42 protein-coding genes and 11 pseudogenes (2 of these 53 cut by a window edge) are annotated in these 57671 nt (G+C 71.0%); 14 read left to right on the top strand and 39 right to left on the bottom strand.

The genetic code is table 11. The features are described from left to right. A protein-coding gene (locus ACFV57_RS20425) for an amino acid adenylation domain-containing protein (RefSeq protein ID WP_385233914.1) crosses the window boundary here: on the bottom strand, positions 1 to 893 show its 5' portion. It extends 9922 nt beyond the left edge of the window; only the first 893 of its 10815 coding nucleotides appear in the window; it begins with the start codon at positions 891 to 893; the stop codon falls past the left edge of the window. 352 nt (positions 894 to 1245) lie between these two features. Here ACFV57_RS20425 and ACFV57_RS20430 point away from each other — a divergent pair, with 352 nt between their 5' ends. After that, positions 1246 to 2463, top strand: a complete 1218-nt coding sequence (locus tag ACFV57_RS20430) for an aminotransferase class V-fold PLP-dependent enzyme (RefSeq protein WP_385233917.1) — start codon at positions 1246 to 1248, stop codon at positions 2461 to 2463. A gap of 37 nt (positions 2464 to 2500) precedes the next feature. On the opposite strand, the gene ACFV57_RS20435 is transcribed toward ACFV57_RS20430, so the two are convergent. The 12 genes from ACFV57_RS20435 to ACFV57_RS20490 all read right to left on the bottom strand — a co-directional run bounded on the left by ACFV57_RS20435 (position 2501) and on the right by ACFV57_RS20490 (position 17021). Then, the gene (locus tag ACFV57_RS20435) at positions 2501 to 3736 is read right to left on the bottom strand and encodes a beta-ketoacyl-[acyl-carrier-protein] synthase family protein (protein ID WP_385233920.1); all 1236 of its coding nucleotides are present in this window, start codon (positions 3734 to 3736) and stop codon (positions 2501 to 2503) included. Then, entirely contained in the window at positions 3736 to 3975 is a 240-nt protein-coding gene (locus tag ACFV57_RS20440) for an acyl carrier protein (RefSeq protein ID WP_385233923.1), read from the bottom strand. Before ACFV57_RS20440 ends, ACFV57_RS20435 begins: the two co-directional genes overlap by 1 nt. An 82-nt stretch (positions 3976 to 4057) precedes the next feature. Next, positions 4058 to 5680 carry a class I adenylate-forming enzyme family protein gene (locus ACFV57_RS20445; RefSeq protein ID WP_385233926.1) on the bottom strand — a complete coding sequence of 541 codons (1623 nt, stop codon included), beginning with the start codon at positions 5678 to 5680 and terminating at the stop codon, positions 4058 to 4060. Between the two features lie 139 nt (positions 5681 to 5819). Beyond that, complete coding sequence (locus ACFV57_RS20450) at positions 5820 to 7136, bottom strand: PLP-dependent aminotransferase family protein (RefSeq protein WP_385233929.1); 1317 nt, start codon at positions 7134 to 7136, stop codon at positions 5820 to 5822. Positions 7137 to 7189: 53 nt separating this feature from the next. Next, a complete protein-coding gene (locus ACFV57_RS20455; RefSeq protein ID WP_385233932.1) occupies positions 7190 to 8563 on the bottom strand; it encodes a dihydrolipoamide acetyltransferase family protein in 1374 nt (457 codons plus the stop codon). Continuing rightward, entirely contained in the window at positions 8563 to 9588 is a 1026-nt protein-coding gene (locus ACFV57_RS20460) for an alpha-ketoacid dehydrogenase subunit beta (RefSeq protein ID WP_385233935.1), read from the bottom strand. Before ACFV57_RS20460 ends, ACFV57_RS20455 begins: the two co-directional genes overlap by 1 nt. Continuing rightward, positions 9585 to 10757 (bottom strand): thiamine pyrophosphate-dependent dehydrogenase E1 component subunit alpha, encoded by a 1173-nt coding sequence (locus ACFV57_RS20465; RefSeq protein ID WP_385233938.1) that lies wholly within the window; start codon positions 10755 to 10757, stop codon positions 9585 to 9587. The genes ACFV57_RS20460 and ACFV57_RS20465 overlap by 4 nt, the downstream gene beginning before the upstream one ends. A gap of 198 nt (positions 10758 to 10955) precedes the next feature. Continuing rightward, complete coding sequence (locus tag ACFV57_RS20470; protein WP_385233941.1) at positions 10956 to 12236, bottom strand: enoyl-CoA hydratase/isomerase family protein; 1281 nt, start codon at positions 12234 to 12236, stop codon at positions 10956 to 10958. A 330-nt stretch (positions 12237 to 12566) separates the two neighbouring features. Beyond that, positions 12567 to 13883, bottom strand: a complete 1317-nt coding sequence (gene dpgC / locus ACFV57_RS20475; protein WP_385233945.1) for a (3,5-dihydroxyphenyl)acetyl-CoA 1,2-dioxygenase DpgC — start codon at positions 13881 to 13883, stop codon at positions 12567 to 12569. After that, a complete protein-coding gene (gene dpgB, locus ACFV57_RS20480) occupies positions 13880 to 14566 on the bottom strand; it encodes an enoyl-CoA-hydratase DpgB (RefSeq protein ID WP_385233947.1) in 687 nt (228 codons plus the stop codon). The genes dpgC and dpgB overlap by 4 nt, the downstream gene beginning before the upstream one ends. 54 nt (positions 14567 to 14620) lie before the next feature. Beyond that, positions 14621 to 15760 (bottom strand): 3,5-dihydroxyphenylacetyl-CoA synthase DpgA, encoded by a 1140-nt coding sequence (gene dpgA / locus ACFV57_RS20485; RefSeq protein WP_385233950.1) that lies wholly within the window; start codon positions 15758 to 15760, stop codon positions 14621 to 14623. A gap of 1054 nt (positions 15761 to 16814) precedes the next feature. Next, positions 16815 to 17021, bottom strand: coding sequence for an MbtH family protein (locus tag ACFV57_RS20490; protein WP_385233953.1), 207 nt, complete (start codon positions 17019 to 17021; stop codon positions 16815 to 16817). A 623-nt stretch (positions 17022 to 17644) separates the two neighbouring features. Between ACFV57_RS20490 and ACFV57_RS20495 the strand changes: the two genes are divergently transcribed. After that, on the top strand, positions 17645 to 19942 hold the full coding sequence (locus ACFV57_RS20495; RefSeq protein ID WP_385233956.1) for an ATP-binding protein: 2298 nt from the start codon (positions 17645 to 17647) through the stop codon (positions 19940 to 19942). 408 nt (positions 19943 to 20350) lie between these two features. Here ACFV57_RS20495 and ACFV57_RS20500 read toward each other — a convergent pair whose 3' ends face one another. Next, entirely contained in the window at positions 20351 to 21361 is a 1011-nt protein-coding gene (locus ACFV57_RS20500; RefSeq protein ID WP_385233959.1) for an aldo/keto reductase, read from the bottom strand. 142 nt (positions 21362 to 21503) lie between these two features. Here ACFV57_RS20500 and ACFV57_RS20505 point away from each other — a divergent pair, with 142 nt between their 5' ends. Beyond that, the gene (locus ACFV57_RS20505; RefSeq protein ID WP_385234126.1) at positions 21504 to 22400 is read left to right on the top strand and encodes a LysR substrate-binding domain-containing protein; all 897 of its coding nucleotides are present in this window, start codon (positions 21504 to 21506) and stop codon (positions 22398 to 22400) included. Between the two features lie 909 nt (positions 22401 to 23309). On the opposite strand, the gene ACFV57_RS20510 is transcribed toward ACFV57_RS20505, so the two are convergent. From ACFV57_RS20510 to ACFV57_RS20520, 3 genes and pseudogenes are all read right to left on the bottom strand, one after another. Further along, the gene (locus ACFV57_RS20510; protein WP_385233962.1) at positions 23310 to 23954 is read right to left on the bottom strand and encodes a DUF6461 domain-containing protein; all 645 of its coding nucleotides are present in this window, start codon (positions 23952 to 23954) and stop codon (positions 23310 to 23312) included. Positions 23955 to 24038: 84 nt separating this feature from the next. Then, positions 24039 to 26057: a hypothetical protein gene (locus ACFV57_RS20515; RefSeq protein ID WP_385233965.1), complete on the bottom strand. Its 2019-nt coding sequence runs from the start codon at positions 26055 to 26057 to the stop codon at positions 24039 to 24041. A gap of 328 nt (positions 26058 to 26385) precedes the next feature. After that, positions 26386 to 26529: pseudogene (locus tag ACFV57_RS20520) on the bottom strand (IS5/IS1182 family transposase); the annotation flags it as partial. Positions 26530 to 26593: 64 nt separating this feature from the next. Here ACFV57_RS20520 and ACFV57_RS20525 point away from each other — a divergent pair. Further along, positions 26594 to 27007 (top strand): annotated as a pseudogene (locus tag ACFV57_RS20525) (transposase); the annotation flags it as partial. 57 nt (positions 27008 to 27064) lie between these two features. Here the strand turns inward: ACFV57_RS20525 and ACFV57_RS20530 are convergent. From ACFV57_RS20530 to ACFV57_RS20560, 7 genes and pseudogenes are all read right to left on the bottom strand, one after another. Next, a pseudogene (locus ACFV57_RS20530) lies at positions 27065 to 27802 on the bottom strand (4-alpha-glucanotransferase); the annotation flags it as partial. Between the two features lie 539 nt (positions 27803 to 28341). After that, a pseudogene (locus ACFV57_RS20535) lies at positions 28342 to 28695 on the bottom strand (HAD family hydrolase); the annotation flags it as partial. Then, positions 28692 to 29108, bottom strand: a complete 417-nt coding sequence (locus ACFV57_RS20540; RefSeq protein WP_385233968.1) for an HAD family hydrolase — start codon at positions 29106 to 29108, stop codon at positions 28692 to 28694. The pseudogene ACFV57_RS20535 and the gene ACFV57_RS20540, both read right to left, overlap by 4 nt. Beyond that, the gene (locus tag ACFV57_RS20545) at positions 29102 to 29281 is read right to left on the bottom strand and encodes a hypothetical protein (RefSeq protein WP_385233971.1); all 180 of its coding nucleotides are present in this window, start codon (positions 29279 to 29281) and stop codon (positions 29102 to 29104) included. The genes ACFV57_RS20540 and ACFV57_RS20545 overlap by 7 nt, the downstream gene beginning before the upstream one ends. 1290 nt (positions 29282 to 30571) lie before the next feature. After that, complete coding sequence (locus ACFV57_RS20550) at positions 30572 to 31657, bottom strand: bile acid:sodium symporter family protein (protein ID WP_385233974.1); 1086 nt, start codon at positions 31655 to 31657, stop codon at positions 30572 to 30574. Between the two features lie 205 nt (positions 31658 to 31862). Continuing rightward, on the bottom strand, positions 31863 to 32750 hold the full coding sequence (locus ACFV57_RS20555) for an oxaloacetate decarboxylase (protein ID WP_385233977.1): 888 nt from the start codon (positions 32748 to 32750) through the stop codon (positions 31863 to 31865). A gap of 854 nt (positions 32751 to 33604) precedes the next feature. Continuing rightward, positions 33605 to 34414, bottom strand: coding sequence for an SDR family NAD(P)-dependent oxidoreductase (locus ACFV57_RS20560; protein WP_385233980.1), 810 nt, complete (start codon positions 34412 to 34414; stop codon positions 33605 to 33607). 401 nt (positions 34415 to 34815) lie between these two features. On the opposite strand from ACFV57_RS20560, the pseudogene ACFV57_RS20565 reads away from it, so the two are divergent. From ACFV57_RS20565 to ACFV57_RS20580, 4 genes and pseudogenes are all read left to right on the top strand, one after another. Continuing rightward, a pseudogene (locus ACFV57_RS20565) lies at positions 34816 to 35210 on the top strand (hypothetical protein); the annotation flags it as partial. Between the two features lie 524 nt (positions 35211 to 35734). After that, positions 35735 to 36019 (top strand): SHOCT domain-containing protein, encoded by a 285-nt coding sequence (locus ACFV57_RS20570; protein ID WP_385233983.1) that lies wholly within the window; start codon positions 35735 to 35737, stop codon positions 36017 to 36019. Positions 36020 to 36362: 343 nt separating this feature from the next. After that, positions 36363 to 36695, top strand: a pseudogene (locus tag ACFV57_RS20575) (glyceraldehyde 3-phosphate dehydrogenase NAD-binding domain-containing protein); the annotation flags it as partial. Further along, positions 36685 to 36867, top strand: coding sequence for a universal stress protein (locus tag ACFV57_RS20580; RefSeq protein WP_385233986.1), 183 nt, complete (start codon positions 36685 to 36687; stop codon positions 36865 to 36867). The pseudogene ACFV57_RS20575 and the gene ACFV57_RS20580, both read left to right, overlap by 11 nt. A gap of 30 nt (positions 36868 to 36897) precedes the next feature. Here ACFV57_RS20580 and ACFV57_RS20585 read toward each other — a convergent pair. The 11 genes and pseudogenes from ACFV57_RS20585 to ppk2 form a co-directional block, all read right to left on the bottom strand. Beyond that, a pseudogene (locus tag ACFV57_RS20585) lies at positions 36898 to 37356 on the bottom strand (LuxR C-terminal-related transcriptional regulator); the annotation flags it as partial. A 234-nt stretch (positions 37357 to 37590) separates the two neighbouring features. Continuing rightward, a pseudogene (locus ACFV57_RS20590) lies at positions 37591 to 37845 on the bottom strand (flavodoxin domain-containing protein); the annotation flags it as partial. A 21-nt stretch (positions 37846 to 37866) separates the two neighbouring features. Then, positions 37867 to 38898, bottom strand: coding sequence for a hydrogenase expression/formation protein HypE (gene hypE / locus ACFV57_RS20595; protein ID WP_385233989.1), 1032 nt, complete (start codon positions 38896 to 38898; stop codon positions 37867 to 37869). Next, positions 38895 to 40007, bottom strand: coding sequence for a hydrogenase formation protein HypD (gene hypD / locus ACFV57_RS20600; protein WP_385234129.1), 1113 nt, complete (start codon positions 40005 to 40007; stop codon positions 38895 to 38897). The genes hypE and hypD overlap by 4 nt, the downstream gene beginning before the upstream one ends. Continuing rightward, positions 40007 to 40693 carry a CBS domain-containing protein gene (locus ACFV57_RS20605; RefSeq protein WP_385233992.1) on the bottom strand — a complete coding sequence of 229 codons (687 nt, stop codon included), beginning with the start codon at positions 40691 to 40693 and terminating at the stop codon, positions 40007 to 40009. The genes hypD and ACFV57_RS20605 overlap by 1 nt, the downstream gene beginning before the upstream one ends. Beyond that, positions 40684 to 42075 carry a Ni/Fe hydrogenase subunit alpha gene (locus ACFV57_RS20610; RefSeq protein WP_385233995.1) on the bottom strand — a complete coding sequence of 464 codons (1392 nt, stop codon included), beginning with the start codon at positions 42073 to 42075 and terminating at the stop codon, positions 40684 to 40686. Before ACFV57_RS20610 ends, ACFV57_RS20605 begins: the two co-directional genes overlap by 10 nt. Continuing rightward, a complete protein-coding gene (locus ACFV57_RS20615; RefSeq protein ID WP_385233999.1) occupies positions 42072 to 42878 on the bottom strand; it encodes an oxidoreductase in 807 nt (268 codons plus the stop codon). Before ACFV57_RS20615 ends, ACFV57_RS20610 begins: the two co-directional genes overlap by 4 nt. A 1-nt stretch (position 42879) precedes the next feature. Further along, a complete protein-coding gene (locus tag ACFV57_RS20620; protein ID WP_385234002.1) occupies positions 42880 to 43713 on the bottom strand; it encodes an FAD/NAD(P)-binding protein in 834 nt (277 codons plus the stop codon). After that, complete coding sequence (locus ACFV57_RS20625) at positions 43710 to 44186, bottom strand: cyclic nucleotide-binding domain-containing protein (protein WP_385234005.1); 477 nt, start codon at positions 44184 to 44186, stop codon at positions 43710 to 43712. The genes ACFV57_RS20620 and ACFV57_RS20625 overlap by 4 nt, the downstream gene beginning before the upstream one ends. Then, positions 44183 to 45358 (bottom strand): 4Fe-4S dicluster domain-containing protein, encoded by a 1176-nt coding sequence (locus ACFV57_RS20630; protein WP_385234008.1) that lies wholly within the window; start codon positions 45356 to 45358, stop codon positions 44183 to 44185. Before ACFV57_RS20630 ends, ACFV57_RS20625 begins: the two co-directional genes overlap by 4 nt. A 299-nt stretch (positions 45359 to 45657) precedes the next feature. Next, positions 45658 to 46461 (bottom strand): polyphosphate kinase 2, encoded by an 804-nt coding sequence (gene ppk2 / locus ACFV57_RS20635; RefSeq protein WP_385234011.1) that lies wholly within the window; start codon positions 46459 to 46461, stop codon positions 45658 to 45660. 386 nt (positions 46462 to 46847) lie between these two features. Here ppk2 and ACFV57_RS20640 point away from each other — a divergent pair, with 386 nt between their 5' ends. From ACFV57_RS20640 to ACFV57_RS20650, 3 genes and pseudogenes are all read left to right on the top strand, one after another. Continuing rightward, positions 46848 to 48293, top strand: a complete 1446-nt coding sequence (locus ACFV57_RS20640; RefSeq protein ID WP_385234014.1) for a serine hydrolase domain-containing protein — start codon at positions 46848 to 46850, stop codon at positions 48291 to 48293. A 94-nt stretch (positions 48294 to 48387) separates the two neighbouring features. Next, on the top strand, positions 48388 to 50757 hold the full coding sequence (locus tag ACFV57_RS20645; protein WP_385234017.1) for a phosphoketolase: 2370 nt from the start codon (positions 48388 to 48390) through the stop codon (positions 50755 to 50757). A 1118-nt stretch (positions 50758 to 51875) separates the two neighbouring features. Continuing rightward, positions 51876 to 52085: pseudogene (locus ACFV57_RS20650) on the top strand (universal stress protein); the annotation flags it as partial. 72 nt (positions 52086 to 52157) lie between these two features. Here ACFV57_RS20650 and ACFV57_RS20655 read toward each other — a convergent pair. Both ACFV57_RS20655 and ACFV57_RS20660 read right to left on the bottom strand, forming a co-directional pair. Next, a complete protein-coding gene (locus tag ACFV57_RS20655) occupies positions 52158 to 52310 on the bottom strand; it encodes a hypothetical protein (protein WP_385234141.1) in 153 nt (50 codons plus the stop codon). A gap of 231 nt (positions 52311 to 52541) precedes the next feature. Beyond that, complete coding sequence (locus ACFV57_RS20660) at positions 52542 to 53318, bottom strand: alpha/beta fold hydrolase (RefSeq protein WP_385234020.1); 777 nt, start codon at positions 53316 to 53318, stop codon at positions 52542 to 52544. A 111-nt stretch (positions 53319 to 53429) separates the two neighbouring features. Here ACFV57_RS20660 and ACFV57_RS20665 point away from each other — a divergent pair, with 111 nt between their 5' ends. From ACFV57_RS20665 to ACFV57_RS20675, 3 genes and pseudogenes are all read left to right on the top strand, one after another. Next, complete coding sequence (locus ACFV57_RS20665) at positions 53430 to 54257, top strand: helix-turn-helix domain-containing protein (RefSeq protein ID WP_385234023.1); 828 nt, start codon at positions 53430 to 53432, stop codon at positions 54255 to 54257. Positions 54258 to 54285: 28 nt separating this feature from the next. Next, positions 54286 to 54582, top strand: a pseudogene (locus ACFV57_RS20670) (transposase); the annotation flags it as partial. Further along, positions 54571 to 54934: pseudogene (locus ACFV57_RS20675) on the top strand (transporter); the annotation flags it as partial. The pseudogenes ACFV57_RS20670 and ACFV57_RS20675, both read left to right, overlap by 12 nt. A 252-nt stretch (positions 54935 to 55186) precedes the next feature. Here the strand turns inward: ACFV57_RS20675 and ACFV57_RS20680 are convergent. Then, complete coding sequence (locus ACFV57_RS20680) at positions 55187 to 57148, bottom strand: hypothetical protein (RefSeq protein ID WP_385234027.1); 1962 nt, start codon at positions 57146 to 57148, stop codon at positions 55187 to 55189. A gap of 137 nt (positions 57149 to 57285) precedes the next feature. Beyond that, positions 57286 to 57671: the 3' portion of a DUF2690 domain-containing protein gene (locus tag ACFV57_RS20685; RefSeq protein WP_385234031.1), read on the bottom strand. 43 nt of this gene lie beyond the right edge of the window; the window shows 386 of its 429 coding nt (coding positions 44–429); its start codon lies off the right edge, out of view; the stop codon is at positions 57286 to 57288.

The following is a 57671-nucleotide window of genomic DNA, read 5'->3' on the forward strand; positions in this document are numbered from 1 at the left end:
TTCAATCGCAGCGGCAGGATGTTCGCCATCATGCCCGGAACCGACCGGGTCTCCTCCTCCACTCGGGCGGTCACCGGCAGGCCCAGGACGACGGTCCCGGCCCCTGTGGCCCGATGGAGATAGGCCGCGGTGGCCGCGATCACCAGCACGGGCCAGTGCACACCGAGACGCCGGGTCGCTCCCCGCAGACGTGCGGCCTGACCGGGGGACAGGTCCGCGGTGTGCCGCAGGTTCGCGTGGGACGCGGGCGCGGACCGGCCGGCGAGGGTGACGGGTGCGGGCTGGTCGGCCAGTTGCTCCCGCCAGTACTCGCGGTCCCGGGCGTACTGTCCGGAGCGCCGGTATGCCTCGTCCGCCTCCACCAGCTGCCGGTAAGGCGGCAGGGCCGGGCCTGTGGCGGAGCCCCCCTCGGCCAGCGCGGTGTAGATCTCCGCCATGCGGCGCGCGATCAGTGTGTTGCCGTGGCCGTCCTGAAGAGCGTGGTGGAACACCTGTGCCCAATAGAAGTGGTCGGGGGCGGCGCGGAACAGGACCGTCGTGCTGTGCGGGTCGCGCGCCAGGTCGATCCGGCGGGCCAGCTCGGTGTGCGTCCAGGCCTGTACGGAGCCCCAGGGGTCGCTCTCCTCGCTGACGTCCACCAGCCGCGGCTGCTCCCCGGAGCCCGGGAACTGGCGCAGGCCCTCCGGCGTCCGGGTGATCAGCAACCGGCCCGACTCGTTCTCGTCGAGGAGCTGCTCCGCGGCCCGCTGGAACAGGCCGGTGTCGATCGCACCGTGGATCTCCAGGATCTCCGCGCATCGATAGGTGTGATGTCCCGGAGTCAGGTGCTGGGCGAACCACATGCCCTCCTGAGCCGCGGTCAGCCTGAGGAGATCCTCACCAGATCGATCCACGCCACTCATCCCAACCACTCGACGGTGTTCCCTCAACCATCCGGTGCCGCGTCGTTCCGGCGATATCAGCGTTCGCCGCCGTTACGGTCGCAATGAAGCGGCCGCCGCGGGCCTTTCCGAAGCGGCGGGGATGTAACTGTGGACACCACTGATGTTCCGGCCGGCGGTTTTCTGGATTCTTGAGCCAGGAGCACGGTGGCGCGCTCCGTGCCCGGCGAAGCACTGCTACCGAGGGCCTGACGCGAGGGCCGACGAGGCCCGGCGACCGTTCGGGCGGGGTACGGCACGGCGCTGACGTAAGGAGAACGCCGAACCCCGCGGAGCAGGACGGTTCACAGAAAGGCATCAGCACATGACGGCCATCCGGGATGAACTGTCGAAGATGGCCGCAACGGAGTTCCCGTTGACGAGGAAACGCGCCTATATGGATGCCGCCTGTATCGGTGTGGCCGCGCAGCGCACCGTGGACGCCGTCACGCATTTCACCGAACGGACGCAGTGGATTCCGGCGGATTCGGGCACGGCCCACCACGGCGAGCTGAATACGGCGCGGGACGCGGCCCGTCCGCGCGCGGCACATCTCATCGGCGCACAGCCGCAGGACATCGCACTCGTCGAGAGCGCCACCCACGGTCTGTCGATCGCCGCCCAGGCGTTACCGCTCAAGCCCGGGGACGCCGTGGCCCTCGCGGACCTCGAATACATCCAGATGGGCGTCACCTGGTCGCAGTTGGCGCGCAGCGGCATCGGCATCCGCCGGATTCCGCACACCGGGGGAGAGGTCCCGGTCGATGTCCTGCGTGCCTGTCTCGACAAGAACGTGGCGGTCCTCGCGCTGAGTTCCGTGCAATGGACCAACGGTTTCCGTGCGGACCTCGCCGCCGTGTCCGAGATGTGCCGCAGCCGTGGCATCTGGCTGGTGGTCGACGCCGCCCAGCACGTCGGTGCCCTCCCGTTCGACGTGTCCGAGGCACCCGTGGACATCCTGGTGTGCAGCGGACACAAGTGGCTCAACTCGCCCTTCGGCACCGGGTTCCTCTATCTCGCGCCCGACATCCGTGAGCGACTGCACCGCCCGATGTCCGGGTTCTTCGCGGCCGAGCCGCCCGCCGACACCTGGGGCGAGGCCTTCCTGCGTCCCGACACCAGCCCCTTCCAGGACTTCACGTACACCGGCGACGCGCGGGCCTGGGAGATCGGCGGCACCGCGAACTACCCCGGAGGCATCGCGCTGGCCTCCGCCCTCGACCTGGTGATCGACGTCGGGCCGCCGGTGATGGCCGACCACATCATCGCGCTCACCGACCGGCTGCTCGCCGGGCTGGACCGCCTGGGCCTCGTCGTGGTCACGCCCCGCCGTCGGCGCAACCGTTCCGGCATCGTCACGTTCACGCTGGGCACGAGCAAGGCGGACACCGCCCTGATGAACTGTCTGGGCGGGGCCGGTGTCGCGGTGAGCGTGCGGTACACGGCCGGGGTGGGCGGCATCAGGGTCTCCTGCCACTGGTTCAACTCGTCGTCGGACGTCGGTCTGCTCCTCGATGTGGTGGGGCACTTCATACGCCGCTGACGGGAGCGGAACACCGGTGCCGACACGCGGTGCCCGGTCAGGAAGCCGTCAGGACCAGCGCCGCGTTGTGACCGCCGAACCCCATCGAGGTACTGACGGCGACGTCGACCGGAGCGCCGCGCGCCGCGCCGCTCACCACATCGATCTCGACTTCCGGGTCGAGCCGGGTGAGGTTGGCGGTGGGCGGCACGCTGCGGTGTTCGACGGCGAGTGCGGTGTAGGCGGCCTCGATCGCGCCGCACGCACCCAGCGTATGACCGATGACTCCCTTGGTGGACGTGATGAGGGGCCGATCGCCCAGCACCCGGCGCAGCATCCGGCCCTCGGCGACATCGTTGAGCACGGTCGCCGTGCCATGGGCGTTGACGTGGTCCACGTCCGACGGCCCGAGTCCGGCGTCCGACAGGGCGACGCGCAGCGCCCGCTCGATGCCGTGGCCGCCCGGATCCGGCGCGGTGGGGTGGTGGGCGTCCGAGGCGCTGCCGTATCCGCGGAGCACGGCGTGGGCCCTGGCGCCCCGGGCCCTGGCGTCCGCGGTCCGTTCGAGGACCAGCACGCCCGCGCCCTCGGCGGCCACGAAGCCGTCCCTGCCCGCGTCGAAGGGGCGGCAGGCCCGGCCGGGTTCGTCCGTACGCCCGGACAGCGCGCCCATCTTGCCGAGCGCGGCGACGACAAACGGTGTCAGCGCGGACTCGGTGCCGCCGGCCACGACCACGTCGCAGACGCCCGAGCGCAGGAGTTCGCGTGCCGTGCCCAGCGCGGTGCTCCCCGCGGCGCACGCGGCGGCACTGACCTCGCCGGGGCCCTTCGCCCCGATGTCGATCGCCACCTGACCGGCGACCATGTTCACCATGAACATAGGGATCGTGAGCGGGGAGACCTTGCGTGGCCCCCGCTCCAGCAGTGTGGTGTGCTGGCGTTCCAGGGACTGCATCCCGCCGAGTGAGTTGCCGAGCACGACCCCCACACGGGTGCCGTCCCACCGCGCCGGGTCCCAGCCCGCGTCCGCCAGGGCCTGGCGCGCGGCGACGATCGCCAACTGCGCGAACCGGTCGAGTCCCCACGCGGAGAAGCCCCCGAGGAGGGCTTCGGCGTCGAAACCCGGTACCCGGCAGGTGACGCCGATCGGCAGGCCGCGCAGTGTCTCGTCCGCCGCCGCACACGAGCGGCCCGATGTGACGCGGTCCCAGTTCTCCTCGACCCCGATGCCGGCCGGCGTCACCAGGCCGAGCCCGGTGACCGCCGCGCCGAACGGCGTCTTCCCTCCGGACATCAGAGCGTGGCCTCCCGTGCCTCGACGAGCGCGGCGGCCTCGTGCAGGGTCATCGAGGCGGTCAGCTCGCCCTCGTCGATCAGGACCCCGAACTCGTCCTCCAGGGCGAGCCCCAGCTCGACCAGGGTCAGGGAGTCGAATCTGAGCGCCCCGAACACGGATTCCGGGCGGATCGCCGCCCGCTCGACCTTGAACCTGGTGGACAGCACCGCGGCCATCCGCTCTTCAGTGGCATTCACACCGTCGCTCCTTACGTGTGAGGCGCGCTGCCCATGGGCCGGCTCCGACCGCGCCCCGTACCTGTCCCGGGCCCATGGCGGATCAGTCCCACGCGTGGGACCTGAGCAGGTCCCGGTTCCGGAGGATCTTCCCGCTCCTGTTGCGGGGCAGGGCGGCCGACGTGAAGATGACCTTCGGAACCTTGAACGGGCTCAGGTTCCGCCGACACCAGCGGATCAGTTCGTCGGACGGCGGAAGCCCCGCGCCTCCCACATACGCCTCGATCGCGCCGCTGTGGACGACGACCGCCTCCTGGATCGCCGGATGCTCCCGCAGCACCCCTTCGATCTCGGCGAGATCGACCTTCATGCCCCCCACCGTGGTGACGGAGTCCAGGCGCCCGAGAATCGCGAGCGCTCCCGTCGACTCGTCCAGCGCGCACCGGTCGTAGGTCCGCAGCCAGCCGTCCGAGTAACGGCCGGCGCCGCCGTACAGGTACGGCGAGCGGTCGAGCCGTACGTAGAGTTCCGACTCCACGGATTTGAGTTCCACCGTGTCGCCGGCCGGGCGGCCGACCCACGGCGCACGGCTCCTGGACCCGGTCAGGTCGCCGGTCACCATGCCCGTCTCCGTCATCCCGTAGATCTGCCCGACAGGCACGCCGTATCTCTCCAGAAAGCGGTCGTAGGCGGCCTCCGGGAGCGGTTCGCCGGCCGACATGGCGACCCGCAGCGACCGCAAGGGGCGGCCGGAGGCACGCGACAACAGGTCGAAGTGGAAGGGGATTCCGAAGACGGCGTGCACATCGGCCTCCCGGCCGGTCTCCAGTACCGCGCCGATGCGGGTGCTGACCGGGAACACGAGTTCCGCGCCCGAGCTGAGCGCGTGCAGGAACCCTCCGACGAGCCCCACGGTGTGCACGAGCGAGTTCAGCAGGAGGATGCGTTCCCCCCGGCCGGGCATTCCGTCCAGGGAGGCGTAGCGTACGAGTTCGTCCCGCAGCGACCGGCCGGTGCGTCCGATGACCTTGGGCACACCGGTGGACCCGGAAGTGAACTGCACCAGGCAGATGTCCTCGTCCGCGGGACGGCCGCCGGGCCGGGTGGAGAGTTCGAGCGGGCTCTCCTCCACGAGCCCCCTGCCGCCGTCCTCCGGGCCCGCCGCGGCAACCACGAACTGCGGCTCGCACAGCGCGAAGAGACGCTCCCGCTCGCCGGGCGGGGTGCGGGCGTCGATCAGGATCACCTGCGCGCCGACGGACCACAGGCCGACCAGGGCCTGCATCAAGGTGAACCCGGGCGGCACGTACACGGCGACGGATGCCCCCGGACCGATGCCCGCACCGCGGAACCGGCCCGCCAGCTCCCGCGCACCGGAACGTAGTCCGCCGCGGGTGAGACGCCCACGAATCCGGGCCAGTGGGGCGCCCTCGGACTCCCGGCCCAGAAGGTCTTCGCCCCACCACGCTCGTGCGGCCATGGGCGCCTCCACGTCGGCCGGGAAGTTCTCGGCCAGATGGAGGTGGATGTCCCTGACCGAGGCGAATCCCTGAAGAACGGCCCGCTCCGGTTCGAGTTCGATGCCGTGGCGCTCCTCCAGGAGGTGCTGGAGCACGGCGAACGAGAAGGAGTCCATGGCGAGAGGGGTTTCGTAACCGACCTCTCCGGACGCCTGCATGGACAGGGCTTCCGTCACGATCCTCTGAAGGTCGCTCTTCCTGATCACCGTAAGGATTCCTCTCGCCACACCATGGACGGGTGCCTGTGGGGACCGTGAGACATCGGTCGTGTACTGCTCGCTGCCGTATGCGTCGGCTGTCGCGGGGCTCCGCTTGCTCGTCACGGGCCGGTGGCGGCCCCCGGGCTCAGGTCCCCGGTCCGGCCCGGACGCCCTCGCGCCGTGTCTGCTCCGCGACCAGGTCCGCCAGCCGGTCGAGACCCGTGCTGATCTCCGTGGGTGTCAAAAGGCTGCACGAAAGCCGTAGTTGGTGGTCGCCCGCGCCGGGCTCCGCGTAGAAGTGCCCCATCGGCGTCCACAGAACGCGATGCACGCGCGCGGAGCGTTCGAGTGTCTCGTCGACGGCGCGGAACGGTACGGAGAGCACGACGAAGAACCCTCCGGTCGGTACGTTCCAGCGGACGCCTTGGCCCCGGCCGGCCGGGAAGCGCTTTTGCAGGCCGTCGCAGACGAGGTCCAAGTTGCGCCGGTACGAAGCCCGTACCCCCGCGTTGGCCTCGAAGAGGCTGAAGTCGTGCTCCAGAAGCTGTCCCGCGACGAGCGCCTGGCTGATCGGCGAGGTGTTGACCGTCACCATACTTTTGATCTTCGCCAGTTCGTCGGCCAGGTACCCGGTGACCCGCCCCCGTACGGTCACCCGCTGGTCGGCCACGGCGAAGCCGACCCGAACGCCGGGCGACGCCGTTTTCGCGAACGATCCGAGGTAGATGACGCCGGCCCCCTCGTCGAGCGCCTTGAGCGTGGGCAGCCGGTCGCCGTGCCCCGTGAAGTGGCCGTAGGGATTGTCCTCCAGGAGCAGCAGGTTCTCCCGCGCCGCCACCTCGATGAGCCGGAGGCGGGTCGGGATGTCCAGGGATGTTCCGGTGGGGTTGGAGAAATCCGGTACCAGGTACAGGCAGCGGGGCCGCAGCCCTTCGCGGTGCGTCGCGCGCAGTCGCTCCCGCAGGTCGTCGATGTCGATCCCGTGCTCTCCCGACGCCACCGGCACCACCGGCATCCCGACCAGCCTCGCGGCGCCGGTGAATCCCGCGTAGGTCGGTGACACCGCGAGCGCCACGTCCCGCCCGTCCCGGCGCAGCGCGCGCAGGACCAGCAGCATCGCCTCCTGGGCGCCGACAGTGACGACGATGGACTCGGGGTCGGCCACGATGCCCTCGTCGACCGCCAAGTGGCGGGCGACCAGGTCGCGCACGATGCCCTTGGTCCGCCCGTACTGGAACAGGGCGCGGACGATCTGCCGGTCGTCGCAGTGCCGATCCGATGCCAGGAACGCGCAGTACCGCCGCACATAGCGGTCGAGATCACCGACGTGGAAGAAGTCCTCCGAAGGGCGTCCCGCGGCGAAGGAGACCGCGTCCGGGTAGCGGTCGGCCACCTCGTTCAGGAAGGTGACCGAGTCCATCAACGGGTCACCCACCACCGCGCTCAGGTCCGACAATTCCATGCCGCCCACTCTGCGGCCGATCGGCGGGGTGCGACTATCGGCGATGTCCACCGTTACATCAGTGTCGCCGGCTGCTCGACGCAATCGGCCACGTGGCGCAGGAAGCCACCCGCGACACCGCCGTCACAGACGCGGTGGTCGAACGTCAGGGACAGCTGGACGACCTGGCGTACGGCCAGTTCGCCGTGGTGCACCCAGGGCCTGGGCATGATCCGGCCGACGCCGAGCATGGCGGCCTCGGGATGGTTGATGATCGGGGTGGCACCGTCGACGCCGAAGACACCGTAGTTGTTGAGTGTGAAGGTGCCGCCGGCCATCTCGGCGGGCGCCAGCGCCCCCTGCACGGCCCGGTCGGTGAGGCGCGCCAACTCCTGCGCAAGCGATGCGGCGGAGCGGGTGTGCGCGTCGCGCACGACCGGCACGACCAGGCCCCTGTCGGTCTGCGCGGCGAAACCGAGGTGCACGGCGGGCAGCCGCACGACCTCCCGGGCTGCCGAATCCACCGTGGCGTTCAGCTCGGGAAACCGGCCGAGCGCCGCCGTGCAGAGGCGGGCGAGCAGCGCGAGCAGGGAGATCTTCGAGCCGCCCGCCGCGTTCCGCACGGCGCGGGCCGCCATCAACTCCGTCGCGTCCGCGTCCACCCAGCAGGTCGCCTCGGGAATCTCCCGTCGGCTGCGGGTCATCTTCTCCGCGACCGCACCCCGCACACCCTTGAGCGGCACCCGCGCGCCCACCGCCGCAGCAGCGGCGGGGGAGGCCGGCCCCCTTGAGGCGGACTGCGGGCTCCGGGCCTCCGCCCTTCCCTGCCCGATCGCCCACTCCACGTCCGCCCGCAGGATCAGCCCCTGACGCCCCGACCCCGCCAGCTGCCGCAGATCGAGACCGTGCTGCCTGGCCAGCCGCCGCACCAGCGGCGACACCACTGGCACCGGCCCGGCCGCAACGGCCGCACTCCGAGCGCCCGTGCTCGCCACTGGACCACTGTCCACGGGCGCGCCCTCCAGCGGGGAGCCGTGGGCCCGCAGGCCGTCGGGCGCCACCCGTCGGCGGCGCGCGGAAGGTGCCGCCGTGCCGTAACCGACCAGCACATTTCCCGACGTGTCACCCTCGCCCGGCCCGCCGTCGGCAGGGCCGGACGAGGTCTTTGCCCGTGGCACCGCGCCGGGCACCGGCTCCGTGCCACCGCCGACGGCGACCGTCATCAGCCGGGCCCCGACCGGAAGTTCACTGCCCTCCTCGCCGAAGCGCGCCGTCACCACCCCGTCATACGGACAGGGCACCTCCACCCGCGCCTTCGACGTCTCCACCTCCACCACCGGCTGATCCACCACGACGACATCGCCGACCCCCACCAGCCAGCTCACGATCTCCGCCTCGGTCAGCCCTTGGCCGAGATCGGGCAGCCGGAACTCAAGCACCTGCGCCATCAGCTCCCGGCCTCCCACTGGAGCCGCGCGACCGCGTCCAGCACCCGGTCCGCCCCGGGAAGGTGATGGCGCTCCAGCATCGGCGGCGGATAAGGGATGTCGAATCCGGCCACCCGCAACACCGGCGCCTCCAGATGATGGAAGCACCGCTCACTCACCCGCGCCGCGATCTCTCCTCCAGGACCACCAAAACCCGCCGCCTCATGCACCACCACCGCACGCCCCGTGCGCCGCACCGACCGCACCACCGTCTCGTCGTCGAAGGGCACCAGCGACCTGAGGTCCACCACCTCCAGATCCCAGCCCTCGGCGCACCCCGCCCGCGCCGCCTCCAGACACACCGGCACACTCGGCCCGTACGTGATCAGCGTGGCGCTGGAACCAGCACGCCGCACCACGGCCCTGCCGATCGGCCCCACGGCCGCCGGCGCCCCCGGCGACCACCGCGCCTTCGACCAGTAGAGCCGTTTCGGCTCCAGGAACACCACCGGGTCGTCCGAGGCGATGGCCGCCCGCAGCAGCCCGTAGGCGTCCTCCACGGTCGCCGGTGTGACGACGTGCAGACCCGGCGTGGCCATGTAGTAGGCCTCCGACGAGTCGCTGTGGTGCTCGACCCCGCCGATGCCGCCGCCGTAGGGGATGCGTACGGTCAGTGGCATCCGCATCGCGCCGCCCGTACGGTTGCGCATCTTGGCCACATGGCTCACCAACTGCTCGAACGACGGGTAGGCGAAGGCATCGAACTGCATCTCCACCACCGGCCGCAGCCCGTACATGGCCATGCCGACCGCTGTGCCGAGGATGCCGGCCTCCGCGAGCGGGGTGTCCGTGCACCGGTCGTCGCCGAACTCCTCCGCCAGGCCGTCCGTGATGCGGAAGACGCCGCCGAGCGTGCCGACGTCCTCCCCCAACACGTGGACCGAGGGGTCCTCGGCCATCGCGTCGCGCAAGGCGCGCCGCAACGCCTGAGCCATCGTGGCCGGCTTCTGCGCACCCGCGGCCGGCCGCCCCGCGACCGTGGTCATCGGGCGTCCCCCCGCCCCGGCGCCCCGGCCGCATCCGCCGCCGCGTCCAGTTCCGCCCGCAGGCCCCGCGCCTGCTCCTCCAACTGGCCCGTACGGTGCGCGTACACCTGCCCGAACAAGTCCATCGGGTCGAGCACCGGATCCGCGTTCATCCGCTCCCGCAGGCGCGCGGCCATCTCCTCCGCCTCCCGGGCCACCCGAGCCGCCGTCCCGTCGTCCAGCAGGCCCCGGCACCGCAGCGCACCCTCCAGCAGCACCAACGGGTCGTACGCGAGCCAAGCGGCCACCTCGTCGTCCTCGCGGTACCGCGTCGCGTCGTCCGCGTTCGTATGGGCCTCCACCCGGTACGTGACGGCCTCGACGAGCGTCGGGCCCCCACCGCCGCGCGCCCGCTCCACCGCCTCGGTGAGGACCGTGTGGACGGCCGCCACGTCGTTGCCGTCGACCAGCCGGCCCGGCATCCCGTACCCGACGGCCTTGTGCGCCAGCGTCGGAGCCGCGCTCTGCTTCGCCAGCGGCACGGAGATCGCGAAGCCGTTGTTCTGGACGAGGAAGACCACGGGCGCCCGCCACACGGCCGCGAAATTCATGGCCTCGTGGAAATCGCCTTCGCTGGTTCCGCCGTCGCCGACGAGGGCGAGCGCCACCACGTCATCGCCCATGAGGCGGGCAGCGTGCGCGAGCCCCACGGCATGGGGCAGCTGCGTCGCGAGCGGAGTGGACAACGGTGCGACACGGTGCCGGTACGGGTCGTACCCCGTGTGCCGGTCGCCGCGCAGCAACGTCAGGGCCTCCACCGGGTCCACGCCACGGGCGACCACGGCCAGCGCGTCGCGGTAGCTGGGGAACAGCCAGTCGCGCTCGGCGAGGACGGCCGCCGCTGCCACCTGGCACGCCTCCTGACCGGTGCTCGACGGGTACACCGCGAGTCTGCCCTGCCGCGTCAGCGCCGTGGCCTGCGTGTTGAACCTGCGCCCCCGTACCAGCCCGCCGTGGAGGCGCAGCAACAGGGCGGGATCGGCCGCGGCCTCGGCCGGAGTGCCGATCACACGTACCGGCCGTTCGTCGGGGAGCAGAGCCGCCGCGGCGGGACACTCCCGTCGGTAGGGCGGTACGGGCCGATCGGCCGGGGCGGGCCCGCCCCGCGACGTGGTCCTGCTGTTCTTCACGCGTGTGCCTCCTCCTTGCGGTGGCCGGACTCCGCGTCGTGGGAGCCGGCGGGACCCGGGGGCCGTGCGGGGCGAAGCGGGCCGTGCCGGGCCGGGCGCCGCACACCGCCACCGAACGGGCGGCACCGAACCGGAGAGGGGGACCGAGCGGTCCGTGGGAGTCAGGAGCCGGCGTCGAGCCGCACCCCGGCGGGTGTCTCAGGTACCGTCCGGGTGCCGGCGCGACCGGTTGATCCATGTCCGTTCCAGATTGGCGATGAGGTCGGGGCTGTACATGCGCACGGCCTGCTCGATCGCGTATACGGCCATGTACTGGCGGAAGACGTCCAACGGCTCCTCACCGATCGCCAGCATCCGCTTGTTCGCCGCGACCGCCGGATTGTCCAGGTGCGCCGCCCCCCGCTCCACCGCCGCGTCCAGCTCCCGCGCCGGCACGACCTGGTCGCACAGCGACGACGCCTGCGGATCCTGGGCCCGCAGCCGCCGTCCCCAGAAGATCATCTGCCTGCTCGCCCGACTGCCCATCGCATGGACCAGCCGCAGATTCGCGGCCCCGGGCACCAGCCCCTCGTCCATCGCGGGCAGGCTGAACCACGCGTCCTCGGCGGACACCACCCGGTCCAGCGCCAGCAGAATCTGCGTGCCGCCACCGATCGCGAACGAATCCACCGCCCCCACCCACGGCTTGACCACGCCGCGCGGCAGCCCTTCGGGGCCGTCCTCCCCGTGGTGCAACCCGTGGACGAACTTGGCCAGGTAGCCGACTTCGCGCCGCAGCATGAAGCCCACGAGGGAGATCCTTCCCTGGAACAGGTGGGTCAGGTTGATGCCCGCGCTGAACACCCGCCGGCCCCGGTGGGCAGGGTGCGACATCACGCCTCCCCGCAGGACGCCCACCCGGCTGTCCTCGTCCAGCAGCACGAGGTCCGTCGCCGTCTCCAGAGCGTCGACCAGGGCGTCGTCCTCCGCGTTCAGGTACGCGTCGTTGCACACCTCCACCTGAGCGATCCCGTCCCTCCGGGACACCGAGACGACCTCCAGATCCGCACGGCCGGTGGCACGGAACCCGGGCAGCGCCGCGAGTGACCGCCGTGTCGGCCGCAGCATCGAACGCAACAGGTGCGGCCCCGCGACAGCCGAGCCGAACAGCGCCTGGAAGAGCAGGCCCTGGTCGATCTCCCACCCCTCCTTGTCCCATTGCGGCAACCGCGCCTCCGCCGTCAGGCGCTCGGGACCCGGCACGAGCCCCGGACAGTGCTCGGCGGCCAGAACGGCGACCTCCTCCACGCGCAACGACCGGGTGAGCCCCTCGGTCAGTTCCGCGTAGAGCCGCTCGGCATGGAGGCCCAGGAATCTCCGGCGCAGCAGACGGGCGCGCTCGTGCAGGCCCTCGCCGTGCAGCCGCTGGTCCTGCGACCGCTTCGCCTTCGGCGGCAGCGCGTCCACCGCCCGCACAAGCTCCGTGAGGGAACGGGACACCCGCTGTCGATCCGTGCCGAATTCACCACTCGGCGTGGGAAGGTCATGGCGGTTGGCGATACAGCCGTCCTTCTGGGCAGAACGCTCCGCCCCGCGGGGGGCCGGGGCATCGGCGCCCCCTCCGGCCGAGAGCCGGGTTGTGGACGGCTTGACTGCCGGTGACACCCGCACCGACGTGGCGTCCGGATCCGAAAGTTCCATACGGCCCACTCTCTGTCCGGTCGTGCACCCCGGACCATCCGCGATGACCGCCGTTACGTGCGCGCGAACTCCGGGGCCGGGGGCCGGGCACGGCTCGGGGGCCCGGCGCCGCCCGGCGTGCCGAACCGGTCACCGGTGCAGTTTGGCGAGGACGTCGGGGCTGTAGGCCCGTAGCGCCTGTCGCAGTGCGAACTCGGCCAGGTAGGCACGGAGTTCCTCCGCGGGTTCATCCGCCAGGTTCAGCATGGCCCGGTTGGCCACCACGGCCGGCTCGGCCAGCCGGGCCACCGACTCGGCCACCGCGGCGTCGAGTGCGTCCGGGGCTACGACCTCGTCGAAGACCAGGCTCGCCCCCGGTTCGCCCGCCTCGATCCGGCGGCCCCACAGGACGACCCGGCGTGCCTGACGAGCGCCGAGGAAACGGGTCAGCCGCAGGTTGGCCACGCCCGGCACGATGCCCTCCTGAGCGGCGGGGAGGCTGAAGTAGGCGTCGCCCGCCGCCAGCACCCGGTCGCAGGCCAGCAGGATCTGGGCCCCGCCGCCGATGGCGAACCCGTCCACCACGCCGAGCCAGGGCTTCTGCACCTCCGTGCCCGGCCAGGGCGCGTCCGGCCGCAGCAGGCCGCGCATCAGCTTGCTGATGAAGCCCAGCTCCCGACCGAGGAGGAAGTCCACGAAGGAGATGTTGCCCGCGCGCAGCTCCTTGAGGTTGATGCCGGCGCTGAAGACCCGTCGGCCGGCGTACCGGGGATGGGTCATGAAGCCGCCCCTGAGTACGCCGACGCGCACCTGAGGATCGAGCAGGACGAGGTCGACCAGGGTCTCCAGGTCGGTGACGTACTGGTTGTCCTCCGCATTGAGGCAGTGCCCGTTGGTGATGGTCACGAAGCCCGCACCGCGACGGCGTTCGAGCCGCGCCGCCTTGAGGACCGCCTCGCCGGTGTCCCGGAAACCCGGCAGCAGCTCCAGCGCACGCGGGGTCGGGCGCAGCATCGACTCCATGAGGTGGGTGCCCGGGCCGGGAGCGCGCAACAGGGCGCGGAAGAGGATTCCCTGATCGATCTCCCACCCTTCCTTCCCGGCCTGGGTGCGCCCCGCCTCGTCGGCCAGCTGCCGCGCGGACGGCGCGAGGCCGGGGAAGTCCCGGCCGGCCGCGTGGGCCAGTTCCGCCAGGCGGAGGTGCGCCGTCCGGCCGGCGGTCAGCGTGTCGTACACCCGCCCGGCGTGCAGGTTCAGGAAGTCGGTCCGCATCTGACGGGCCGCGTCGTGGGTGCGCTGCGCCCGGGTGGTGTCCGCCGGGCTCCTTCGCGGACGTGGGGGCAGCGCAGCCAGCTGTTCGGTCGCGTTCCGCAGGCGGGCGGTCGCGAGTTCACGGTCGGTGTCGTACACACCGGTGAAGGGCGGGGCCGGGAACTGTCCGCCTCCGGCGGTCATGGACGAGGTCACTTGCTGTCTTTCGTCGGGCCGGTGCGGCGCAGGGCCCGGTCACAGGCTGCCAGGTGGGTTCCCAGTGCCTCCTCGAAGGAGACCGTTCCGGCATCGAGCAGGAGCCGTCGGCGCAGGGCCGTCTCCGTACCGGTGGAGGCGGCGGCCCGCTTCAGGACAGCGGCCAGCGCGGCGCCGGCGTCCTGGGCCACCTCGTCGAGCACTCCGGCGACGCGCAGGGCCGGGACATCGATCTCGCCCGGAAACAGGACGAGCCGACGGGCCGTCGCCAGGCCCACCTGCTGCACCAGGCGGTACAGGACGGTCCCCGGCCACATGCCGTCGGTCCGCGTACCCGCGTCCAGCGCCATACCGGGTCCCGCGATGCGGTGATCGGTGGCCAGGAGGACCTCCAGGCAGGCCTGGTTGCACCGGCCCGCGCCGAGCCCGACGGTCAGTGCGTCGATCCGTTCCAATCTCCTCAGCGCGTTCTCCCACTTGCCGACCAGGTGCATCCGCGCCGGGCCCGGCCATGCGGCGGGTTGTGCCTTCGACCCGTTCAGCCGCACCACGAGGACACGGCCGGCCCCGGCGTCCTCCACCCGGTCGCAGGCCTCGGCGATCTCCGCGACGAGGCCGGGCGTCAGGGGGCGGGACACGTCGATGTCAGCTTCCACGACCGGCTGCGAAACGGTGGCGTGCATACGGCGAACTCCTCCTGTGGGGGTAGGTACCGAGGGCTGTTGCAGGGCGCCGGTTCAGAAGCGGACCAGTGCCGTCTCGATGCTCGAACCGGGGCCCATCGTCATGAACACGCCGTGATCACCGGGCCGGGTCACGCCCTCGCGCATCAGACGGTCGTACGAGAAGAGGAAGGACCCGCTGGACACGTTGCCGAAATCCCGCAGGACGCCGGTCGTGTGGCGCAGGTCGTGACGGGACAGGCCGAGATTGACCTGCACGGAGTCGATGACCTTCTTGCCTCCCGAGTGCACCGCCCAGTGCGCGAGGTCGCTGCGCCGCAGACCGGTGCCGGTGAGAAGCCGGTCGATCGCGGCCTCGGCGTTCGCCCCGACGACGTAGGGCACGTCCCGGTCGAGGAAGAAGCTGAACTTCCCCGCCGTATCGTCCCAGTCGTAGCGCATGGCCGGACACGCCTCGGGGATGAGGTGGCTGGTGAACCTGAGGAGCTCGGGGCCCTGCCGGGGCCCCGTGGCGTTCGCCGGGCCCGTGGTGAGCGCGACGGCCGCCGCGCCGTCGCCGAAGAGGCTGTTGACGACGGACGTGCGCATCGTGCCGTCGAAGACGTAGGCGGCGGAGCAGACCTCCACGCACACCATGACGGCCGTGCGGCCGGGGTTCGCGGTACTCCAGCCGGCGACGGCGTTCAACGCGTTGAGGCCGGCGTTGCAGCCCATGCCCACGACATCGAGCCTGCTGGTGTCGATGGCGAGACCGAGGTGCGTCATCAGCAGGGCACTGAGCCCCGGCGTCAGCAGGCCCGTGCTCGACACGCAGCACAGGTAGTCGATGTCGTCCAGCGACAGCCCCGCGGCTGTCAGGCAGCAGCGCAGCGCGTCGGCGGCCATGACGATCCCCTGGGAGGCGTGTTTGCGCAGCAGTTCGCCCTGGGTCTCGATGTGGGGGCGCCCCAGCTGGTCACGGGGTGGGAGAGTGAGGCAGCGGCGGTCGATCGCGCTGTTGGCGAACACCGAACGGACACGTTCATCGGTGATCCCGAAGAAGTCGAGGACTTCCTCCTGCGTGTAGGAACGGGCGGGGACGGCGGTGCCCACTCCGAGAAGCGTCGGTCCGGCACGGCGGAGCGGCGGGGCGCCGCCCGGCCGGAGGGCGCGGTCGCTCCCCGTTTCGGCGGTCGCGGCAAGCAGCGTGTTCATGGGCTGATCAACCTCCAGGCGGGGCCGGCGGACGAGCCTCGTGGACGTGGGACCACGGGGTCGTCCGACCGGTCTCCGGGGACTCGGCGCACGTCGTCAGAGTGCACCGAGTGATCCACGTGCGTCATCGGCGGAGTCCGCACCGTTACGTAACCCGCTTTTCCCGCCCGCTCCTACGGGCCGGGCGGCGAGGTGTGCCCGCGAGCACGGACCGGACCGCTCGCGGATGTGCCGGGTGCGCGTCCCGGCCGTCCGGAGGGAGGGACACCGCCGTTCGGCGATCTCCCGGCTCGTCATCCCCCGTGCGACGAGATCGCCTACCTGCCGTTCCCTCGAACTTCCCTCTTGCCGATCCTCGTTCGGGGCTGCGGCGCCCCCGTCCGGCGCGCGGTCGACGGCTTGACGGGCCGGCATCGAGCGGTCGGCCCGGAGCGCGGAGGCCACCCGGGGCCCTGAGCGGGGTCTCTGGCTCTCGGCAGACTGCCGTTCCTCGACCAGCCGGGCCGCGCCCGGGCCCGGGCCCGCCACGGCGATGGCCTGGACAGGGCTCGTTTCTTCCTGCGTCGCCGGTGCGCCTGCTGTCGGCAGGCATGGGAGCAGCAGCGGGACGGACGCGACGAGAGAGTCCGCACCGCCGGACCGGCGAGCCGGATTCCGCAGGATTCGCACAGCGACTCGGGCGGCACGAGATGGTCTCCTGATCTCTGTCTGCTCGGGATGTGTGGCGGAACCACCCCTAGTTCGGGGGCTGTTGAAGATCATCCGGTTGCGGGAGGCGGGGCGTGACCTCCGGCCGTAGCGGATGCTCTGCGCGATCACCATGTGCCGGGAGGCGCTGCGGAACTGCGGCCTGTCCCGAAGGTGGTCGGGGTTCGCCGTCCCTCCGGGGGACGTTGCGCCTCGCAGGACCGGGCCGGCGCAGAACGGGCCGTCGGGGCATGTGCCTTGAGGGTCCCAGGGGGCATGGGAGGGGAGGGGCGCGACGGTCCTTGTTCGGCGCATCGCCCGTGACCGGCGTCCGCTCACGGGGCGATCATGTGACGGACGCCGGAACTCAGCCGTTCATCGCCTCGACCAGGCTTTTGGGCCGCATGTCCGTCCAGTTCTCCTCGATGTACGCCAGGGCGCCGGAACGGCCGGCCCGGGCGTTGCCCACGCGCCAGCCGTCGGGCACGCCGAAAGCGGCAGGCCAGAGGGAGTGCTGTCCCTCGTCGTTGACCAGTACCAGGAACTCGCCGTCCGGATCGTCGAAGGGGTTCATGCCTCCCGAAGGTTCCAGACATCGAACACTTCGGGTATCGGCGATGACCGCAGTTACGCGGGTTCGCCCCGCCGGGGCCCGTGCGACCGGCCCGTGACGTACGTGTCGGCACCCTCCTTCGCCGTCGGTGGATTCACCTCGGCCGGGCATTCCTCGACGGAGTCCACCCGTCGAAGGCAAAATAAACCGGACGCGGGGGGTGCATTTTTTCTCGTATCATTTCTGGACTCCGAACGGCAGAGGCCGGTGGAATCGCTCAAACGCAGAGCCGGCCCCGCGCCCGTACAGAAGCCCCGGGGTATGCAGCTGCTCAGCTTCGCCGCTGCCGGGGGTGTTGTCATAATATGAGGAAAAACGAAGCTCTTGAAAACCCAGACAGTGGTCCCTACAGTCAAAACGGCTGACTGCTCCTCGCTGCCCATGAGATCCCCATGGTCACCGCGCGAGACTTCCTCCTTGGTCTCATGGAGTTTTTCATGGTTGATCCTAATCCGGTGCTGCATTCCTGTAATTCATGCGATTCCCTCCTGAGGAAAAGAGTCGAAACCCAAACCTCATCTGCTCGATACTGCTCGAATGCTTGTCGGCAGCGCGCCTATCGGCGACGCATAAAGAGCGAAATCTTGGCAACAGAAACGTCCGGCGATCTGCTGACCCCGCTGAGCAGCTTCGTCGGCCGTGTGGACGAGATGGTGGAGGCCGGCAGACTGCTTCGGGGCACCCGGCTGCTCACGCTGACGGGAACGGCAGGCGTGGGAAAGACGAGACTGGCGCTCGAAGTGGCCAGGAAGGAACAGCGGGGCAGACGCCAGACGATCATGGTGGTCGAACTCGGGGGGTGCGCCGGCCAGGAGTCCGTGGCCGGACGGGTCTCCGCGGCGCTGGACGGGCATCTCGACACCGGTCTCCTGTCGGCGCAGGCCAGGGGGGTGGGTGCCAAGCTGTCCGGCGGCCTTTTGGTCATCGACAACTGTGAGCACGTGATCGGCGAGTGCGGACTTCTCGTGGGCCGGCTGCTCGCCCGGTACCCCGGGCTTCAGGTCCTCGCCACCAGCCGCGAGGCGCTGCGGATACCGGGCGAGACCCTGTATCTGGTGAACGGTCTGTCGCTGCCCGGCCCGGACGGCAGGTCATCGGCCACCGAATACCTGCGATCGGACGCGGTCCGGCTGTTCGCCGACCGGGCGCGCGCCGTGGTGTCGGACTTCGAACTCTCGCCGGAGAACGCCGCGGACACCCGGGCCGTCTGTGAACGGCTGGGCGGCCTCCCGCTCCTGATCGAACTCGCCGCACAACTGCTCCGGACACTCTCGGTGGCAGAGCTGCGCGAACGCCTGGACGACCCGCTTTCGCCGCTGGTCGGCGGGTGGCGGACGGCGTCCGCCCGGCACCGGAGCTGGCAGGCGGCGCTCACCTGGAGCTACGACCTGCTCAAGCCCATGGAGCAACTGCTGTTCCGGCGGCTCTCGGTCTTCCCGGGCGGCTTCGGAGTGGACGCCGCGGTCGCCGTGGTCACGGACGAAGTCCCTGCGTCGTCGGTGCCCGAGCTGTTGACGGCGCTCGAATCCAAGTCCGTCATCCAGGCCCCCGTCAGGCGGGGGCACAAAGAGGCGGGGGTCGGCAGGTTCCTCATGCTGGAGCCCGTCCGAGGTTACGCCCACCAGAAACTCCTCGATCTGCGTGAGGAGGCACCGGCGTACGAGGGGCTCACCCGGTGGCTGGCGAATCTGGTCAGTCCGCTGTGGCGAACAGGGATCGCCCCCCTTGACACGTTGCGCACGGCAGGGGTCGAGCTCGCCAACCTGCGGCACGCCCTCGAAAGGCAGGCCGGCGACGATGACGAACGCCGACTGCTGCTGGCGGGCGGGCTGGTCACCCTGGACACGACCCCGGGGGCCGGTACCTGCACGGCACGCCTCGTCCGCAGCGCCTTACGCGCCGCGAACCCCGAGTCGCGCTACAGGGCGATCGCTCTTGAGGGAGCGGCGATGCTGGCCGCTCGGCGCGGCGCACACATCGAGGCGCTACGCACCATCCAGGAGGCGGTCGACCGGGAACGCGCGACCGCACCGAGCCCCCTGCTGTGCCGCCTTCTGCTCCGGCTCAGCCTCTTGAAGGAACAATCCGGTGACCGCTGCGGAGCCCTCGAAGTCCTCACGGCGAGCTTGCGCATCAGCGAACACCTGGCAGACGAATCGACCTTCGCGGTATGCGTGGGCCACCTCGCCAGGCACGAGCTGACCTGCGGCGATCCCGCCTCGGCGGCCCAGCTGATGGACCGGGCGCTGCCCGCCGTGCGAGCCCTCCCGCCGGAATGGCAGTGCGACATCATGAACGTGGCGGGGGCGCTCGCCGTCGAGCGGGACGACCTCTCGGCGGCGGAGGGGCACTTCGCCGAACCGCTGCGCTCGGCGATGGAGGGCCCCGGCCATGTGGCCGGGCTGATCGAAGGGCTGGCCGTCGTGGCCGTCCGGCGCCTGCAGTTCGACCGTGGACTCCACCTGATCTCGGCTGCTGAGAAGATGGGGGAGTCGGCCACGTGCGGGCTGCGGTCCCATCCTTGGTGGCGGCAACGGGTCGAGGCCGCCAAGGCCGCGGGAATGAACGGCCTGGCCACCCGGGCGGACCGCGAGCTGGCCCTGGGCCGTTCGCTCCGCTCGGACGGTGTGGTGGCGTACGCGCTGGGCGACGGGCAGCCGTTCGCCCCGGCTCAGGACGAGGCCCACCGAGGCCCGTTGAGCCCACGCCAGTGGACCGTTGCCGTCCTGCTGATAAAAGGCCTGACGAACCGCCAGATCGCCTCAAGGATTCACGTGTCGGTGCGCACGGTGGAAACACACGTCCGCAACATTCGCGGCACTCTCGGCCTGCGCTCGCGTTCCCACATCGCCGCGTGGGCGGCCCAGACCCAGCAGGAATAGGTCGTGAATCGCGCGCCCGGCCCCCGCTCACAGCTGTACCGGCGCCGCCGGCCTTGCACAGGACGAAGGCCGGCACGCCGCGCTCGCGCCGGCGGGCGGCCTGCCCGCCGTTCACGGCTCCCGTGCGGCTCGGCATGGGTTCACGATCCGGCTGTCGCCCGGGACGCGCCATGTGTGCCCCGGTTTCGGCGAGGGCGGGGTGACACCGCGGCCCGGACCTGCGTGAGGCGTGTCCGGGCCGTGCGGTTCGCGGTGTCCTGGACGCCGGAGGTCAAGCGGCCAGGGTCTGGTGCAGGGCGTCGAAGCCGTCGATGAGGTCCCACACCTTCTGTGGGGAGGCGGGCAGGACGCGGCTGACGGACGTGGAAGCCATGATTGTTTCTCCTGAGGATGGTGCTGGGGGGCGGGTCAGGCGTTGTCGGGGAGCGGGGCGGCGGGGCTGACCAGTCCGGTGGCCCGCAGGTCGGTCCAGAACGCGGCCGGGATGTTCTCGGCCGCCGCGGCGGTGTCCTCGGCGATGCGGCTGGGGCGGGTGGCGCCGGGGATGACGGCGGCGGCCACCGGGTGGGCCAGGGAGAACTGCAGGGCGGCGGCCTTGATGCTCACGCCGTGCTTGTCGCTGAGGGCCTTGAGCTTCCCGACGCGCTCGATGATCTCCGGCGGTGCCTGCTGGTACTCGAAGTGGGTGCCACCGGCGAGGATGCCGGAGCTGTAGGGGCCGCCGACGACCATGTCGACGCCCTGCTCCTGGGCCATGGGCAGCAGGCGCCCGAGAGCGTGGGCGTGGTCCAGCAGGGTGTAGCGGCCGGCCAGCAGGAATCCGTCGGGGCGGGGTTCGTCGAGGGCGAGGGTCAGCTCGATGGGCTCGGTCTTGTTGACGCCCAGGCCCCAGGCCTTGATGACGCCCTCGTCGCGCAGCCGGGACAGGACGCGGAACGCGCCGGTGCGGGCCTCCTCGAACTTGCTCAGCCACACATCGCCGTGGAAGTCCTGGGCGATGTCGTGGACCCAGACGATGTCGAGCCGGTCGGTGCCCAGGCGCTTGAGGCTGTCCTCGATGGAGCGCTCGGTTGCCTCGGCGGTCCACTCGTGGACGATCTTGTTGGGGTTGCCGTGCTCGAACAGGCCACCCTTCTCGCCGAAGTCCGGGGTGGCGGTCTCGTGCTCGTCGAGGATGACCCGCCCGACCTTGGTGGACAGGACGTAGGAGTCGCGGGGCTTGGTGGAGAGCACCTCGCCCAGCCGCGACTCGGCCAGGCCCGCGCCGTAGAAGGGGGCGGTGTCGTAGTAGCGGATGCCGTGGTCCCAGGCGGCCTCGACGGTGGCGTGGACCTCGTCGTCGGGGATCGCGCGGAACATGTTGCCGAGCGGGGCGGTACCGAAGCCGAGCTGCCCGGGGAGAAGGGACCTGATGCCCATGGGGAAGATCCTTGTCGAGATGGCGATACGCGGCATTGAGGAGGATTCTCCTGGTCCGCGTCTCTTGCTCCACCGAGGTTAGGATCGTGTGGTCAGACTGTCCAAGACTTGCTTGGACACACTTGAGCCCTCCGAGTCTTACATGCTCGACCTGCGGAAACTCCGCTATTTCGTGACCGTGGCCGAAGAGGAGCACGTCGGGCGGGCCGCCGAACGCCTGCACATCTCGCAGTCCCCGCTCAGCCGGCAGATCGCCCAGCTGGAGAAGAACCTGGGGCTGACGCTCTTCGAGCGCAGCCAGCAGCGCATCCGGCTCACCTGCGACGGCCGCGTCTTCCTCGCCGAGGCAACGGCCCTGCTGCGGCACGCGGGCCGCCTGGAAAACCTGGGCCGACGCCTCGGCCGCGGCGACGAGGGCGGCCTGTGCATCGGATACGTGGGCGACGCCATGCACACCGGCCTGCTGCCGCGGGCCCTGCGCACCCTGAACGAGGAGCGCCCCGGCATCCATGTCGCCCTCTACGACCTCACCGCCCTCCAGCAGTTCGAGGGCCTGCGCCAGCGCAGCCTGGACATCGCCCTGGTCCCCCAGGCCCCACCCGAGTCGGATCCGGACCTGCGCAGCACACTGCTGCTGACGATGCCCAGCGGCCATCCGCTCGCCGACGCGGCCGAGATCCGGCCCGCGGACCTCGACGGCCAGCCGTGGATCGCCGTCCAGGACACCCAGGACCACGTCTGGCGGGACGACTTCGTCGCGGCGTGCGCCGCCGCCGAATTCACCCCCGACATCCGCTTCGAGGCGCCGGAACCCCTCACCGCGCTGGGCCTCGTGGCGTCCGGACTCGGCAACGCCTTCGTGCAGAAGAGCATGCTGCACGGCGACCTATCGGGCGTGGCCGTCCGTGAACTGCCCTGGTTCCAGAGGTCTGTTCCCCTGTGGGCCGCATGGCACCAAACCGATCTGCGCCCGGTCGTCGCCTCGTTCCGTACGACGGTCCTGGCCGCCGGAGCCGAGGACACCGGAACCCACGACTGAGCCGGGAGATATGACGAGACGTCAGGCCCATGCCGAAGCCCACCATGCCGAGCCCTGCCTACGGGGCCCCGGCTACCCGGCAGTCCGAGATCGTGCAGAAGCGTGCGCCGCCTCCGCCCTGTCGTCAAAGGAACGAATAACGACAGACGCGGCGGGCGTCCAAATCCCGGGGGCCTCCACCCGGGCGGAGCGGGCCACCGGCGTCGAGAACCCCTGGCCGGAAGCCGGTATGCGTGGCGTGCCGCAGGTGGGCGGCGACCAGCGCTTCGTGCGTCTGCCTGCGCCTGGCCCAGCTCGCCACCGGCGGCCCCCGGGTCACCTGCACCCCAGCCTCGGCTCCACGCCCAGCATCGCCTCCAAGGCTCTGACCCGCCTCGGCCCCAGTCTGCAGCCGGCCGGGCCGTGACCCGGCTTCGAAGGCCCCACCGGCCAGATCGCCGACCGCCTGGAGACCGACCCCGACCGTACCGACTACGGCCGACGCGGCCGCGCCTTGGCCACCTGGACCGCGCCCAGCCGAGCATGGCCTTATGACGGTGGGCTCGCGTATTGCGGTTGGCGTATTCCTCGTTGCGGTCAGTTGTGAAGTCACCGTGTGTGGTCGCCAGGGGCGTATCGGCGGTGGCGACGCGCAGGGGGTAGCCCTGGCCGAGCCGTACGGTCACCCCTTGGTCGAGCACGCCCCGCTCGGTGGGCTCCTGTTTCGGGGCCGGCCACTACCGCGCTATCCCGGACTGCGCGACGACAGCCGCTGTGTGAGCACGTCTGCGAGCGGAGGTCCTCTCCCAGGCGGGATCCCGTCGGTGTCCAGCTGCGGCATACGGGTGGTGATCAGGCCGGGGCACGTCCGCGGTGGGGTGGGTGATCGGACCGCGCCAGGTCCATCCCTCCGGACAGGCCCGTTCAGGCTTACCAAGATGAGGGGGGCGAGGTGCGGGTGACGACGGAAGGAAGTTGCCCGCTCTCTAGCACCTGCCGCGACAGGGCCAGCCCGAAATGCTCACCAATGGCCTGCAGGGCCCTGCGCTTGGCTTCGTGAGGCGATAGTTCCTCGTCGTCGCCGAGCAGGTCGTCGAGGGAGTCTTCCGGCGCGATGGCCCCGACCGCTTCCAGGGCTGGGCGCAGCAGGTCGGGCTGGGCGCCGCTGGGGTAGTAGCCGGCGCCCAGCTCGAAGTGCAGCTGCAGCTCCCCATCGGCGAGGTAGCGGAAGAAGGAAGGGGGGTCGTCCGGCCGCGGGTCGAAGATCAGGACCTCGGCACCGTCTCGGGAGACTGCTGGGTCGAGAGCCCACCCTTCGCTGCCTCCGGACTCCACGATGAACGACCAGTCGCCGCTTTGGCCGAGACGGCCGACGCAGTAGATCTGTGCAAGGTCGACCAGGGCGGATGCTTCCCGGCCGGTGAGGGCAGCACCGATCTCGACAGGTTCATGGTCGGACATGCGTTCGGCGAGCTGCTGGGGGCTGAGGCCGCGGGCGCAGGTGATGTAGAGGTCGCGGGCGTTCAGGGTGGTGCCATGCCAGGCGTCGGCGATCCAGGCAAGGTCCTCGGGCACTGCTGGTTTCCTCTGTTCGTGACGTAGAGCTGGTGGGGCACAGCGTAGAACGTGTGCTGTGCCCCACCAGCGGTCAGTAATCGGTCAGGGCTTGGGGATCGTGCAGGCGACGGTCGCCTTTGCTGCGTTGCAGTGCGTGAACTGCGGGAAGTCCACCCAGTACGGGTCCTTGTCCAGCAGCCGGTACTTGCCTGAGAAGCCCGAGCTGAAGGCCCCGCCCATCGAGGTGGAGTTGATCCAGCCCGACATGGCCGAGCGACCGCATGCTTCCTTCCAGGTCGGAGCGGCTTCACGGATGTCGTCGTACAGGTGCCATTCGCCTTGCTTGACGCGGGTGGCGTAGGTCTGCGCGCAGTCGTTGCCGGTGTCGACCTCGTTCATGCCGCCGATGCCGGAGGGCATGCCGCCGGAGTTGTAGCTGGAGGCATAGGCGAACTCGTCGCAGGACGCCTTGTCGCCGGTGATGATCTCGGGGACGGCGGTGGCGTCAGGGTTGCCGTAGGTGGCTGCCCAGCCGTCGGGGCAGATCACCTTGCGGTTGTCGTCAGGGTTGCGGCCGGGGGCGTTCTTGTCCTTGGCGGGCAGGAAGAACATCGGCTTGTTGGCGGCCTTGCTGCCGGGGTGGTGGGGCAGCTTGGACTGGATCAGCCACGCGTGTGCAACGGCCGGCGGGGTCTTGGCGAAGTTCATCACCCACGTGGGGATGTACTTGTAGAAGGCGCAGCCCGGCGTGGTGGAGGCAATCGTTTCGCAGCGGATCTGCGCGCCGGCGGCCTGCCAGCGGGTTGCGGACGGGTTTGCCACCGGCGAGTAGGCCGTGATCTTCGTGGACAGGTCAAGCAGGTCGGCGCTGTCTGCCGGAGTCCAGGTGTGATGGAGCTTTCCGATCGCGTTGTGTGAGACCGGGTCCGCACCGGTCCACTCCAAAGCGCCGTCCCAAGCCTGCGGGCCGTTCGAGCAGTCGGTGAGGCAGTCGAACTGCACGTCGAGCGTGACCGAGACGAATTTCGGGTCGACTTCCACCGGGACGAGGATGAGTTGCTGCGTGAACGTCCCGGAGTTTCCAGAAAGCTTTATCTCCTGGCCGACGGCCCAGGAGGCGTTCAGGATCTCCCCGGTGGGCTTGCCGTCCTTCACAACGATGCCTTTGTACTCGTACGTGAAGCCCGCGATGCATGCCTCGTACCGTTTGATGTGCGAGCTGTACTTTTCGCACCAGTCGACCAGGTGAGGCAAACCCGAACTCGCCCGCCTGGCGAGCGACTGGCGTGCGCTCTTGCTGACGCCGGGTACGATCCGTGAGCACGGCTGGATCTCGGTCTTCGGGTTGATGTCGCCGCAGTCCCAGTCTGATTGGGGGCTGAGGCCGGTGGGCGGTTGTGCCGGGGGCACCGATGTCATGGTCGGCTGAGGGATCTTCTGGGGCTCTTGGAAGCCGTCCTGATCGACGACCGGAGCATTCTTGTTCGGCTCGGGCAGCTTGATATCCACCGCCCGGCCGCGGGTGTGGAACTTCGCCCAGGACGACCACTGGGTCTCGTACAGGGAACCGTCGTAGGCGCTGGTGCGGAAGGCGTAGGTGGTGTTCGGCTTCAGGTCCCCGTACCTGATGGTGACGTTCGCCGTTCCGCCGGACGCCACGAAGTCGGACACCACCACGCCGTAGGCGGCGGGTTTGCCGGTGTCGGGGTTGGTGAGCTGGACCTGGGTTTTCGGGTTGCCGCTGGCGTCCGTGGTGTAGACCTGGAAGGACAGGTTGGCCGCGTCGCCATCCGCGTCGGTCACGGTGTTGCGCAGGGTGACGTTAGTGCGGTTGGCCTGCCAGACGCCGGCAGAGTCCTTGGTGAACGTGGGGCCGGCCTGGAGGTTCTTGCCCGACACCGGCCGGCTGCCTCCTCCGGCAGCGGCAAGCGCGTTGGCTTCCGGTCCCGCAGCGGGAGTTGCCGATGGCGGCGCGGTGATTCCCGGATTCGGATCTGTCGTAGTCGAGGTGGCGAAAGCGTTCGTTGTTGCGGCGAATGGGGCGATGGCCAGGAGCGCCGCGCCGATGGCGGCGCGAGATATGAAACGGTGGCCAGTCATCCACTGTCTGGTTCTGGGCACGGAGACTCGCATCCTTCTCGTAGGATCCTTCAAACCTTTGTGCGAATCGCGTCCAAGTCGAGGATCTTACGGTGGGGATGGGCCGGGCCACAGCGGCAGCGGCATGTGTTGACCGAAGGTCGTCCAGTGCTTGGCCGGTTACCACTGGAACTGAAGTGGCTCGAACAGACCAGAGCGCAGGAATCTGGCAGCCAAAACATGTACGTGAATGGTGGACACCTCGCAACCGTCCCCGGCAGGACCGGGTAGAAGGCATCTCTTATGGTGATGAAGGCACACTCGCCCTGACTGTGTGTTTCGTCTTGGGGTGGTGTCTGGTCCCGGTGGGTTAGTTTTCGCGCCAGTTGGGTGCGGTTTCGCCGGTGAGGCGGAGGGGCATGAGGTCGATCATCGCAAGCTGGATCGCGGCTTCGCTGCGGTGCGGAAGGGTTTCGTAGTCGCGGCCGAGTCGGCGATGGTGCATGAGCCAGCCGTGCCTGAGGTACGGGAGTTCGTGAGGGGGCCGTGGGGATGAGTGGGCTGGCGGGCGGGAGGCGCTGGCGGAGCTGTCGCGCTTCCGGACGGCTTTCTACGGGTGCCTGTCCGCGCGGGGGATGCGTTCTTCGAGCTGACCGGCGCGCTGCTGTGTGCGGACGGCCCGGCCCGGACGCCGGTGGAGCTGTTGCTGCGGGCCGAGCGCCGGCGCGGCTACGGCTCACTGTGCGGCGCCCTCAACCATGGTCGGCTCGATACCGAGGCCCTGCGTGACCTGCTGGCTGCCGATGCCGCTCTTCGAGGGACGGATCGTGCTCGCCGTGGGCGGCTCTGATTGGCTGCGGTCGGACGCGGCCTGCTCGCCGGAGAGGCTGTTCTGCCACGTCCACGGCCGCCCCCGTGGGGACGCGCAGATCATCCCGGGCTGGCCGTACTCGTTCGTCGCCGCGCTCACCTCGGACCGGACATCGTGGAGCGTAGCCGGCGGCGGCGAGCCCGTCGGGGCGCCATGGCGGCTGGCTCCAGTCCTGGCCATGCGGGTTGAAGTCGTCCGGCGGCGCGCCGACGCTCATGCCGGCGGCCAGGCAGTCCTGCAGGGCCCAGCTGTCGGCGCCCTCCGGGGCGACGCCGACCGCCAGGTCGTGGATGAGGTCGCTCTCCATGCCGGCGTCCGTGGCCGCGGCCTGGGCGGCGGCCAGTTGCCCGTCGGTGACCCACGCCAGCCAGCGGTGGTAATCAACCTCGGCGGCCAGCTCCCGGCGGGCGCGGGCCACGGCCGGGGAGCGCGGGTCGCGCAGTGCGGCAGGCCAGGACCGCCACGCCCTGCCGTGCACACCGGCCAGCGCGCACCAGGTGGCGAAGTCGGTCAGGTCCTGGCCCTCGCGCGTGACGAAATGGGCGAAGGCGGCGGCGCGCCCGGGCGAGAGGGGCACCTGATGGACTGCCCGCAGGGCCTCGTGCTTGAGAGAGCGCATCCTCTCCCGGCCGATGAGCGGGTCACCGCGCAGCATGCCCTCGTTGAGAATCCCGGCCTGGGCGGCACACCGCTCGGCGGTACGTCGCCTCTCGCCCCTGAGATACGCGTACTCGGGGATCGCCTCCACGCGGAGATGCATGGGGTCGGGGAATCGACGGGAACTGGGCCGGTACGGCGACGGGTCCGGCAGCGGACCCGGTTCGACGGCGTGCAGCGGACCGAGCTGCACGAAGTCCGCCCCGAGTGCGCGTCCCGACCAGGACGCCGGCTCCGCCAGGTCACCGAGGTCGCCCATGCCCCAGGAACGGCGCGAGAGCACCGAATACAGCTGGACGAGGAGTCCCAGCGTTTCTTCCCGGTGTGTTCACGTGCACGGTGTGCCTGCCGACCGGGAGGGAGCCGGACAGGGTGGCCGTGCCGCCTTCCTTCAGCTCCACTTCCACCGACGCGTTCGGGGGCAGGTCCAGTCGCGGCACGGCAGCCCCCCGCACGACGACACACGGAGGCAACGACCGGGCTGCCATGCGCTCCTGGTGGGCCCGCAGAGCGGCCCGGGCCGACGCTTCGGTGGCCGCGTCGATTCCGCACGCGGCCAGCACAGCCACGAGGGTGTCCGCGGACACCGTCACCCGCTGCCCCCGGTCGGTGGTGTAGGCGGTGGATACACCGTGGGCGCGAGCCAGTTCGTGCAGAGCCCCGCTCATGACATCTGCTCCGAGCCGCCGAAGAGGCGTTCCAGGACGGCGGCCACGCCGTCCTCGTCATTTCCCCGGGCGCGATCTCGTCGGCCATCGCCCGCAGCGCCGGGCGGGCGTTGCCCACGGCCACCCCGTGCCCGGCCCAGGCGAGGAGCGGGATGTCGTTCGGCATGTCACCGAACGCGACGGTCCCGGCCGCGTCGTACCCGAGGAGCCGCGCCGCCCGCTCCACCCCGGCCGCCTTGGTGGTGCCGGCCGGCAGCACCTTCACCATCCCCTGCACCGAATGCACCACGGTGACCTCGTCACCGCATAACCGCTGTGCCACGGACTCGACTTCGTCCTCCGGCAGGCGTGTGTGGTGCAGGACCAGCTTGTCGATGGGGTGCGTCCATAGCAGCCGGCGGTCGGTCGTGAGGTCCCAGCCGTGCCGGACGCGTTCGCCGAAGCGGGGAGTGGCCTTGAATCGGCTCTCCGGCGGTGCCGTCACGCCCCCCCCAGTTCCAGCGGCCCCAGCGCGGCTTCGACGCGTTCGACCACACTGCGGGCCAGGTCGATGTCGAGCGAGGCCGAACTGAGCAGCCGGTCGGCGTCGGCGTCGTAGAGCTGGGCGCCCTGCCCGCACACGGCGAGCCCGCGATAGCCGAGTGCGGCCAGATACTGCTTGCACGCCGTGGCGGGCCTTCCGGTGACCACGAGGTGGGCGGCTCCCGCCTCGGCCACCCTGGCGAGGGCGCGCAGGGTGCGCCCGGAGACGGACTGGCCACTGTGCAGGAGGGTGCCGTCGAGGTCCGTCGCCACGAGCCGGAAGGGCGGCGGGCCGGCCACGGGCCGGTAGGGGGCGGTCGGCGGCTCGAACGGAACGGTGTCCCAGGTGACGCGCCCCGAGGCCAGGGTCAGCATGACGAGCAGATGGCGCCCGACGGGCGGGCCGGGCAGGACGCCTTCGAAGACGCCCTCCCGTGCCGCCGCAAGGGCACCAGGACGGCACCGCTGCCCGCGGGCACCGCCTCGTCCGAGGCCAGGGCCTCGGCGCGGAACTCCAGGTCCGACGGAGACAGTCCGGTTCCGGGCACGGCCACCTCCACGTGCCGCGCCTGAGGATGCCGGTAGGCCACGTGCCAGTGGTCCGCAGGGCCGGAACGCACCTCGTACCGACCGCGCACTCGTGCCGCCCAGTCCTCACGGTCGGCCGCACGCGCGGTACGGGCGCAAGCGGCGAAGTCGGCCCGGGCGTAGGCGGCCTCGAAGAGACGCCCGTACGCCGCCTCGTCGAGCGGTGCGGAGCGCCTGTAGGCCGCCGTGTCGCCCAGGGCCGCGGCCGACCGTGCGATGAGCTCCCGGTGCCGGTCCCAGGCAGCGGCGGGCAGGGAATCGAACCAGCCGTACCGGATCGCGTCCTCGCGCTGCGCGCCCAGGTGAACCGGCGGGCTGTGGCGCGGGTGTTGGCCGACAGCCGGGCGTAGTGGCCGGGGGCCGCGCGTCGCAGCTCCGCGGCCTGGCGTATGCGCTCGACGAGCGCGCGGGTGAGGGCCGGGTCGTCGTCGCGGAACGAGCCGGGCAGTGACAATCCGGTGGCCCGGGGATCGTCCGGGGGTAGGGAGTGCCCGAAGTGGGCCGTGACGCTCTGCGCGGTCGCGATCGGCACCGCACCGCAGGCCATCACCTCGGCCTGGGCGATGAGGAACCCGTCGAGCTCGAACTTCGAAGGAAAGACGCAGAAGTCGGCACACGCGGCCTGCTCGAACAGGGTGCCCTCGTCGGCCAGACGCCAGTCCAGGTGCACCGCGTACCGGGCGGCGTGGTAGGAGACCGGCAGGGAGGGGGCGAGGCCCAGGGAGCGCAGGACCGCTTCGCGGTCCACGGCGTCCGGGGTCCGCGCCAGCCATCACCGCGGACACCCGGCGCCTGAGCAACTGCGTCCACATCCATGTCCGCGCCACCCCCATCCCCGACTCCAGCGCCCCCGCCATCATGCTGCCCACCGCCGACCTGCCCAGAGAACCCGTATCGCTGTAGCCGGCGCCTGAGCGAGGCGTGTCGGGGCCCACCACGGTCGGCCCCGACGCACCTCCGGGGACGTCAGCCGCGGCCCAGTGGCGCGTTGCTCGCGATGGGCAAACCGCCCGTTCAGATGCTGCTTTTCCAGGAAGCGCATTCGCCCCCGACACCAGGTGACTTGCACCAACGGTCCTTTGCCCGAGCAAGATCAAACGCGACGGTCCGGCGGACACGAAGCGCCGTTCCGGTTCGCAGAACTCGTTCTCACTCAAAGGCGTGTCCGGGGCACTTGTGCGAATGGTGCGTGACAGCATCCGAGGCATGGCGGCCCTCAAGAAGCCTCCCCGAGTGACGCGGACACGGCCTCACACCATCGGTCGCCGGTCGGCAGGCACTGGTTTCATCCCTTCACCCACCGGCACCGGACGCTCCCCCACCTCCCCCGTACCGCCTCCACCGCCGTCCCGCGCCCCCCACCGCCGGGCCGCCGTCGCGCAGACCATGAGTTGGAGGGTGTGGTAGAGCATCAGCGGCAGGACGGCGAGACCGACCTGGGTGGCGGGGAAGAGGACGGTGGCAATGGGCAGGCCGCTGGCCAGGCTCTTGGTGGAGGCGCAGAAGACCGTGGTGACGCGGTCCACGCGGGGCAAGCCCAGCAGCCGGGCGCCGCGTGCGGCGAGGGCCAAGGCGAGGGTCAGCAGGACGGCGCACAGGGCCAGGAGGACGAGCAGGCGGGCCGGGGAGACACGGTTCCAGATGCCGGCGGTCATGCCCTTGCTGAAGGCCACGTAGACGACGAGCAGGATGGAGCCCCGGTCGCAGAGCTGGGTGAGGGTGTGGTGCCGGCTGACCCACTCGGCCAGCCAGCGGCGCGCGAACTGCCCGGCGACGAAGGGCAGGACGAGCTGGACGACGATGTCGGTGATCTGGGACAGCGAGATCGGTACGGTGCCGGCGCCGTTCAGCAGCAGGGCGGCGAGCAGCGGGGTGAGGACCACACCGAGCACGGTGGAGAACGAGGCGGAGCAGATGGCAGCGGCCACGTTGCCGCGTGCCATGGAGGTGAAGGCCACGGAGGACTGCACGGTGGACGGCAGCAGGCACAGGAAGAGGATGCCGGTGGCCAGTTCGGGGCTGAGGAGGGCGGACGGGAGGAGGCGGGGCAGCAGGCCGAGGAGGGGGAAGACGGCGAAGGTGCACAGCAGGATCGGCAGGTGCAGCCGCCAGTGGCGCAGACCGCCACGGGCGGCTTGTGGGGAGAGTTTGACGCCGTAGAGGAAGAAGAGCAGACCTACTGCGAGTTTGGTGGCCAGGCCCAGCACCTCGGCCGGGGTGCCGTCGGCGGGCAGCAGCGCGCCGAGGCCGACGGTGGCGAGCAGCGCGACGATGTACCAGTCGATACGGGCGGCCAGGGCACGGAAGGGGGAGGGTGTGCGGGCGGTGGCGGACATGGCGGAGCCCTTTCGCGAGGGGCGGCGAGGGGGCGGACGGGATGTCGGACGCCACGCCAAGAAGCGGGCGCCGATGCGCTTCGGCGAGAGGCGGACGGAACGTCGGGCACCACGTGGGCAACGACGCGCCGCGACGAGAGGCGGGCGAGGCAGGGACCGCTATGCCGCAGCCCCCGCCCCGCCCGCCCTCACGCACCAACGGGCATCACCCCCCGGCCACCACCGCCGTCGCAGCGCCGCTCCCCGCCGGAACCCGCTCGTGGTGCCGGCTGATGTTGCGTTCCAGCAGTGCCAGCGACTCGGCGACGCCCACGCTGTCCGCGGTGAACTCCGGCAGCCGGCCGTCCGCGTCCTTCAGGTCGCGCAGCGCCCGGTCGATCGCGGTCTGGGCCGCGAACAGGCACGGGGTGCTGTAGATCGCCACGTTGACGCCCAGCCCGCTCAGCTCGGGCAGCGACAGGCGCGGCGACTTGCCGCCCGCGATCTGGTTGAACAGCAGCGGCTTGTCGCCGATGACGGTACGGACCTTGCGGATCCAGTTGACGCTGCGCACCCCGTCGACCAGGATCACGTCCGCGTCGGTGGCGGCCAGCGCCTTCGCGCGCCGCAGGATCTCGTCCTCCTCGGTGGCGTCGGTACGGGCCACTACCAGCAGGTCGCGGCGGGCGGCCAGGATCAGCTCCAGCTTCTCCAGGTACTCCTCCAGTGCCAGTACCTGCTTGCCGTCCACGTGCCCGCAGCGCCGGGGCCGCTTCTGGTCCTCCAGGATCACGCCGGAGGCGCCGATCGCCTCCAGCTGCTGGACTACGTGGCAGGCCGTCTCCGGGTCCACATAGCCGTCGTCGATGTCGACGAGCAGGTGCTGCCGGGGGAAGGCCAGACGCAGCCGCTGGACGAAGGCGACGATGTCGGGCCAGGCGATGAAGCCGATGTCCGGCAGGCCGTAGTGGGAGGCGGCGAAGCCGAAGCCGGAGACGAACATCCCGTCGTAGTGCTGTGCCGCCACGGACGCGGAGAACATGTCGAACACGCCGATCAGTGGCGTGGTTCCGTCTTCCAGTACCGCATCACGGAGTCGGTTCGGGTGGTTCACGAGTACCCTCCTGCTGTTGGTCACGTGACGCGCGCTGACGACTTCCGCCTGCCAAGCTCCGGTCGGCAGTCGCGCCATGGCATGTCGCGGAGCCGCACACCTGGGTCGTGCCGGGCGACCGGCACGGCCCAGGTTTTCGGTTCCTCCGTGCGGGTGTCCGCCGCAGTGGGCCCGTACGTACGACACGACCTCGGCGGACATGGGAAACCGGGGCCGCCCGACAGCACGTCGGGCGGCGCGCACCCAGGATCAGTTAAGCCAAGAGATAGTCAAACAACAACCAGTGCTTGGTAAAGTGGCCAGTGAGATGGCGATATTGCGCCGTTTTCACATCCACCCCACGGACCGGAATACGGCAGCACCCGGCACAGCGGAAGGCGCCATTCCGCGCACTCTTTCTGCACCCCCGCACCGCGAACGGACAATCTTTCGCGTCGTGTTCACGGAGAAGGTACGCGGATGCATCACACCCCTCGGCCGGCCCTCTCCGCGCCCGGAGCCGCCCCGTCGGCCGCGTGGGGCCGCCGCCGAGCCGGCCGGCTCGCAGAGGAACCGCGCCGGGCCCGTGGCCGGCGCAACCTGTCCCGGCAGGAGTTCCCGGCCAAGGTCGAACGGCCGCTTGCAACGGTCCAGCGGGCGGAGGCGGACCGGACAAGGTGCTTCTTCATAGCGGTCCACTGCGGTGCGCAGCACTCGGTCCCGCCCGCTGCACGCGCTGGGCCGGCATCGCCGGTCGCCACCTTCGACACCGAACTCTCCGACCTTCACCCGCCCGAACACGCCGATGCCCGGCGGGGGCAGACCGGGCGGTGCGGTGCGGGGTCCGGGCACCGCCCCGCCCAAGCTGTTGTGGTTCAGCCGCGATGGCCGACGAGTTGCCCCGCGAGCTTGTTCAGGCGCCGGACGTTGCGGTCCTCGGTGGCGGCGGGGGCGGGGTCGACGCGCTGGGCGCGGTCGTAGTACGCGCCGTTGACGATCTCGACCGCCGGGTCGCAGAGCCGTACGACGTGGGCGGCGCCGGCGGCCGCCGGGGAACCGTCGAGGGCGTACAGGGGCAGCAGGCCGGTGGTGCAGATGCCGGGGTGGACGGAGACCGCGGTCACCCGGGGGTCGGCGGCGAAGACGGTCAGGGCGAGCTGCGACTGGGCGTAGGCGGCGAGCCGGGAGTAGCGGCGGGCCCGGTGGGGGTCGCTCCACTGGATGGAGGCGGTGCGGTGCAGCGACGACGACACGTTGACGACCCGCCCGCCGGGAGCGGTGGTGAGCGCGGGCTCCAGGAGGCAGGTCAGCAGGTAGTGGGCGAGGAAGTTGACCTGGAAGGTGATCTCGTTGCCGTCGTCGGTGAGGGTGTGCCGTTCGGGGGCGGCGGTGGCTGCGTTGTTGACCAAGACGTCCAGGCGCGGGTGTTGGACCACGACCCGCCGCGCCAGGGCCTCGACCTCTTCCAGGTGGGTGAAGTCCGCGTCCAGCGCGTGCAGTTGATCCGCGTCGACGCCGTCGGTGGCGGCCAGCCTGCCGGCTGCAGCCTGCGCGTCGTCGGTGGTGCGGCCGTGGAGGAGAACGGTGGCTCCGCGCACGGCGAGCTGCCGGGCGGTCTCGAAGCCTATGCCGGAGGTGGCGCCGGTCACCAGGACGGTACGGGAGGAAAGGTCGAAGACGGACATGGTCCCTTCCGGTCGGGGAAAGCGCGGGTACGCCGAGCCGGCCCCGGTGGGCGCGGTGGCGTGCGGGCGGAATGCGAACGGGGCGCCGGATCAGGCCGCGGCGCCCCGTAGGGATGGGAGGAGAGATGTCAGCGGGAGGCGGATCTCTCCGGGCAGCGCGGGGCCCGACACGGCGCCGCCTGATGAGGCGGACGGTCGAGCAGGAGCCAGGCGCTGTTCACGTCCCCCATCGAATGCCGCGCCGCCCCGGGCCGCAAGACTTGCCCCGCCCTCTTGACACGCCTCTGACGAGCTTCCGGGCCCGACTGCCGCATCGGCCGACGGGTCTGTGCCCGGCTCCCTCCTCCGTTCCTCGCAGATCAGATGAGGCGGCACCACCGTGCGATCGGATTCCGGCGGCGAAGGTGAGCGCCGGGCGAGCCGGACTCCTCGCACTCGCCCATCTGAGCGCGGGACCCGCCTACGCCCAGCTCGGCCTCGGGAACACGACCGCAGGCCGCTCTGTCACCGAGCCTCTCGGCCTCATGGCCGTTCTCGGCCGCACTCCGGCCGGAGCTGTGCACGATGTCCTCGCGGCCCGCAAGGCCCTTGCGAGGCCCGACGTCAAGTGCTGGATCGACAAGGGCTACCTGGGTGCCGACGGCACGGTCTGCATCCCGTACCGGGGATGATGAGAGACGCTTTCCGCCGGTCAGGAGGCGGTGAATCGGCCCCCACCCGCGCAGATCTGCGGATTCGTTGGGGGAGACATGGCCCGCTTCAAGTCGTGTCGGCTCTACGCAAGTTACGGTGCTCCATCGCCCCGAGTCACCGCCTTTGCATTTCCATCGAACCCGCTGGCTCAGCCTTCGCCGTCCCGGTTCCCGTACCGCCCGGGCGCCGCACACCGGTGTGGGCCGTGCCACCGCCGGTTCCCGCGGCCCTCCCTGTGTTCACTGCGATGTCCGACGGAGCGGGGGCCGGCGCGGGCGGACGTTGCAGCAGTGGCCGGACCAGGGCAGCGGTGCCGGTGGCGGCCTGGACTGATGCTCCGGCCATCTGGCCGGTGCCCGAAGAAGAACCGGTCCAGTACGACGATCAGCAGGGTGGTGCCTGCCACCGCGACGAGGTCGGGGATGCTCATGGCGGACCTTCTTCCTGCGCACCTCCACGGTCAGTCCCGGTGCCCCTGCCTCTTCCCGGTAGGGGCTGACCGGCCCTGCGCCCGGCACCGTCCGGCCCCTTCCCGCACGGCCTCACACCGAAGGACCGTGGCGGCAACGGTGCCGGAGCCCGCGGGCACCGGGCCCGCGCTCCCTGCACCACGGGAAGTGAAGCGCCATGATGTACTGGAACGGCCAGGACATGAGCGGCTGGGGCTGGTTCGGGATGTCGCTGGGCACCCTCGTGTTCTGGGGGTTGCTCGTCATCGTCTTCGTGCTGCTCTTCCGTGCGTTCCGCCGGCACGAGCACATCCCGCCCGCCGCCCCGCCCGCGCGCGCGACGCCGGAGCGGGTGCTGGCCGAGCGGTTCGCCCGCGGCGAGATCGACGAAGACGAGTACCAGCGGCGGCTGACCACCCTGCGCGCCTACGGACCGGACACACCGGACCTGACCAAACACTGACCCGTCACGGCGCGGGACACCGATTGCCCCGCTGCGATCCGTGCCCGCGCCGGGGCGCACGCCACAAGGAGTCCCGAGGAGCATCCGGCCGTGAACGCCAAGAACAAGAACCACAGCCGTCGCTGTCGCCATCGTCGTCGGCGCGCTTGCCCTCGGTCTGCCTGTCAGCACCTCACCTGCCCGCCCTCGAACCCATAGCCACCGAAGCCGCCCGACGCCTCGTCCAGGAGCCGTTCGGCCCCGTGACCGCCGTGTCACGGCCCGGGATGGTGGTGGGCAGCGCACCCTGTCGGCACCGGCTGACAGCGTCCATATCCCGGAAGCGAACAGGAGGCGGAGCGACATGGCCGTGCGGGTGGGGATCAACGGGTTCGGTCGGATCGGGCGGAACTATCTGCGGTGTGTGCTGGAGCGGGCGGCGCGGCAGGCGACGCCGGTGGAAGTGGTGGCGGTCAACGACATCGCGCCGGCCGGTACGTTGGCGCATCTGCTGGAGTACGACTCAACGTACGGCAGGCTCGGCCACGACGTCGGCGTGGAGAAGAACGAGCTGGTCGTCGCCGGGCGGCGCGTGGCGGTGAGTTCGGAGCGTGACCCGGCAGACCTCGACTGGGCCGGTCTGGGAGCCGATGTCGTCATCGAGTCGACCGGCCGTTTCCGGGCCCGTGACGCCTCGCCCGGCCGAAGGCAATCCCCGCGACGTCCTGCTCGCCGCCTCAGCCGGCGCGGGCCTCCTGGTGGTCGGCGCCGAACGCCACCGGCACACCCGCGGCCTGCAACTGGGCCCGGTCAACCACGCCGTGCTCCACCACGCGCACTGCCCGGTGGCCGTCGTACCGCGCGCGTAGCCGGGCCCATCTGGCCCGAGGGCGGGCTGCTCACCCCGGTTCGTCGCGTTCCGTGTCGCGGTGCCGGATCTTTTCGGCCAGCACCGCGGCCTGGATGCGGCGGCCGACACCGAGCTTCCCGAGAATCGAGGAGATGCGGTTCTTGACGGTCTTCTCCGCCAGGTACAGGCGCTGGGCGATCTGTGCGTTGGTCAGGCCCTCACCGATCAGTTCGAGGATCTCGCGTTCCCTGGGGGAGAGGCGGGCCAGTTCGGGCGGTACGGGGGTTTCTTCGCCGCGGACCCGGGCTATGACCCGCGCGGTGGCGCCCGGGTCGAGCAGGGACGCCCCGGCCGCCACCGTCCGTACGGCCGACACCAGGTCGGAGCCCTTGATCTGCTTGAGGACGTACCCGGCGGCGCCCGCCATGATCGCGTCGAACAGCGCTTCGTCGTCGAAGGACGTGAGCATGAGGCAGGCCAGGTCCGGCATCCGGGCCGACAGCAGTCGGTGCGCGATGTCCTGTGCCCACGCGTCGATTTCCTGCCAGTCCCGGTGGTCCCCGTAACGGCCGCCCAGCGCCCGGAAGACCAGGTGCCCGAGCAGGGACGTGTGCTCCTGCTCGAAAGCACCGGCCAGCAGACGGTGGTCCACGGGGGAAAGGAGGTCGCGTACGGCGGGCAGCGGGTCCGGGTTTTGGGACCAGCGTTCGAGGGGGCCGCCGAGGACGCGGGCCAGTCCGACGCTGTAGAGCCATAGGGGTTGGCGGGCGAGTTCGGGGGTGTAGCGGCGCAGGTATTCGCCGGCTGCGGGCAACCAGCGCCCGTTGTGGATGGCGCTGCCGAGGACGCAGGCGTCGTGGTCGGGTGCGGGGGCTCGCTCGTTGGACAGATCTGTCAGATCGGCCTGGAGGCCTCGTCCGGTCAGCGTGGCCGTGATGCGTTCGGCGATGCCGCGGGTGGATCCGTGTTCTCCGGCGTATCCGATGAACACGCGCATGGTTCCTCCTCGTGCGCCGTCTCAGCAGATGCGGGGCAGTTGTTCGCCCACCGGCATGTCGATGACGCGGCGGGCCCCGACGCGGGTGCGCAGGTCCACGCGTCCGGGGTGTGCGGCGGTGGTCCGTCCGATGCGAACGGCCGAGGTTCCTTCGGGGGTGCCGCGCATCGCGTCCAGGGCGTCGTCCGCTTGAGCCTCCGGTACGTAGGCGACCAGGCATCCTTCGTTGGCGACGTGGAGGGGGTCGAGGCCGAGCAGGTCGCAGGCGGCGGCGACGGGGCCGGGGACGGGCAGGGCCGCTTCGTCGATCTCGGCCCCGGTGGCGGATGCTGCGGCGATTTCGTTGAGGGTGGCGGCGAGTCCGCCGCGGGTGGGGTCGCGCAGGGTGTGGAGGTCGCTGCCGAGTGGGGCGAGGGCGCGTACGAGGCGGTGCAGGGGGCGGGAGTCGGAGGTGATGTCGGCCTCGAAGCCCAGGCCCTCGCGGGTGCTGAGGACGGCGGTGCCGTGCAGGCCGAGGGGGGCGGAGAGCAGGATCGCGTCGTGGGGGCGGGCGCGTGCCGCGGAGGGGTGGAGGGCCGGGATACGGCGGCCGATGCCGGTGGTGGTGATGAACAGGCGGTCGGCGGCGCCGCGCCCGACGACCTTGGTGTCTCCGGTGACGACCGGTACCTCCGCGTCGGTGGCGGCCTTGCCCAGCGATTCCACGACGGAGCGCAGTTCGGCCAGTGGCAGGCCCTCTTCGATGATGAGGGACACGGTGAGGGCGACGGGTTCGGCGCCGCGCATGGCGAGGTCGTTGACGGTGCCGTGGACGGCGAGGGAGCCGATGTCGCCGCCGGGGAAGAACAGGGGGCTGACGACGAAGCTGTCGGTGCTGATGACCGGCAGGCTCACGGGTGGCAGGGTGGCGGCGTCCTCCAGTGGGCCGGGTGGCGGTCCGAGCGCGGGGAGCAGGAGTGTGTCGAGGAGTTCGGCGGTGAGCCGGCCGCCTGCGCCGTGGCCGAGCAGGACGCGCTCGTCTTCGTGTCGTGGTGTGGGGCACTGGAGGGTCATGGTGGGCTCCCGGTCGGGGCGGTGGGGGTGCGTCCGGCGGCGTGGTAGGCGGCGCAGGTGCCTTCGGTGGAGACCATGGGGGCGCCGAGGGGGGTGCGTGGGGTGCAGTGGGTGCCGTAGGCGGTGCAGTCGGTGGGTTCGCGGGCGCCGGTGAGGATGGCGCCCGCGATGCATTCGGGGTGCTCGGCGGAGCGCAGGTCTGTGACGCCGAAGCGGCGTGCGGCGTCGTAGGAGGCGAAGGGCGGGGCGAGTTCGAGTCCGCTGGCGGGGAGCGGGCCGATGCCGCGCCAGGTGCGGTCGGTGATCCGGAAGACCTGGACGACGGTCTGCTGGGCGCCGGTGTTCCCGGTGCGGCGTACGGCGCGCACGTACTGGTTCTCGACCTCGCCGCGTCCGTCTTCCAGTTGTTCGACCGCCATCAGGATGCCTTCGAGGAGGTCGAGGGGTTCGAAGCCGGTGACGACGATGGGCACGTGCCAGTGGGCGGCGATGGGCTCGTACTGTCGCCAGCCCATCACGGCGCACACGTGTCCGGCGGCGAGGAAGGCTTGTACCTCGCAGTCGGGGTCGGCCAGCAGCGCGGTCATGGCCGGGGGGACGAGGACGTGGCTGACCAGGACGCTGAAGTTGGTCAGGCCCAGGCGGTGGGCGTGCAGGACGGCCATGGCGTTGGCGGGGGCGGTGGTCTCGAATCCGACGGCCAGGAAGACGACCTGGCGTTGCGGTTCGGCCTCGGCGGTCCGTACGGCGTCCATGGGGGAGTAGACCACCCGTACGTCCGCGCCGCGGGCCCGCAGGGACAGCAGGTCGGTGTGGGTGCCGGGGACGCGCAGCATGTCCCCGAAGCTGGTGAAGGTCACTTCGGGGCGCGCGGCGATGGCCATCGCCCGGTCCAGGGTCTCCAGGGGAGTGACGCAGACCGGGCAGCCGGGGCCGTGGATCATGCGGATGCCGGCGGGCAGCAGCTCGTCGATGCCCTGGCGCACGAGGGTGTGGGTCTGTCCGCCGCAGACCTCCATGATGCGCCAGGGGCGGGTGGCGACGCGCCGGAGCCGGTCCAGCAGGGTGCGGGCGAGTTCGGGGTCGCGGTATTCGTCGAGGTAGCGCATCACGGACCGGTCGCCTCGGGGGCCGCCCTGTTCAGCTCGCAGGCCACGTCCACGACGCCTTCGACGGCGCGGCACAACCGGGCCGCGACGGGCACGAACGAACCGTCGCGTACCCGTCCGCTCAGCTTGACCACCCCGTCTTGCACGGTGACGTCCACGTGCTGCCCGGGGAAGACCCGGGCGATCACCACGTGGCGTACCTCGTCGGCGATGTCGGTGTCGGAGCGCAGGAAGACCTTGAGGAGGTCGCTGCGGCTGACCACCCCTTGCAGCAGGCCCTGGGCGTCGGTGACGGGCAGGCGTTTGACGTGCCGTACGGCCATGATGCGGGCGGCCTGGGGGAGGGCCGCGTCGGCGTGCACGCAGACGGCGGGCGCGGTCATCAGCTCCCCTGCGGTCAGCGCTCCGGCCTTGGCCAGATCCTCCAGCCGCTGGCGCTGTTCGAACCGTGAGGGGTCGCTGTCGCGGAATTCCTCCTTGGGCAGCAGGTCGGCCTCGGAGACGACGCCGATCACGCGGCCTTCGCCCGCCAGCACGGGCAGGGCGCTGACCTTCCACTGCTCCATCATCTGGACGATGTCCTTGAACGACGCGTCCCGGCCGACGGCCACGACGGTGTGGGTCATCACGTCGCTCACCGTGTGCAGGCCGTGTACCTGCGGGTCCTCGGGCTGGGTCACGGGCATGGCGGGCTCCTTCGCACGTGGTCGACGGTGAGGTCCAGGAAGTGGGCGGAGCAGGAGATGCACGGGTCGTGGTTGCGGATGCCGCGCTCGCACAGGGCGGTCAGCTGCGCCTCGGTGTCCCGTGCACCGGCGTCCAGCCGGGACTGGACGAGACGTCGCAGGTCCTCCTCGATCGCACCCTGGTTCTGGGAGGTGGGCGGCACGAGCGCGGCGGCGGTGACGAGGCCGTGCGCGTCCAGCGTGTAGCGGTGGTAGAGCAGGCCGCGTGGGGCTTCCGTCGCGCCGTGTCCGGTGGCGGCGCGCGGCGGCACGTCCACGTACGGCCGGGCCGGGGACTCGTACGCGTCGATGATCCGCAGCGCCTCGTCGATCGCGTACAGCGCCTCGACGGCCCGTACGACGATGCTGCGGAACGGATTGCGGCACACCTCGCCGGCCGCCGGATCACCGAGTCCGCCCGCCCGCGCGGCTTCCTGTGCGATACGGGAGAGCCAGCGTCCGCTGATCGCGTAACGGGCCAGCGAGCCGGTGAGGTAGCGCTCGCCGTCCAACGTGGCCTGAAGGGCGGTGGAGTAGGGAACCTGCTCCTCGGTGACCTCGGACGGGAAAGCGTGGACGGGGAACTGGCGCAGGGGCAGGGGAGCGGCTGTTCCGGACGGCAGTCCGTGCGCGCGCGGGGCGGCCATGACGGTGGGGGTGCCGGAGTCGATGGCGTAGCGGCCGGGTTCGGCGAGTGCCAGCAGGGCGTGGTCCAGCCCGGCGTCGGGGAAGTCGAATCCCGCGACCCAGCACACGGTCTCCCAGGCGTCTTCGCGGGCCCGGCGCAGCCGCTCGGCCAGCGGCTTGAGCTCAACGGCGGCGGGTACGCGGTGGAAGCCGCCGAGCCGGACGTTGACGGGGTGGATGGCCCGTCCGCCGAGCTGTTCGAGGATCGCGTTGCCCGCCTGTTTGATGCGCAGGCCGCGCTCCACGTGGGCGCGTTGGGTACGGGCGAGTTCGATGGCGCCGTCCACGCCGAGGAAGTCCGGGGCGTGCAGCAGATGGATGTGCAGGATCTGGCTCTCGATCCATTCGCCGCAGTACAGCAGCCGCCGCAGTGCCGCCAGCTGCCCGCCGGCCGTCACCCCGCAGGCGTCCTCGACGGCCCGGCAGGCGCTCATCTGGTAGGCGACCGGGCAGATGCCGCACACCCGCGCGGTGATGTCGGGCGGTTCGGTGTACGAGCGGCCGCGCAGGAATGCCTCGAAGAACCGCGGCGGTTCGTAGATGCGCAGCTCGGTGCCGGTGACCGTGCCGTGGTCGACCGTCAGGTGCAGGGCTCCCTCGCCCTCGACGCGGGCGAGGGAGCCGACGTGCAGCACGCGCGAGCCACGATGGGTCATGACGGTGCTCCCTCGGCCCCTGTTTCCACCTCGGTGAAGGCGGTGGCGTTGTAGGTGCGCAGGGCGCGGCGCACATCGTCCTCGCTCATGCCGTCGCGGCGCAGCAGCGGGATCAGTGCGGGCAGGTTGGCCGTGGCGGACGGGCCGAAGCAGCCGTAGCAGCCGCGCCCGTATGCGGGGCAGATGGCGCCGCAGCCGGCGTGGGTGACCGGTCCCAGGCAGGGTGTGCCGTGGGCGACGGTCACGCACACGGTGCCGCGGCGCTTGCAGGCGAAGCAGACGCTGTGGTTGGGCACGTCCGGCTTGCGGCCCGCGAGGAAGGCTGTGATCACTTCGAGGAGCTGTGTGCGGTCGATGGGGCAGCCGCGCAGTTCGAAGTCGACGGGGACGTGGGCGGAGACGGGGGTGGAGGTGGCGAGGGTGGCGATGTGGTCGGGGCGGGCGTAGACGGTGGCGCGGAACTCCTCCACGTCGGCGAAGTTGCGCAGTGCCTGGATGCCGCCGGCCGTGGCGCAGGCGCCGATGGTGACCAGGACGCGCGCGGTGGCCCGGATCTCCCGTATGCGCTGGGCGTCCTGGGGTGTGGTGACGGAGCCTTCGACGAGGGCGAGGTCGTACGGGCCGGGCCGGACGGCGCTGGTCGCCTCCAGGAAGTGGGTGATGTCCAGCTGCCCGGCCATGGTGAGGAGTTCGTCCTCGCAGTCGAGCAGGGTCAGCTGGCAGCCGTCGCACGAGGCGAGCTTGAAGACGGCGAGCGTCGGGCGGCGGACGCCTTCGGGAGGGCCGGGGTGCGGGGGGTTCATCTCACAGCTCCTTCACGGCCAGGAGGGGTTCGGCGCGGTCCCAGCCGGTGACCGGACCGTCCCGGCACAGCAGGAGGGGGCCCAGCTGGCAGTGCCCGCAGGTGCCCGCGCCGCAGCGCATGTTGCGCTCCAGCGAGACCTGCACGCGGTGCGGCGGGACGCCCGCCTGGACGAGGTCGCGGGCGGTGGCGTGGATCATGGGCTCGGGCCCGCAGATGAAGGCGTACGTCGCGGCGGGTGACCACGCGCCGCGGCCCAGCAGCCGGGTGACCACGCCCACGTCGCCGTGCCAGCCCGCCTCCGGCCGGTCCACGGTGACCGCCACGTGCGCGGCGGCGCCCCAGGCCCGGGTCTGCAACCGGTACAGCAGGTCGCTCGGCGTCCGGGCGCCGATCAGGACGTTGAGCCGGCCGTAGCGTCCGGGCTCCGCGAGCACCTCCAGGATCAGCGGCCGCAGCGGCGCCAGCCCGATCCCGCCGGCGATCACCAGCACGTCGAGTCCTGCGGCGGCTTCCACATCCCAGCCCACGCCGCACGGACCACGCACTCCCACCGTGTCGTCCACGCGCAGCGCACACAGGGCCCGGGACACCGCGCCGACCGCTCGTACCGTGTGCACCAGGGCCGGTTCTCCGTCGGGCAGCCCCGACACGGACACAGGGATCTCGCCCACCCCGAACGCGTAGAGCATCGCGAACTGCCCCGGCCGGAACGGCGGCAGCGCGGCACCGACCGGGCGCAGCTTGAACGTGGCGACGTCCGCGGTCTCCGAGCAGCGGCGCACGACGCGGTAGGGGAGAGGCACACCGCCGACGGGGGCGGCCGTGGCGTTCATCGGGGCAACCCGCTCCCGTACGGTCCGTACAGGTCCAGCAGCCGGGTACGGGCACACTCCAGCCGGTGCCCGATGACCTCGGCCACGGCCAGCACCAGCGCGTGCCCCAGCTTCGGATCTTCCCGGCACAGTCGGCGTACGGCCTCGGCGTCGAACTCCCAGGCCCGTACGGGGCTCTGCGCCTCCGCCCCCAGGTGCCAGTTGCGCGGGGGGAACAGCCAGGACCAGCCCACCAGGTCCCCCGGGCCCAGTGTCTCGATCACCGCGGCGCGGCGGCCGGGAACGTGGAGGTCCAGCACGACGCTGCCGGTCCGGATGATCCAGAACCGGTCCGCGGCGCGGTGCTCCTCGAAGAGGCGAGCACCCGCGGGGAAGGACACCTCGTGAGCCAGCCCCATCAGCCGTTCCCGCTGGTCGTCGGTGAGGGCGTCCAGCTGCTTGGTCATGGTCCGCAGGCGCATCCTGGTGTTCATGAGGGGGCCTCCTCGTCAGTGGCCGTGGCGTCCTGGGCCTCCGCGTGCAGGGCGGCGGCTTCCTCGGTGATGTCGATGCCGGCGGGGCACCACACGATGCAGCGCCCGCACCCCACACACCCCGACTCCCCGAACTGGTCGTGCCAGGTGCCGAGTTTGTGGGTGAGCCACTGCCGGTAGCGGCTGCGCGCGGACGCCCGGACCGGGCCGCCGTGCAGACGGCTGAAATCCAGGTCGAAGCAGGAGTCCCAGCGCTGCCACCGCTCCGCGTGGTCGCCGGTCAGGTCGGTGATGTCCTCGGTGGTGGTGCAGAAACAGGTCGGACAGACCATCGTGCAGTTGCCGCAGGTCAGACACCGCGCGGCGACATCGTCCCAGCGGGCGGCGTCGTGCGAGCCGGCCATCAGGGCGTGCAGGTTGACCGGCGGCATCGCCTTGTCCATGTGCTGCGCGGCGGCGGTGACCGCCTGCTGGGCGACGGCTCGGGTCGCCGGATCGCAGGGACGGCGGGGGAGCCGGGCCAGGATGCGTTCCCCCGCCGGGCTGCCCGCCCGTACCCGGAAGCGGTGCCCTTCCTGGTCCAGCACCTCGGTCAGCGCCAGGTCGTACGTGGCCGGACCGTCCTCCCCGACGCCCGGCCCGGTCCCCATCGACGTGCAGAAGCAGGTGGCACCGGGATCGGTGCACTCCACGGCCACGATGAACGTGCGGTCACGGCGACGCCGGTAGGCGGTGTCCGCGTGCGGGCCCCCGCCCAGTACGCGGTCCTGAATCGCGATGGCCCGCAGATCGCACGGCCGTACCCCCAGGAACGCGTACGCGGGCGGCTCGCCGTCCTCCGCACGGAAGGCGAGCCGGCCCCGCGCGTCCCGGTCCACCGTCCACAGCCGCTCACGCTGCGGATGCAGGTATGTCTTCCACGACTGCGGCCCGGCACTGTGCGCGAAGACCATCGAATCCGCGCGCCGCACCAGGCGATACCGCCCGGCCGCCAGCTCCACACCGCATCCGTGCGGCAGCTCGTCGGCCGTGGATATCTCCGCGAGGACGATCGCGCCGTCGCGAACGGTGGGACCGATGACGATGTGCTCCTCGGAGAGGACATCGACCAGCGTGGCCAGCCCGTCCGACGCGGAGATCACCGCATCCGGTACCGATGCACTCTGGGACATCAGCGCCTCCCCGGCAGCGTCCCACAAGGTCCGTGTCTTCATCGTCGGCCGGAGAACTCCGGCAGGGAGGGGGCCGAACGGCCCTGGTGCGTGCCGCCCGGCCCGGAAGTCACCGCCGGTGGTGGACGGGCCTGCCCTGATGGGACAGGGGCGGGTGCGGTACTGCGCCTGTTGTCCCTGACTGCGCCTGTTGTCCCTGTCCCACCGGAGTGGGCTGCCGTGACCCGTCTGCCGCGGGGCCGTTCGGCCCGGCCGGAGGGTTACTCGGTGCAAGGTCACGCCGTCACTGGCTCGGACCGTCAGCCAGGCACGACATGGTCCGGTACACAGGTTTGGGCGTCTCGCGGCGGGCGGCGGTAACCGGTGGTCGGCGGGCGGGGCGGAAGGGTGAGCGTCGGTTCCCGAACCTCGTGGTACGCCAGGGTGGTCAGCAGGTGGGCGATCATGTTGATCCGGGCCCGGCGCTTGTCGTCGCTCTCGACGACGTACCACGGAGCCTCGGGAATGTCCGTGTGGGCGAACATCGTGTCCTTGGCCCGGGAGTACGCTTCCCACCGTGTGATGGATTCCAGGTCCATCGCGGACAGCTTCCAGCGCCGCGTCGGGTCTTCCAGGCGGTTGCGGAACCGCTGTTCCTGTACGGCGTCGCTCACCGAGAACCAGTACTTGCGCAGCAGGATGCCGTCCTCCACCAGCATCCGCTCGAAGACCGGGCACTGCCGCAGAAAGCGCCGGTACTCCGTCTCATCGCAGAAGCCCATGACATGCTCGACGCCCGCCCGGTTGTACCAGCTGCGGTCGAACAGCACGATCTCACCGGCGGTCGGCAGCCGCTCCACATACCGCTGGAAGTACCACTGCCCCCGCTCCCGCCCGGACGGCGCGGGCAGCGCGACGATCCGCGCGACCCGCGGGTTGAGGTGCTCGGCGACGCGCTTGATCACACCGCCCTTGCCGGCCGCGTCCCGCCCCTCGAAGACGACCACGAGCCGGGCGCCCTCGGTGCGCACCCACTCCTGCACCTTGACCAACTCGGTCTGGAGCCGCAGCAACTCGCGTTCGTACGCAGCCCTGCCCAGGGAACCGGCTCCCCGCGTGGACACCGACGCTGACCGTGCAACGGTCTCGTCCCTGCGCTTCTTTCCCACCGCCTGCCCGGCCTTCTTCCGTCGCTCGCGAACGAAGGTCTTCCTGAAGAGGCGTGGAGAGCCCCCAGGCCGTCTCCAGGAAGATCCCCCTCCTGCCCCGATGTGGCTCATCCAGCTGCCACCGTGGCGTCGACGCGGAACCGCCGCACCCGGCCGGGTGTTTCCTCTTCTGCCCTCCCGGCCCCTTGACGGGCGGTAGCGCGTCCCCCGATAACTGCGGCGACGTGCTGTGTGCGCTCCGGGGCGGCGTGGTCGCGGATGCGATCACGGGCGGTCGGAGTGCCGGTGTCCGAATCCGGCCTGCCCGGGACAGTCCTTCAGACCGGCGGCGAGGAGGAACCATGCTCAAGGAGATCGCAACCGCCACGGAGAGGTGGGTCACCGGGTTGCTGAATCGCCGGCCCGTCGGCGGGCTGGCCCTGGGGGTGGTGCGTGACGGTCGCCTTGAGCATGCCGTCGTGCACGGGCTCGCCGATCTGGAGACGCGCGAGCCGATCGGCGAGGACACGGTCTTCCGTATCGCGTCGATCAGCAAGACCTGCACCGCGATCGCGGTGATGCAGCTGTGGGAGCGGGGGCTGGTCGATCTCGACGCCCCTGCTGCGAACTACCTCGGCGCTTACCCGCTCACTCCGGCCGAGCCCGGCTTCCGGCCCGCAACCCTGCGCCACCTGCTGACCCACACCGCGGGCATCGGCGAGTTGCGTTCCGCCGTCGATCTACTGCGACCCAACGCGGGGGAAGGCGTGCGGTTGGGGCGCCCGCTGCCGTCGCTCGCCGAGTACTACCGCCATGGCCTGCGGATCGAAGCGGAGCCGGGCACGCGCTGGACGTACGCCAACCACGGATTCGCGACCCTCGGCCAGGTCGTCGAGGAGGTCAGCGGCGAGCGCTTCGATCACTACCTCCGTGAGCACGTCTTCACCCCTCTCGGCATGACCGGCACCGATCTGATCCGCACCGCACGCATACGCGGGAGCCTGGCGACCGGCTACGAGCTGCGATCCCGGGGCCTGAAAGCGGTCACCGACCGGGAGCGCGCCACACCGGGCGCCTCGTCCGTCTACTCGACACCACGGGACATGGTCCGCTACCTCTGCGCCCTCCTCGGCAGCGGCACCAACGAACACGGTTCGGTCCTCGCACCCGCGACCCTGGCCACGATGTTCGCCCCGCACTATCAGCCTGATCCCCGCGTGCCCGGCATGGGTCTGGGCTTCTTCCGCGGAGAGGCCGACGGCCACCGCTTCGTCGAGCACCAGGGCATCCTGCCCGGCTTCACCTCACAGATGTTCGTCGCCCCCGACGACGGGCTCGCCGTGTTCGCCCTGACCAACGCCGCCCACCGCGCACTGCTGTGGCTGCCCGGTGAGCTCGAAGCGCTCCTGCGCCACCTGCTCGGCCTGCCGGGGCAGACGCTCCGTACCGATGTGCCGCACCGCCCCGAGGTGTGGGACGAACTGTGCGGCTGGTACACCCTCGCCGGCCGGCTCACGGACGTACGGGCTCGGGCCATGGCGGGCTCCGCCGTCGAGGTCTTCGTCCGCGGCGGCCGCCTCATGCTGCGCAGCCTGATCCCCGTACCCATGATGGTGCGCGGCATCCCGCTCCACCCCGACGACGCAGACGATCCCTACGCGTTCCGCATCGACCTGTCGCGGTACGGGATCGGCAAGGCGCGCATCGTCTTCAGCCACGAACCGAAGACCGGGAACACCGCGCTGCACTTCGTGCCCATCCCGCTCTCCCTGCACAAGTGTGCGTCTTCCCGGCCCTTCCGGCGCTGACAAGCTCGGCCCGTACGGCCCTGGCGATGCGGGCCGTACGGGGCCAGGCTGTGCGCGCGACAAGGGAAGCCCGCCCTCAGCCCCGGAGGCACGCATGTCCCCCGCGCCCGACCTCACCGACGACGAACTCCTGGCGCTCGACGCCCACTGGCGCGCCGCCAACTACCTCGCCGTCGGACAGATCTACCTGATGGACAATCCCCTGCTCGCCGAACCCTTACGGCCCGAGCACGTCAAGCCCCGGCTGCTCGGCCACTGGGGCACCTCGCCCGGCCTCAACCTGGTCCACACCCACCTCAACCGGATCATCAAGGCCCGGAACCTGGACGCGCTGTGCGTCTGGGGGCCGGGACACGGAGGACCCGCGGTGCTGGCGAACTCCTGGCTGGAGGGCAGCTACACCGACACGTATCCGGACATCGGCCGGGACGCCGCGGGCATGGCCCGGCTGTTCGAACAGTTCTCCTTCCCCGGCGGTGTGCCCAGTCACGTCGCGCCCGAGACGCCCGGCTCGATCCACGAGGGCGGCGAACTGGGCTACTCCCTCGCGCACGCCTACGGCGCCGCCTTCGACAACCCCGGCCTCCTCGTCGCCTGCGTCATCGGCGACGGCGAGGCCGAGACCGGGCCGCTCGCCGCGTCCTGGCACTCCACCAAGTTCCTCGACCCGGTGCACGACGGCGCCGTCCTGCCGGTCCTGCACCTGAACGGCTACAAGATCGCCAACCCGACCGTGCTGTCCCGGCTGCCCGAGACGGAGCTCGCCGCGCTGCTACGGGGATACGGTCACGAGCCGGTCTTCGTCACCGGTCACGAGCCCCTGCCCGTCCACCGCGCCATGGCAGCCGCCATGGACACCGCACTGGACCGCATCGCCGCCATCCAACATGCGGCCCGAGAGGAGGGCGTCACCGAGCGCGCAGCCTGGCCAGTGCTCGTACTCCGTACTCCCAAGGGCTGGACCGGCCCCGCCGAGGTCGACGGGCTGCCCGTCGAAGGTACCTGGCGCGCACACCAGGTGCCGCTCGCCGCCGTCCGCGACAACCCCGGGCACTTGCGGCAACTGGAGGACTGGCTCCGCTCGTACCGGCCGGAAGAGCTGTTCGCCGCGGACGGGCGCCCTCGGGCGCAGGTCCTGGAACACATCCCTGAAGGGCGGCGCAGGCTCGGCGCCACCCCGCATGCCAACGGTGGCCTGCTGCTGCGCAGCCTGCCGGTCCCGGCCCTGGAGCGCTTCGCGGTGCCCGTCGACAAGCCCGGCGCGACCCTCCACGAACCCACTCGCGTCCTGGGCAGCCTGTTGCGGAAGGTCATGGCGGACACCGCCGGCCGCCGCGACTTCCGCATCGTCGGGCCCGACGAGACCGCCTCCAACCGCTTGCAGGCGGTGTTCGAAGCGAGCGGCAAGGCGTGGCAGGCGGCGACGGCCGACACCGACGAGCACCTGGACCGGCACGGCCGCGTTCTGGAGATTCTGTCCGAGCACACCTGCCAGGGCTGGCTGGAGGGCTATCTGCTCACCGGCCGCCACGGACTGTTCTCCTGCTACGAGGCGTTCGTCCACATCGTCGACTCCATGGTCAACCAGCACATCAAATGGCTGCGGGTGACCCGCCGCCTGCCCTGGCGCCGCCCCATCGCCTCCCTCAACTACCTGCTCACCTCCCATGTGTGGCGCCAGGACCACAACGGCTTCTCCCACCAGGACCCCGGCTTCATCGACCACATCCTCAACAAGAGCCCCGAAGTCGTCCGCGTCTACCTGCCGCCGGACACCAACACCCTGCTCTCGGTGGCCGAACACGTCCTGCACAGCCGGGACTACGTCAACGTCGTGGTTGCCGGCAAACAGCCCTGCTTCGACTGGCTGAGCCTCGACGCGGCCCGCGCGCACTGTGCCCGCGGCGCGGGGATGTGGGGCTGGGCGGGCACCGACGACGGCACCCGCGAGCCGGACGTGGTCCTGGCCTGCGCGGGCGACGTCCCCACCCAGGAAGTTCTGGCCGCCGCCCGGCTGTTGCGGCAGCACTTGCCGGAGCTGTCCGTACGCGTCGTCAACGTCGTCGATCTGGCCCGGCTGCTGCCGAAGGAGGAACACCCGCACGGTATGTCGGGTGCCGAGTACGACGCCCTGTTCACCCCCGGCAAACCGGTCATCTTCGCCTACCACGGCTACCCCTGGCTCATCCACCGCCTCGCCTACCGCCGCGCCGGGCACGCCCACCTCCACGTACGCGGCTACAAGGAGATCGGTACCACCACGACACCCTTTGACATGGTCGTCACCAACGACCTCGACCGCTACCGCCTCGTCATGGACGTCATCGACCGCGTCCCCGGACTCGCACCGCGCGCGGCCGCCGTACGACAGGAAATGGAGGACGTCCGGACCCGGCACCGCGCCTGGATCCGCGAGTGCGGCAGGGACCTGCCGGAGGTCGCCGACTGGTGCTGGGACGGGTGATCCCGCGTGTCAGCGAACTGTCATCTCGGTGGCGCCCCTCTCGGCACCGGGACCGGCGTCAACGCTCCTGGTTCGGGTGCCAATGAGGACTGGACGCACGGTCCCTGCTTCGGCAGCCGCGGTATCTTTCGCCGCCGTCACCGGAGACGGCAAAGCTGACGCCATCGTTGTCAACAATGACGGGTGACGGTTCGTCGCGCTGAATGAGTCCCGATGGCACGCGGGTCCTGTACTGGTCACGAGCCGGTACAGGGTCGTTCGCCTCGCCGTCGACGGAGTCGCTACCCGTCATGGCCGCGACCTCGGAGACCTCCGGCCGATAAGTGCTCGCCAAGGGACGGCATGCTCAAGGGCGGGTTATGTCGAGGTGCGAACAAGTGGTGAGGCCGCAGGCGGATCGCCGGACGCTTCGTGCACGAGGGGGCGAGTGGAGCGGGCTCGTCCCTCGGGACCCCTGTGGGCAACGCTCCGCACGCGGCCGGTCGTCCGTCCGGCCTCGTAGGGCTCCTGCTGTCTCGTCTCCGAACAGTGGGAGTACGAGTTCGACCGTGTCCGGTCTTCGCCGCGCAATTCGCGCGTGAGACGGCGGCACACCCTGGAAGCGCGGAGGTCCCAGGGCTTCGGGCGGCGTGTCACGGTGCGAGCGGGACGGCCGCCGACAGAAAGGAAGAAGGCCCGACGATGACCGGAACCACACCGTGTCACGGTAAAAGGGGCCCTGGCCGACGGCATGTGGCAGCACCAGGCGCCGACCGTATCGTGGTACAGCACAGCGGTGGGGAGTCGTACGCCGCCCGGGTACGGGGGCACGAGGTGATCGTGGACCAGCCCGTCCCCGTGGGAGGAGGCGACCGAGGTCCGACGCCGGTGGAGCTGTCCGCGACCGCGCTCGCCGCATGCGTGGCCTACTACGCAGCTCCTACCTCAAGCGGCACGGCCTCACGCGTGAGGGGCTGCGGGTCGTGACGAACCACTGCACTGTGGGCAACTCCCTGCCCCTGCCGCCGGAGGTCAGCGTCGTCGTTGACGGGCCTGACGGGTCGTCTGTGCCTACGGCGTAGACGGACGGTCCGTTGCTGTCGGCTCTGGCCTCCCTCCGCACAGCGCAACATGCACACATGCCCTTGGGTGGAACGGCCCGTGATGTGCCCCGCATTGCCCCTGACCCGGCGGGGGTCGACGGTTCCGACAGCAGCCTCGCAGCCTTGGACTGGGCAGCGCAGGAGGCCCGGCTCCGCGGACTGCCACTGCGCATCGTTGTCGCGTCCTTGTGGGAACGCTACGAGAAGACGCTGCCGTCCTGGACCGTCGAGCGGTCTGCCGAGACCGTCGAGGAACAGCGCGTGCTCGGCTGGTCCAGGTGCCCGTGGGTGACGACGATCAGGCGGATGTCTTGGGGTTCACGCCGTGGGAGGCGATCTGGTCGTAGACCAGCTGGGCGCTGCCGGGTGTTCCGGCGTCGACGACCGGATCGGTTGGCTGCCCAGCGGCAGGCAGGCGTTGACGGAATGCTTGCCGAGCACGGAATTCGCGATGACCTTGGTCTGGAACATTGAGGTGAGTGCTTCCTTCGAGAAGTCACAAGAAGGGAGTCGCAGGGCCTGTTGGGGCGTGAGGCGAGGAGCGACTGGTACGTGACGGGCGCCGCTCACCGCGTTGCCCCCGACCCCCGGGCGGCCGGCGTACCAGCAGATCTGTCGGGTGCGGTGCAACGCGGCAGGGCCTGTCCCGGCCCCGTGGACGGGTGGCCAGGGGCACAGCCCGTCGTCGGGCCGCGAGAACGGTCAGGCGGCCGGCGCGAATGCGGTGATGGCGTCGACGAGGCCGGCCGGGGCTTCCAGCGGGATCAGGTGGCCGGTGTGGGGGACCACCACGAACTCGGCGTGCGAGAGGTAGGGCACCAGGTTGTCGCGGAGCACGCCGACGGGCTCCACCTGGTCGTGTTCTCCGGCGACGACGAGAGCGGGCACGCTGACCATGCGCGTGTGCTCGGTGATGTCCTGCGCGATGCCGCGCAGCGGCCACTCGGTACGGGCGGCGTCGGTGACGGTCCGCGAATCTGTCACGATCTGCGCCTTGACCGACGTGGGCAGTTCGATCGCGGTGAGGACGTGATCCCGCGCCCCGGCCACGGACTCGGCGGAGTCGTAGGCGTGCGACAGGGCTTCCTGGTACTCGGGAGTGACCTGTGCGGCGGGTTTCGCCGGGCCGGAGCCGACGAGGACGATACCGCGCAGGCCGGCCGGCCTGGTGGCCGCGACCAGCTGTGCGACCTTGCCTCCCATCGAATGCCCCACCAGGACGTAGTCGGTGGCCCCCGCATCCGCGAGCACGGCGAGCGTGTCGTCGGCGAGCTGACCGAGCGTATAGGGGCCGGGCAGAGCGCTCGACCGGCTCCATCCGCGGAAGTCGACCGTGAGCACGTCACGGCCCGCCAGGCGGTCGACGACGAGGTCCCAGGTGCGGGCGGAACCACCCCAATAGTGCAGGAACACCAGGGTCGGCCCGGTCCCCGGCCGATGGTCGTAAGTGGGCAGAAGCGTCTGCTGCGTCGCGGTCATGGTGGCTCTTCCGGTCGGTGCTCCGGGCGGTTGCCCGGTGTATTCATTGAAACTTCTGCACCCGGTCGGGGCATCGGCGTGACTGGTCGTCCGATAGTGGAAACTGGACACGTGAGCGTGATCAGGCACATGACCTACCAGCCCGCGGGACGCCGCGCCGCCTCGGTCGAGACGATGACGTTCGGCCGCCTTCGCGAGCTGAACGACGGCGGCACGCAGCGCGCCGACTTCCACGTCCTTGCCGTCATCGACGCCGGACCCGGCTCAGTCACGGTCGATTTCCACCGCCACCCGCTCCAAGATCGATCCGCGGTGTGGATTCCGCCCGGCGCGGTGCACCGATGGGACGACATCGCCGACGTGGCAGGGCACCTCGTGCTGTTCGTGCCGACCGCGCCGGTCACCCACGCCACCCGAGAACTCGTCGCTTCCCCGGACCCGGCCGCGCACTGGAGCATCCCCGACGCCGGCTGGCCCTTCGCCGATGCGGCGCGCAGCCATCTCCTCCTCGAAGCATCCGCCCCACCCAGTGACTCCCGGACGGAGCTGCCCGAAATCCTGCTCTCCGCGCTCATCACCCGACTGCACCCACCGCACGCCGAAGCACGGCTCACCCATCCGGCGTTCCGGTTGTTCCGCTCCAGCGTCGAAGCACACTTCCGGCAACACCACGATGCCGGCTACTACGCCCGTACGCTGGGATACGCGCCCCGCACCCTCTCACGAGCGGTGCAACAGGCCACCGGCCGCACCGCGAAGGCGTACATCGTCGAACGGATCACCTTGGAAGCCAAACGGCTCCTCGCACACGACCGCCTCACCGCCGCCCGCTGCGCCGGCATACTGGGCTTCCCCGACGCATCCAACTTCTCGGTTTTCTTCCACAAGGCCACAGGCAAACGCCCGGGCGCGTGGCAGGCGACGGTGGCCGCCGAGTGAGGAGGTGCCCACGAGAACACTCACATCTATGATCACGTGGCGTCACAACCCCGTGATCACCGGAGGTCGCATCGTTCCGGGCGGGCTGTGGGAGATCACGAAGCCGTTGCTTCCGCCGTCAAGAGTGCGACCACAGGGCGGCGGGACGCCGGATACACCTGGTGAGACACTGTTTGCGGCCATCATCTAGGTGCAGGTCAGCGGATGCGCCTGGCGGCAGCTGCCGCCCTGCTTCAAGATCTCGAAGTCGACTGCTCATCGGCGGTTCCTGATCTGGTCGAGGGCCGGCGCCTGGGGTCGGCCGCACGAGGCCGTGCTCCACCGCCACGTGTTTCCGGGCGCCGGCGAGGCCGCGCCGCGCCTTGCTGAGGTCGAGGCGGATGTGCAGCACCTCATCGAGGCGCACACGGAGACGATGCCGGGCGTGCGGTTCCTGGCGGGCGAGTACGGCACCGGGCCGGTGCACGGCGGACGGATCGTTCGCTGGGTTTGGACGAGAACGATGCGCCGGTGGTCGTCGTGTACACGCGCGGCACGGACGCGGGGTGATCAAACAGGGCCTGTTCCATCTGGCGTGGTTGATGGACCACCGCGCCGAGTTCGGGCATCTGCGCTACCGCTTCTACGGCGAGTCGTTAGTCGGTCCGGAGACGGTGGCATCCTGCAGTGGTTTCATGCCCTGTCGCGGCGGGTCCCTTCCCTGAGCAGGCGGCGGGGACGCGGCAGGTGGGTTTCCCGGCACCCCTGCGACGGGGGAAGGGGCGGCGGCGGTTCCGTCGGGGAGGTGACGCGGTCGAGCATGGCGGTTCGGGGAGCCAGGCTCGCCTCTGTCGTGAGCGGTCTCGTGTCAGTTCGGCGTGATCGACAGCGGGGCACCGCCGTCTCCGGCGGCCCCACCGGCAGCGCCGCGCCCGCCCCGCGACGCTCCGTCAGTCCTCCGTAGCGCGCCCGACCTCGGTCGTCGTCCCGCCCCCGGCCAGGCGTGCGCTGACCTGCGCCCGCGTGCCCGCGGGGGCCCGTACCGCGAGGCTGTGTCCCGTGGCGGAGGCCCGCACCGGGCCTGTCGCGTCGATGCCGGTGACCGCCCGGCTGCCCGCCGCCAGCAGGTACGTGTGCCCGGAGGCCGCCCGCCACCCCGTGCTCGCGACCACGTGCTGGCCGAAGCGGCTGCACGCGGCGGTGGCGCGTTCGCGGGCCACGGTCCGCGCCGCGGCGCCGGGTGCCGTGAACCGTACGCTCACCTCGCCCCCTCCGCGCCAGGTGTCGGCCCGGACGCAGGTCCACACGGCTCGTCCGCCGCTCTCGGGCAGCGTCTGTTCGGCGAAGTCCCATACGTTGACCGCGCGGACGCCGTCGGGCAGTTCTGCGAGGTGGCAGGCCGTGCGGGCCCAGCTCACCAGTGCCGCTGTGCCGGTGGCTTCGCGGGGCTGCCGTGCCGGAGCGCCCTGACCGGGCAGTGGGGTGTAGGAGAGGTGGGCGGGTACGAGGCCGGGGCCGCCGAGGTCGGTGACGAGGAAGGCGTGGTGTTCGACGATGCGGGCCGAGGAACGTAGTTGCAGCGCGGGCCAGGATGCGCAGTCGCCCGCGGCGGCACGGCTGCGCAGGGGCTCGGTGACGCCTTCCGCCGACACTCGCACGGGCCGCCCGGGTACGTCGGGACGCAGCAGGTCACGTACCTGCGTCTCGGCGATCCACGGGGCGGTCAGGTAACGGGACGTACCCGGGGCCCGGCTCACGACGACCACGGCGGCCGTCGTCACGTCGCTGCTGTCCGTACGGGCGAAGTCGAGGGTGGCGGGGCCGCCGGGGGAGAGGGGCTCGCTGTAGCGGACGGTGCGCAGGCCGTCGTGCAGCAGCACCACCGCGCTGCCGTCCACCTCGCCCGCGTACAGCAACTGCGTACCGTACGGGGGCGGTCCCGTGGCCGTGCCGGGCGTGCGGCTGATATGCGTTTCGGGCGGCGGTTGCGACCAGGTGGCCAGGGCGCGCGCGAGCAGATCCCGGTCCGCGGTCCGTCCGCCGCGGGGCGGCCAGGCGGTGAAGTCGACGCGTGCGGTGTCGGCCCACTCGTCGCGGGGAGCCCGTACCAGATCCGCGGGGGTGACCGGCCCGGTGCCGACGACCGGGCGCGGGCGTCCCTCTTCCGTCGCGGAGCCGGTGGCGGTCAGGACCACGGCACCGACCACCACCACCGCCGTCACGGCCCAGGCGAGGCGGAACCGATGCCGACGGCGTAACAGATCGGTGGGGCGGGTCTGTACCGAGCACGCGTTGAACTCCGCCGAACGCAGGAGCGTCTGGGCGGCGGCGACGGCGGGCGCGTCGAGCTGTCGCGCGACGCGCAGGGCCCGGTCCGGGTGGCCGACGCCCGCGGCGCCGAGCAGGGCCCGTACCTGGCCGTCCGGGAGTTCGTCCGCGCGGGACAGCACGAAAGCCGCGCGGACGTCGGCGGACAGGCCGGACAGCGCCTGCCCCAGCGCGATCTCCTCCCGCCCGCCGGCGCGCGGGAACAGGCGCAGCCCCCACACCACCGGGAGCATGGGCCGCAGCGCACGCGGCGGCGGCAGAGCCGCCGGCCACGATCGCGGGCGCCGCTCGTACGCCAGTGCCGCGCGCAGCACCCGCTCCCGTACCCACGCCGACCCGTGCCGCTCCGGCCCCATGCGCTGGACCGGCACCCGGAGGGTGGCCCCGCGCAGCCGGAAACCGGGCAGCGCGCGCTGCACCAGGCCGTGGGCGGTCAGTACCCGGCGGTGCCTGCTGAGCGAGGGCGGGAGCGTGAGGTAGGCGAGACGGACCAGTGCGGTGTAGTGCTCGACGAGGCCGGCCTCGGCTTCGTCGAGTGTTATCCGTGCACGGCCGTCCGGAGAGCGGCGCTGCGACGTGACCATGGAGCGGAGCGCCTCCCAAAGGCTGATGGCGACAGGGCGGTTCCCTCCTTCAAACGAGTGAATGCCGCCGGGGTCACCACGCCGGGCCGTCGGCGCCGTTCAGCCGGTCGTCTGGTCGGCCGGCCAGCGGATCGGCGTCACTTCCAGTCGGTGCACACGGTCCCGCTGCCGGGCACGGTCAGGCACGCGGCGGCCTTGAGGTCCATGTCGTTGACCATCCGGGAGTGCGCGTCGCTGCCCCGGTCGATGCGGGTCTCGTAGGTGTTCTGCGGGTTGGCGGTGTTCGCCACCGTGCCGATGCTCCCGACCGGTCCGTGAATCCTGACCCAGGCGGCCCGGCACGCGGCCTTGTAGCGGAGTTCGACCGTGGCGCTCCCCAGGGACCTGGAGTCGAGGGTGTCCGCGTTGTCGGCGCATCCGCCTTCCTCCGGCGTCAGCCCGTTGCAGGTGGGGCCCTTGCACGCGAACTGCGGGGCCGTGGCGGCGCTGTGCGGGACGGTGGCGTGGGAGGCGGGAATCAGCG

Origin of the sequence: Streptomyces sp. NPDC059788 (genome assembly GCF_042732265.1) — a bacterium.
In the GTDB taxonomy this organism is placed as follows: Bacteria; Actinomycetota; Actinomycetes; order Streptomycetales; family Streptomycetaceae; genus Streptomyces.

Excerpts from the sequence above, each read along its gene's own strand:
- ACFV57_RS20550 (WP_385233974.1), bottom strand. The coding sequence starts at position 31,657 with ATGTCCGCCACCGCCCGCACACCCTCCCCCTTCCGTGCCCTGGCCGCC.
- ACFV57_RS20620 (WP_385234002.1), bottom strand. The coding sequence starts at position 43,713 with ATGAACGCCACGGCCGCCCCCGTCGGCGGTGTGCCTCTCCCCTACCGC.
- ACFV57_RS20655 (WP_385234141.1), bottom strand. The coding sequence starts at position 52,310 with ATGTTCCAGACCAAGGTCATCGCGAATTCCGTGCTCGGCAAGCATTCC.
- ACFV57_RS20540 (WP_385233968.1), bottom strand. The coding sequence starts at position 29,108 with ATGCTGACCCTGGCCTCGGGGCGCGTCACCTGGGACACCGTTCCGTTC.
- ACFV57_RS20615 (WP_385233999.1), bottom strand. The coding sequence starts at position 42,878 with ATGAACCCCCCGCACCCCGGCCCTCCCGAAGGCGTCCGCCGCCCGACG.
- ACFV57_RS20435 (WP_385233920.1), bottom strand. The coding sequence starts at position 3,736 with ATGTCCGGAGGGAAGACGCCGTTCGGCGCGGCGGTCACCGGGCTCGGC.
- ACFV57_RS20660 (WP_385234020.1), bottom strand. The coding sequence starts at position 53,318 with ATGACCGCGACGCAGCAGACGCTTCTGCCCACTTACGACCATCGGCCG.
- ACFV57_RS20640 (WP_385234014.1), top strand. The coding sequence starts at position 46,848 with ATGCTCAAGGAGATCGCAACCGCCACGGAGAGGTGGGTCACCGGGTTG.
- ACFV57_RS20630 (WP_385234008.1), bottom strand. The coding sequence starts at position 45,358 with ATGTCCCAGAGTGCATCGGTACCGGATGCGGTGATCTCCGCGTCGGAC.
- ACFV57_RS20645 (WP_385234017.1), top strand. The coding sequence starts at position 48,388 with ATGTCCCCCGCGCCCGACCTCACCGACGACGAACTCCTGGCGCTCGAC.
- ACFV57_RS20455 (WP_385233932.1), bottom strand. The coding sequence starts at position 8,563 with ATGGCGCAGGTGCTTGAGTTCCGGCTGCCCGATCTCGGCCAAGGGCTG.
- ACFV57_RS20490 (WP_385233953.1), bottom strand. The coding sequence starts at position 17,021 with ATGAACCCCTTCGACGATCCGGACGGCGAGTTCCTGGTACTGGTCAAC.
- hypD (WP_385234129.1), bottom strand. The coding sequence starts at position 40,007 with ATGCGCTACCTCGACGAATACCGCGACCCCGAACTCGCCCGCACCCTG.
- dpgA (WP_385233950.1), bottom strand. The coding sequence starts at position 15,760 with ATGAACACGCTGCTTGCCGCGACCGCCGAAACGGGGAGCGACCGCGCC.
- dpgB (WP_385233947.1), bottom strand. The coding sequence starts at position 14,566 with ATGCACGCCACCGTTTCGCAGCCGGTCGTGGAAGCTGACATCGACGTG.
- ACFV57_RS20610 (WP_385233995.1), bottom strand. The coding sequence starts at position 42,075 with ATGACCCATCGTGGCTCGCGCGTGCTGCACGTCGGCTCCCTCGCCCGC.
- ACFV57_RS20625 (WP_385234005.1), bottom strand. The coding sequence starts at position 44,186 with ATGAACACCAGGATGCGCCTGCGGACCATGACCAAGCAGCTGGACGCC.
- ACFV57_RS20460 (WP_385233935.1), bottom strand. The coding sequence starts at position 9,588 with ATGACCACGGTCGCGGGGCGGCCGGCCGCGGGTGCGCAGAAGCCGGCC.
- ACFV57_RS20505 (WP_385234126.1), top strand. The coding sequence starts at position 21,504 with ATGCTCGACCTGCGGAAACTCCGCTATTTCGTGACCGTGGCCGAAGAG.
- ACFV57_RS20560 (WP_385233980.1), bottom strand. The coding sequence starts at position 34,414 with ATGTCCGTCTTCGACCTTTCCTCCCGTACCGTCCTGGTGACCGGCGCC.
- ACFV57_RS20605 (WP_385233992.1), bottom strand. The coding sequence starts at position 40,693 with ATGCCCGTGACCCAGCCCGAGGACCCGCAGGTACACGGCCTGCACACG.
- ACFV57_RS20570 (WP_385233983.1), top strand. The coding sequence starts at position 35,735 with ATGATGTACTGGAACGGCCAGGACATGAGCGGCTGGGGCTGGTTCGGG.
- ACFV57_RS20500 (WP_385233959.1), bottom strand. The coding sequence starts at position 21,361 with ATGGGCATCAGGTCCCTTCTCCCCGGGCAGCTCGGCTTCGGTACCGCC.
- ACFV57_RS20450 (WP_385233929.1), bottom strand. The coding sequence starts at position 7,136 with ATGGAATTGTCGGACCTGAGCGCGGTGGTGGGTGACCCGTTGATGGAC.
- ACFV57_RS20680 (WP_385234027.1), bottom strand. The coding sequence starts at position 57,148 with ATGGTCACGTCGCAGCGCCGCTCTCCGGACGGCCGTGCACGGATAACA.
- hypE (WP_385233989.1), bottom strand. The coding sequence starts at position 38,898 with ATGACCCTCCAGTGCCCCACACCACGACACGAAGACGAGCGCGTCCTG.
- ACFV57_RS20430 (WP_385233917.1), top strand. The coding sequence starts at position 1,246 with ATGACGGCCATCCGGGATGAACTGTCGAAGATGGCCGCAACGGAGTTC.